This is a genomic window from Clostridium sp., assembly GCF_036642255.1.
Classification (GTDB): domain Bacteria; phylum Bacillota; class Clostridia; order Clostridiales; family Clostridiaceae; genus Clostridium_J.
This window is the reverse complement of record NZ_JAVWDJ010000021.1, coordinates 1-57,671: the sequence shown is the minus strand read 5'-3', so window position 1 is coordinate 57,671 and position 57,671 is coordinate 1. Positions and strand designations below refer to the sequence as shown.

Below are 57,671 nucleotides of genomic sequence, written 5' to 3'. Positions count from 1 at the left end.
CTTCGAACCATTAACAGAAGAAGATGTGTTAAGCATTATCGAAAAAGAAAATCCTTATGGCGTTATACTACAGTTTGGGGGGCAAACAGCAATTAAACTTGCTTCTTTCCTAAAAGAAAAAAACATCAAAATTTTAGGAACAACTGCGGAACAAATAGATTTGGCGGAGGATAGAGAGAAGTTTGATTGCTTGCTGGAAGAATTAAATATTACTAGACCAAAGGGAAAAGCTGTGTTCACCTTAGAAGAAGGAATAAAGGTGGGAGAGCTACTTGGGTACCCACTTTTAGTAAGACCTTCTTATGTTCTTGGTGGGCAAGGAATGGAAATAACTTACGGTGCTAAGGAACTTTCTACCTATTTGCAAAACGCATTTGATAAGGACAATAAAACCCCTGTATTAATTGATAAATACCTAATTGGAAGAGAAATTGAAGTAGATGCCATTTGTGATGGGGAGAACATATTAATTCCTGGAATTATGGAACATTTAGAGAGAGCAGGGGTACACTCTGGAGATAGTATATCCATATATCCTTCTATTAATATAAATAAAAAAACCAAAGATAAAATAATAGAATATGCTAAAGCACTTGCTAGAGCTATTGGTATTAGAGGGATGATAAACATTCAATTTATTGAGCATAAAGGAGAAATTTATGTGATAGAAGTTAATCCTCGTGCTAGTAGAACTGTTCCATATATCAGTAAAGTTAGTGGAGTACCAATTGTTGACATAGCAACTAAAGTCATGCTTGGAGAAAATTTAAAGGATATGTCATATGGAATTGACTTATATAAGGAGCCCTCTCTAATATCTGTAAAAGTTCCAGTATTCTCTACAGAAAAATTACCTAAAGTTGAAGTATCTTTAGGACCTGAAATGAAATCCACGGGAGAAGTATTGGGTGTGGGGTCTACATTAGAAGAAGCATTATATAAGGGGTTCCTAGCCTCTGGGATAAATTTGGAATTTAAACATAAAAATATAATTGCCACCGTAAATGATCAAGATAAGCAGGAGTTCACAGACTTAGCAAAAGAATTAGTAAATCTTGGTTTTAATCTAATAAGTACAAGCGGAACAGCTAGGCATCTTAAAAATTTCAATTTAGAAGTAGCGGAAGTTAGTAAGATAAATGAAGGGGAACCAAATATTCTAAGTCATATAAAATCATCAAACATTGACTTAGTAATAAATACACCAACTAGGGGTAAAATTTTTTCCAGAGATGGATTTATCATAAGAAGAGAAGCCGTTGAAAGAAGAATTGGAGTGATTACATCCTTAGATACTTTAAAAGCTATTATTCACATAAAGAAATGGCAACTCCAAAATAATGCTGTTAGTGTGTATTCAATTTATGATTAACTAAAAAGTATATAAAAAATAAGTTCAAAAAGAGTTGTAACTATCTAGAAGTAAATTGCTAGATAGTTACAACTCTTTTTTATAAAGAAAATACCATGATAAACCTATTATTATGTGTACTTTATTTATGAAAAATAAAAAAAATTTTTATGCAATAAAAAATAATAATTATTCAGAATATTTAGAAATATGTAATCTTATGTGGCATAAGTTCTGTAAATAGCTATAAATAAATACATTAATATACATTTTATAGATAGTTATACATAAAGTGTATTAATTGACATAAAATTGAAAGGAATATATCATTAAATAGAGGGAATTTTGTAACAATTCAGAATTGAGGGGGCGAATTAATATGAAAATAGTATTAGCATTAGGGGGCAATGCATTGCAAGCTGACCCAAAAGATAAAACGGCACAAGCTCAATTGAAGACTTGTAAGGAAACAGCGGTTTCCATAGTTGATTTGATTGAAGATGGACATAGAGTATCTATAGTACATGGAAACGGTCCTCAAGTTGGACAAATTGTATCTACCGTAGAAGATGCGATAAAAGAAAATCCTAATAATGTAATGTTCCCATTCGATGTATGTGGATCATTCTCACAAGGATATATAGGATATCATCTGCAAAATTCTATAGCTGAAGAACTTAATAAAAGAGGAATTAAGAAATCAGTAGGTACTGTAGTTACTCAGGTAGTTGTGGATAAAAATGATAGTGGATTCCAAAATCCAACAAAACCAATAGGATCTTTCTATTCTAAAGAAATGGCAGAAAAGCTAGAAAAAGAACAAGGATTTATAATGAGGGAAGACGCTGGAAGAGGTTACAGAAGAGTTGTTGCGTCACCAAAACCAATTGATGTTATAGAAAAAGACATAATAAAAGAGCTAGTTGAGAATGAAAAGATAGTAATTTCCTGCGGCGGCGGTGGAATACCTGTAATAAGAGAAGAGGAAATGGTAAAAGGTGTTGCAGCAGTTATAGATAAGGATTTTGCAGCAGAAAAACTTGCAGAGATTTTAGATGCAGATTGCCTCTTAATACTAACTGCAGTAGATAAGGTCTGCGTAAATTATAATAAGCCAGAGCAAAAAGAGTTAGCAGAAATTAACCTTGAAGAAATAAATAAATATATTGCTGAAGGGCAGTTTGCACCAGGAAGTATGCTTCCAAAGGTTGAAGCTTGCAAAAAGTTTGTAATGTATGATGACAAGAAGATTGCAATGATTGCCTCACTATCAAAAGCTAAGGAAGCATTGAAAGGTCTATCTGGAACAAAAATAGTTCGTTAAACTTTATGAGAGTATTTTAAAGTCCTAAATACAGCACTGTAGGGTTAAAGCTTTTTTGTAGACCTAAAAATTAGCTTAAATCCTGGAAGTAAATTGCTTTCATTACTGTTTTATATAGATAGGTCTAAAAATGGGGAAGGAGAGTGAAATTATGGAGCCGCGTAAAATACAGGTTTACTCTGAAATTGGTAAGTTAAAAACAGTACTTCTTCATAGACCAGGACAAGAGATTGAAAACCTTACACCAGAGTATTTGGAAAGATTATTGTTTGATGATATACCTTACTTAAAGGTTGCTCGGGAAGAGCATGATATATTTGCCAACATACTGAGAAAAGAGGGAGTAGAGGTTCTTTATTTAGAAAAGTTAGCTGCGGAGGCAATAAGAGATAAAGAAATAAAGGGAATTTTTCTAGATGAAGTAATAGAAGAAAGTGGTATTGTAGATGAAAATGTAAAAAAAGAAGCTAAAAGCTATTTATATTCTATGCCAGAAAAGGGGCTTATAGATACTATAATGGCTGGAGTTAGAAAGAAGGATGTAGGAATAGAGGAAGGGCTTACTGAGTATCCCTTTATTTTAGATCCAATGCCAAACTTATATTTTACTAGAGATCCTTTTGCTTGCATAGGTACAGGGGTATCCCTTAACTCCATGAGAAGAAATACTCGTAGAAGAGAAACTATCTTTGGTAAGTATATTTTTAAGCATCATCCTAGCTTTAAAGATTCTGGTATTAGGCTTTGGTATGATAGATATCATCCAACAACATTAGAGGGTGGAGATGAACTTGTTTTATCAAAGGACTTGATTGCGGTGGGGTGTAGTGAAAGAACTGATAAAGAGTCTATATTTACCCTCGCAAGGACTATATTTGAAAATAATGAAACTTTCAAAACTGTATTAATTTTTGACATACCAAAAAGCAGAGCATTTATGCATCTCGATACAGTGTTTACTATGATTGATTATGATAAATTTACTATTCATCCAGCTATTGAAGTTGCATTGAAGGTCACAGCAATAAGGTATGATGAAAATAAGAAAGAGCTTATTGCAAAAGAAGAGGATGGGGAACTAGAAGCAGTATTATCAAAATACCTAGGAATACATGCTACTTTAATAAGATGTGGTGGTGGAGATAGAATTATATCAGGAAGAGAACAATGGAATGATGGATCTAATACGTTAGCTATTTCTCCAGGGAAGGTTGTGACCTACGAGAGAAACTACATTACAAATGAAATTCTAGACAAACATAATATTGAAGTATTACAAATGCCTTCTAGTGAATTATCACGAGGCAGAGGTGGCCCACGTTGTATGTCTATGCCTTTTGTAAGAGAAGATATTATGTTCAAATAAAAGTTCATAAAGTATATAACAAGTTTAGCATTTAATATATTTTAAGTGTTAAATGAAATCGTTTTAATATCATTTTAAAATTATATCAATAATGCTTATGGTGTTATATAAAATTAATGCCATGAAAATTTACTAAATATATGGGGGTAGTTATAATGTTTAACTTAAGAAACAGACACTTTTTAACACTAATGGATTTTTCACCAAAGGAAATAAACTATCTTTTGGAGCTTTCTCAGGATCTAAAAAAGGCAAAATATACAGGTGTAGAACAACCAAGATTAGTAGGTAAAAATATAGCTTTAATTTTTGAGAAGGACTCTACAAGAACAAGATGTGCCTTTGAAGTAGCTGCACATGACCAAGGAGCTCATGTTACATACCTTGGACCAACAGGAAGTCAAATGGGAAAGAAGGAGTCAGTAGCTGACACCGCAAGAGTTCTTGGAAGAATGTATGATGGGATTGAATACAGAGGTTTTGGACAAGAAATAGTAGAAGAACTTGCACAGTATGCAGGGGTACCAGTTTGGAATGGCTTGACTACTGAAGATCATCCAACACAAATTTTAGCAGATTTTTTAACTATTAATGAGCATTTTTCTAAACCTTTAAGTGAAGTTGTATTTGTATACACTGGAGATGGAAGAAATAATATGGCCAATGCTTTGATGATTGGTGCTGCTAAAATGGGTATGGATTTTAGAATTGTAACACCAACATCATTATTTCCAGAGGAAGCATTAGTAGAAAAATGCAGATTAGTGGCACAGGAAACAGGAGCAAAAATTACATTAACTGATAATGTAGCAGAAGGGGTTAAGGATGCTGATGTTATCTACACAGATGTTTGGGTATCTATGGGAGAACCAGATAGCGTTTGGGTAGAAAGAATTAAACTTTTAAAACCATATCAAGTTAATAAAGAGATGATGGCTTTAACAGGAAAAAGAGATACTAAGTTTATGCATTGCTTACCAGCATTTCATGATACTAAAACTAAAATTGGAAAAGAAATTTTTGAGAAGTATGGCTTAGATGGAATGGAAGTTTCAAATGATGTGTTTGAAAGTGAAGCCTCCATAGTGTTTGATGAAGCGGAAAACAGAATGCATACTATTAAGGCAGTGATGGTAGCAACTTTAGGATGTTAATAATATTTATTGATAATTATTATTACATGATGTAAACTATTTGTAAAACATTATTTTATTTAGTATATTTTTCATGTAAATATCGTAAAATAAGGTTGAAATATTTTTATAGTAGGAGGGATATTATGAAAAAATACGTTTGTGTTGTATGCGGATATGTTTACGATCCAGAAACTGGTGATCCAGACAATGGAGTTGAGCCAGGAACATCTTGGGAAAACGTTCCAGAAGAGTGGGTATGCCCATTATGTGGAGTAGGTAAAGACCAATTTGAAGAAGAATAAGAATAATTAGCTGACAGCTTAGCTGTCAGCTTTTATTTTTGCATAGAGAATTGAAAATTTTACCCAACTTTTATCATAAATATTGGATATGCGTAATATTATATATCATCAATTAACAACGGAGAGACAAGGAGAGATATTATGCTAAAAGAAATTCCAAAGGTTATTTATGATATGGAAGGCTCAGCAATAAGAGTAGTGAAATTTTCAAAGTTATTTTTTAAAAATAGAAATGAAGAGGGATATGTATTGCATATTGAAAAAGCAGAAAGAGTAACTACTGTAAGTGAATTTGAGCTAAAGGAAGTAGATGGGAAGTTTTACATTACTAGAGAAATATTTAAAGAAAGCATGCTTATGTAAGAAATTATAGATTTTATTGTATTCATGGGATTACAAATACCTCATAAATTTTATGTTATAGGAAATAATAACATATATAAAAATTTAGGGGGTAGTTAAATGGAAAGAAAATATAATGCGGTATTATCTATATTTATGGCATTATTTATGGGAAGTGTTATTTTATTTGGCTGTGCAAAGGCAAATAATAATATGAAAAATAATAGTGAAGAGCAAGGACAAAGCAGTGAAAGTTCTACAACAGAAAAGGACTCTAATAGTGACAGTATATTGTTAGGGAAAAAGATTTCTCAAGGTCTTAATGATATAGAAGGCATAGATAAAGCTACAGTATTTATCAAAGAAAGCACTGCCCTGGTAGGTGTGGCTATGAAGGATGGTGCAGAGGAGATAACTGAAGATTTGAGGAATAAGATAGAAGAAAAAGTAAAAGAGATTTCTCCAAAAACAAAAAAAGTTGCAATTACAGCAGATAAGGAACTACTTGAAAACTTAGATGAAATGACAAATGACTTTATGAATGGTAAAACCTTTGAAGAATTAAAGAAAGATCTCTCAGAAATTATGGATAAGTTAGGGGCTTAGATTATAAAAGAGAGAAAAGTAAAATGAAAAAAAGTATACAACTCACAAAAATAGACTCATAAGTTGTATAAAATGTGGTAAAAGCACTATGAACATAATTGAAGTTCATAGTGCTTTTTAGCTACCTGATATTACATAAAGTGTACTACAATGATGAAGATTTACTTTTGGGATGTATTTAAAGCTTTTGTTAAGAGACAAATACTTTGAGAAGATATTCCTTCACCACTGCCTGTAAAGCCTAACCCTTCTTCGGTGGTAGCTTTTACATTTACTCTGGTTTCTTCGATGTTAAGAGCTCTAGCAATATTTTTAACCATATCATTAATATAAGGTGCCATTTTAGGTTTTTGGGCAATAATAGTGGCATCAATATTCTCAATGTTATAGTTATTAAGAGATAACAATTTCCCCACATGCTCCAGTAATTTTACACTAGAAGCACCTTTATATTTAACATCGGTATCAGGGAAGTGCTTACCTATATCCCCTAAAGCTGAGGCCCCTAAAAGACTATCCATTATAGCATGAAGTAGTACATCTGCATCAGAATGACCAAGTAATCCCTTTTCATAAGGAATTGAGACTCCACCCATTATTAAGGCCCTGTTTTCTACAAGTTTATGTACATCATAACCTAATCCAACTCTCATAAAAACTTCCTTTCTTAGGCATCTTAAATAAAATAATAAGTGAAGGATGCCTTAATCACAAGCTAATTTGAACACCCCTAAGGGTTTTATTTGCTTATAATATTAACATCAATATAATTTTTATACAACCATGCCATGGAGCGAGTACAAATGGTTATCAATTAAAGGTAAAAAAGTGCACAGGTAGACCTGTGCAATAATAAAAGCTATTATATTAAGAACCTAAAGCCTAAACATCTTAGAAATAAACTTTTATTCTCATTGTTTACATCTAATGTTTTTATTAAGGTGGATAGTTTGCAGCCCCGCTGTTTGGTTTTTTCTTTCTTTTTCAAGGTTTTCTTTGAAGTAAAGTCAACATGGATTATAGCCCCCAACATTAACACCCCTTTACATAAAATGCAATAAATGTATCTTAATACAATTATAACACATTGTAAGTATTTGTTAAATATGTTAATAAATTAACAGTTTTAGAGGCGGTGAAAGTACAATCTTTACCACATTAGAAGTAAATAACAAAATAGTATATGCAGGTTATCAACAATCTATGCACATTAGTGTGGACAATGTGGAAAACTTTAAAATTATTCCCTGATGATTATGTAAGAATATGTATATCGAAAATTCTTGTTTAACAACAAATTATGTAGTTTTATGTTAAATCTTATATATTAACAGTAGTTCCACAAGTTATCAACAAGGTAAATGTGGACAATGTTGATAACTATATATTTTTGAGCTGTTTTTTCCATTATTAAGAAAATTTTGTATACAATTTTTTGTTATTGTGCACACATTGTGTTAATAACTAATAAAATGTTTAAAATCATCATTATTCAGAGAGGTTTAAGTGCTTTATATAAAATCCTAAGTTTGTGATAAAACTCCCATAAAATGCATAATACAATATGTAGTAGAAGAGCATTAAAAATTCACTATAAGTTGTGCGTGGAAAGCTTATTTCTAGCATAATATATTTGTAAAAATAAATATAACAAAAATTTCATTGATTGTTAATATTGTGTATACATAAAATATTTTAATAATTTTGAATAGGTGTTATAATAATTGAGGTTGGACAAGCTAAAGGAAAAAAGAGTATAAAATACCAAGGTAAAGAATTTGGAGGGGTTAAAATGAAAAAAATTATATCATTAGTATTAGCTGCAGGAATGATGGCTTCATTTGTTGGTTGTGGAAATTCAGCTGAAACAAGTGGAAATTCTGCAGAGCAAACAAAAGTGGAAAGTAAAGAACAACCTAAGGAAGAAGCAAAACAACAAGAAGTAACTTATGACAATTTTGTTGCATTATTAAATGGAACAGCAAACAAAGATTATTTCTATAACGAAATTAACACAATTAAATTAATGAAAAAAGAAGATGAAAAAGCTTATACTGAGAAAGCAAAAGTATTAGTGGAAAAGGCTATGGTAGATAATAAAATAGATGCTACCAAAGCAAAAGTTTATCCATACTATAGAAATGTAAATGGAGATAAACTAGAAAAAGATTATGTGGTGGTTTATGGTGATGATAAAGCTCCAACAACAGTTTTTGAAATAACTTTAACAATACCAAATAATTATGAACCAACTTTAAAAGAAGTTAAGGAAATCAAAGATATAGTAACTCAAAAACAATTTGCTGAGTTATTCAAAGCTGAATTAGAAGCTGCAAAATAATATAGTTATAATTTAAAAAGTATGGACAAAAATGCAACATTACATGATTAGTTGTGTAAAAAAGAGGCATTATTAACAAGTTATGCACAAGATTATTGTTGATAATGTTCATAACTATAAAGTTTTGTCCCAAAAATCCAATGTAATGAAGATATTTATAAAGAAATATTCATTATTTGCATTAAACATAAAAATCACTATGAACATCGGTGTAGTTCATAGTGATTTTTTTTCAAATATAAAAGTGAAATATTGAAAGGATAATTAAGCTTCATCTTCACCTAGGTCAGTTTCAGTGGACGCTTCTTCGGTTTTTACCGAGTCTTTAATCAAATAATTGATGTTCTCCATTTCTTTTTCTGTTAAGTAGCGCCATTTTCCTAGAGGTAAGTTCTTTAAGGTAACATTCATTATCCTAACCCGTTGAAGTCTAGTAACATTATAATTTAGATATTCGCACATCCTTCTTATTTGTCTATTTAATCCCTGAGTAAGGATAATTCTAAAAACGTAAGTGGATTCCTTTTTTACAATGCATTTTTTTGTTATAGTGCCTAATATAGGAATACCATTACTCATTTTCTTTATAAATTCATCTGTAATGGGCTTATCCACTGCAACTAAATATTCTTTTTCATGATTATTACCAGCTCTGAGAATTTTGTTTACAATATCTCCATCACTGGTTAAAAATATTAGGCCTTCAGAAGGTTTATCCAATCTCCCAATAGGAAAGATTCTCTCTTTGAAGTCTAAGAAATTTATAATATTATCTTTAACATGAGTTTCAGTAGTACAAGTTATTCCCACAGGCTTGTTAAAAGCAATGTAGACCTTTTTACTCTTAGGATTAATAGTTTTTCCATTTACAGTAACCTTGTCAAAGTGGCACACCTTTGTTCCAATTTCAGCTCTTTTTCCATTAATAAAAACCTTACCTTCTTGGATAAACTTATCTGCATCTCTTCTTGAGCACATGCCACTTTCACTAATATATTTATTTAATCTTATAAAATGTTCTTCCTTATTATCCATCTGGAATTCCTCCATTAAATAGCATTTTCAAGGGCAAGCCTCTTACTTTAAGTAAGTGAGAACTTCCTTCTTTATAATAAACTTTATTGGATATAAAATCTTCATTTAGAAGTAATATCACAACATGAATTTGGTTTTGGTTAATTTAAGATTTCAGGAATCTTATTATCATTCTTATTTACTAAAATATCATAGTTTTTATCATAAGCATAATCTGAAAACTTATTAAAATTAAGAGGTTCTTTATGTCCAGCATTAGTAATGTATACAGCTATCTTTCCTCTATCATATCCTGTATATGTATCTATTAGCTTTTGGCTTAAAGCTTCATCAAAAAGTATGATAAGTCCGTCATTTAGATCATTACCTTTTACAGAGGATGCACTAACTAAATCAAGAGAGTTTCCTCCAATGCCATCTATCTTAACAATCTTATTATTATTAATACCAATTTTGATATTTGTATTAAATGACACTACAATAGAAGCATCTGGTCTAAAAAACAAGAAGTTTATAAGATAGATACATAAGATGGAACCTATTACTAGTAAAGATAGGGCTCCTACAAGCTTAGAAGGTGAAATTATTTCTTCACCGCTATACGCTTCACCTTTTACAGGTACTGTTTTGTTTCTTTCTACAGTCACAAATGAGTTTTCTTTTGTCATTAAATAGACTTTTTCATTATCAAAATTCAAAACTTTACCAGATTTTTTCATATCAAAGCCCCCACTAAATCATAATAACTAGATTAATTTTAGCACAAATGCCTTTTAGCATCTATAGTCTTTCCATGAGTATTTACTGATATCTATATAAATTTGTAGCCATCAATGGAAAAATATTTCTAACTCACTATGTCACGGTGAGTGAAGCAAATTAAAAGTCAAGGAAGTTACGCTGTAGATTTCCATATTAATGCGTTATTTTAGAGACGTTACTAAGTAATTCATAAAAATATAATTTGTGAATTGAAATTTATGGGAGTATAATTGTTTTTACAACATTTAAAATATTTGGTTAATTTGGGGGATACAAAATGAAAAGTAAAAAAAATATTGTAGGTATAGGAATTATCGTAGTTTTCTTATTAACATTATTCTTTCAATACACATATAGCTATGATTTATACAAAAAACCACCATCAAATCTATGGAGCAAGGAAGTTAAGGTTGGAAATGGTAACACAAAGACCAATCCTATAGTTATAAAGGAAGACAAGCGAATATTAGTAGCATATGATGATATAAAAAGATTAAGCATCTCAAGCACGGATTCAAAAGGACAACCTATATCAAGTAAAAATTTTAGTGTAGATGAAGAATTTATAAAAGATACATTATTTGTTAAGACAAACAATGGATATATACTCGGGTATAACTCTACAATAAATAGTGTGGGTTATTTAGAAAAGTTATTTTTAGATGAAGAGCTAAATTTAGTGAAAAGGGAAAGAATAGAAGGTGTAAACTTCATATATCAATTAGATAGTAATAACTATGTTTTAGCCTACAAGGATAAAATTGAAATCATAGATTCAATAAGAGATAAGAATCAAGACGTTAAGGTCAGTGATGTATCTATGATTACTGGGAGTAAAGTTAATAATGGTTTTTTTATTTGTTTTATTGAAGGTAAGGATACCTTTAAATTTTTCACTACAGAAGGAGATATAGTAAATGAACCTAAAATTGCTGCAAAGTTAAATAAGTCCGATAATGTGGGTTATGGACAAATATCTTGTTCAAGTGATGGGAAAAAGGGATATATAATATTAGAGGAGCAATTTAAAGGTGAATTTAATGGAGCAAAGGGCATAGAATTTTCATTAGATGGTAGTGATTCAGTGGTTAATCCTGTATATATAGGAAACTCAAAAATAATAAGAGAAAATACAGGGGTTTACTCACAAGATGGCGGTAAATTTTATGGTGTGTTTGGAAGAGCTTTCGGGAAAAAATCTTATCAGGAGAATATAATTTCCTTTACATTAAAAGATGGAAAAACAAGTGATATTGAATATGTTAGCAGAACTAGAGAAACCTGTTTTTCACCTTATGTTGTTGACGACTATACAGCTTATTTAAGCTTTAGTGGTATTGATAGTAAGGACATAAATATTGGGTCTACTAATGAGGAATTTAAACAAGTTAATAATGCACCAAGAGCTTCGGAAAGATCAAGAGCCTTGGGTTCTGCAATGGAAGGATTAATGTATGGTCTTGCCTATGTGTTCGTTTACGGGTTTAAATGGATACTACCTGTAATGCTAGTGGCAGGTACTTTTGCTTTCTTTGATTATGCTTATTCAGAAAAAACAAAGCTAAGAGGATTTATAGGGCTAGCTATATTTGCAATAGCTGTTAAAACATATGGAATAATCCCAGTATTTTATGTAGATTATGCAGGGTTATTACCAGAAGTGTTGTCTTCTAAATTAGTGGGTGTGCTAGTGTGTTCATTAATAGGAGCTATAAGTTATGCTTACGGTTATTTATTATATAAGAGAGATACAGAGGATTTAGGGATACTGAAATTTTTCATTTCATTATTTGTAGATACGGTATTAACCTTAGTTATATTTGTTCCATTTATAACTTAAAGTTAATTTTGTCTTAAAGATGGATAAGAAAAACCATATTAAATGGGATTAAAACAAAGAGCAGCAATAAAGAATTTTATTGCTGCTCTTTTATTTTCATAACTCCTATATGAATGTTATGACGATGACTCTAAGAATATATAAAGGCCTTATCTAAATGTAATTCATTAAGATAAGGCCTTTATATATTTTTAAATCTTAACTTTTTATCATAAGTTTGTAATGAAGTTATGTTTAATTACAAGGAATCATATATTAATATAGAATATATCGTTAAAATACAATATAATATATAGAGAGAATATAAGATTAAGTAGCTATAAAAAGTTCAGCGTTATTTTATCTCTAGTTGGGGTGTTAATCAGTTGCTACGTTCACTGGAATAAAAAATAAAAGGGGGATATTATGAAAAATTGGGTTAAGGGAATTATTATAGGAGTTCTTATAATAGTTATTGGAGGAATGTACTATTTTAAGAATGTTTATACTCCAGAATCATTGAAAGCTAATGACTATGTATACACATCAATGGAGGATATAAATGAAGCTTTACCTACACTTATGATGTTGAGTACTGTTACATGACCATCTTGTAAACAGATGGAAGCTGTTTTAAAAGAATTTGCACCAAAATACAAAGATAAAGTTAATGTGGTTAAAATAGATTTAGATGAAAATCCAGACTATGCATATAAATATAGAGTAACTGTAGTTCCAACTACCATATTCTTTAAAAGTGAATTAGAAGTATTTGGAGGATATACAGGAGCCACTGATGAAAATAGGATAAAAGAAGTATTTAAAGAAATGGGGGTTAAATTAGATGAATAATTTAACCGCACTAATATCGGGTAATATATTTATAGCACTGTTTATGTCCTTTGTTGCTGGACTTATTTCATCCTTTAGTCCGTGCTTACTATCTACTGTGCCTTTAGTAATTGGGTATGTTGGAACAAATGCAAAAAAAGATAAAAATCTTGCTTTTAGATACTCTCTTGTGTTTGCCTTAGGATTAATTTTTACTTTTGTATCCTTAGGTGTATTATCTGCAGTACTTGGAAAGTTTTTCTCAGGTGCAGGAAAGTGGTGGTATCTATTACTAGGATTAATAATGCTTTTTGTAGGACTTCAAGCTGTTGGAGTTATTAAAACTAAAGAAAGTAATACCTGTAAAATTCCCAAAAGAAGAAAAGGATTAATAGGAGCATTTTTCTTAGGAATATTGGGGGGGGCCCTTTCATCTCCTTGTGCTACACCGATGCTTGCAGCTATTCTTGCCTTTGTAGCAACAAATGGGAATGTTACTTTAGGTATAGTCATGTTGTTGTTATACTCTATAGGGCACTGTGTTCTTATAGTAATCGCAGGTTCCTCAGTGGGCATTATCGAAGCCCTACAAAAGTCCCCTAAATACTTTAAATTAGGGAATATAGCAAAGGTTTGTTTTGGAGTACTGGTAATACTTATAGGATTATATCTTTTATATATGGGAATGTAAGACTAATATAGTAAAAACCACTACATAGATAATCAAATATCTATGTAGTGTTTTTTTAATTAAGTAGGAAATAGCTTATAATATTGGAGATAAAAGTCTAGAAACAGACTCTTTAAATCTAATAAAAATACTTCGATTCTTGTAATGTTCCTCAGTAAGTCGTGTTGATTCCAATAAATCTCGTTTAAAAGCTTCATCTAATTTTAGCGTAGTGGCTTCGTCATAAATTATTGCATTTACTTCAAAGTTAAGGCTAAAGCTTCTAATATCCATATTTGCAGAACCGATGGAACAAGCCTTACCATCTATGGAAACCATCTTACTATGGATAAATCCATTATCATAAGTATAGCATTTTGCTCCAGAATCCATAAGATCCCATATATAGGATTTAGAAGCCCAATATACAAATGGGTGATCAGGTTTACATGGAATTATAATTTTCACATCGATTCCAGATAGAGAAGCAATTTTAAGGGCAGTTAAAATACTTTCATCTGGCACAAAATAAGGGGTTTCTATATAAATATTTTTTTTAGCCTTGTATATTAATTTTAAATAGGTATTTCTAATGGAACACCACTTAGAGTCAGGTCCACTGGTAATTATTTGAACTCCTTTATGGTTTAACCTATCTCTTTTAGGGAAATAATGTTGATCCATAACAAAGTCTTGGCCTGCCGCAAACCTCCAATCGAGAAGAAAACGTATTTGAAGAGAGTCCAAGGAATCACCTTTCAAGTAAAGGTGTATATCTCTCCAAAACCCAAACTTTTTCGATAGTCCTAAATATTCGTCACCTATATTTAGTCCTCCAACAAAGCCATGTTCACCATCTATGATGCAAATCTTTCTATGGTTCCTGTAATTTATTCTGATATTTATATATGGTATAAAAGGAGGAAAAAAGCATACAGCTTCTCCACCAGCTGCCTTTAAAGAATCAAAAAACTTAATGTTATTATGTATACATCCCATGCCATCATATAATACCTTAACATCCACCCCTTCATTAGCCTTCTCTACAAGAATGTTTAATATTTCATGACCAAGATCATCATCATTAAAGATATAATATTCAAGATGAATGTACTTTTTGGCATTCTTTAGGCAATTAATTAGGGCTGGGAATTTCTCAACACCATTATTTAAGATCTGTATTTCATTGTTAGTAGTGAATATAGCATTGTCACTATATAGATTTAATGAAATGATATCATGGTACTCGTGAAGAAATTCATTTTGATTTATAAGATTTTCGTTGTTTAATATGTTCTTTTGCTCAGAAACAATAGAAAGTAGACGTTCTTCTTCTTCTTTTTTCAGATAGAAGAACTTTTTTCTTCTAAGATCTTGACCAAAAAATAAGTAAAATATGAAGCCAAGCACTGGTATAAATAGCATAATCATAAGCCAGGTCCAAGTGCTATGGGCATTTTTTCGCTCAAATAGAATAACAACTATTGCGAATATAATATTAATGACAAAGGTAAAGTTTACAATACTTATGAAAATGTTATATGCATCCATAAAAAACTCCTTATAAATGGTGCTAATATTATTATAAAAAATACAATAAGGTTTAAAGGTATAAAAAAATTATAGTTGTATTTTAGAAGAATACATTAATTATCGTAATAGTGCTAAATAAGTATAGGTTAGTTCAGCAATATAATATATAGTTTAAAGGTAAAACTGATAACTATCAATATATGTAAAATAAAATGAAAAAAGTATTTTGACAAAATAAGTTTATTCATGCTTTTACAAAAAATGCCTAATACTATAAAGGTATCCAAATAGTGAAAATATAATTCATGTTAATTTTAAATTTAGAGATAATATCAGTGGTAATGATTATAGTAAAATAATTACTTTGTCAGCAAATTAAGAATATAATCAATTGACATTCTTTTGAAAATTGCCCCCTAAAAGCTATAAAATATGTTATAAATTATTGAGGAAAAATATAAAGAGAGGTTTTGAAATTATGAAAAGTGTATTTGAAAATGAAGAAATAAAAAAATATTTGCTAATAATCATAGGAGTAACTATATTAGCTATGGGAATTAATGTGTTTTATTCTCCCTATCAATTAGTTACAGGAGGGGTGTCAGGTTTTGCTATTATAGTAGAATATGTATCAAAAAATAGCATAGGGTTTGAGATTCCATTATGGCTAACAAATTTAGTAGTTAATATACCACTATTTATAATTGGCATAAGAATAAAAGGAAGATCCTTTGCAGGGAAAGCTTTGTTTGCGGCTGGTTTTCTTTCCATAGCACTTTGGTATACAAGTTATATACCAGCAGTAGAATCAGATCTTTTAATTGCTAGTGTATTTGGGGGTGCCTTAGTTGGACTTGGAGTTGGTCTTGTATTAAGAGCTTCAGCAAGTACTGGAGGTACAGATCTTTTAGCTACAATAATTAAGCATTATTTTAAAACCTTACAAATTTCCAATATAATGCTTGGAATAGATTCTGTAATTATTACAATTGGATTATTTGTATTTGGGGTAGAAAAGGCTATGTATGCATTAATTTCTGTGTTTATTATTTCTAAGGTTATAAATAGTGTATTAGAAGGTATAAACTATTCTAAGGCAGTGCATATTATTTCAACAAAGTCAGAAGAAGTATCTAATGCCTTAATGAAGGAATTGAAAAGAGGAGTAACAGGTCTTAATGGCACAGGAATGTACACCGGAGGAGATAAGAAAATATTATTTGTAGTATGCTCTAAAAATCAAATAGTTGCTCTGCAAAAAATTGTAACTATCATTGATGATAAGGCCTTTATAACTATTACAGATGTAAGAGAAGTTGTGGGAAGAGGGTTTACCGAACCTCAATTTGACGAAGGTAAGTAATATTAATTATTAATGAGTATTGATAATTAATAAATATTAAATTTCTATTAACCTGGCTAAAAAAAGAAGGAATAACCAATCTTCTATAGAATTTAATTTACAAATGTGTAAAAAATAGTTAAGGATATTTTAAAAGATAAGTCTCATAGCCATATCAATGTTTAAAGCAGCCAATGTGAAAGTTTCGATAGATTTATCATCTTAAGACGTTCTTAAGCTATTGTAATAATAGAAGGGGTGAAATCATGGTTATAAAAGTAGTGAAATTTAATGAATACAAGGAAGCAGCAGAAGTTAAAGCAATCTTTATGTTTGAATCTAAAGAGGATTTTCATATGAAATTTGAAGATGAGACTATTAACGATGCAATTTCTTTTGTAATTGAAAGTAAAGAGTTCACTGGGAAAAAGGGAGAATTATATACTGCAAATTTACTTAGAAAACAGGCTCCAAGCAAAGTGATTTTAATAGGAGAGGGTAAAGGGGAAGAACTTACACTAGAAACTATTAGAAAAAACACTGGAAAGCTAATAAAAGAGTGTATAAAACTTAAGGCATCATCATTAGAAATCAATATGCCAGCTCTTAGAAGATACTTCGATATGGAAGGAGCAGTAAAAGCTATAAGTGAAGCTATAATCATGGCAACATATGCTTTTGATAGCTATAAGAGTGATAAAAAGCCAGTAGACTTAAATACTGTGACCTTATTATGCTGTAGTCAGTGTGATGTGAATGGATTAGAAGAAGCGATAAAAGAAGGAATAGCACTAGGTGAAGGAAATTTAATAGCAAGAAAATTAGTTAATGAACCAGCTAATGTTTTAACTCCAGCACAGCTTGCTGTTAGAGCAGAAAAGATTGGTGAAGATTACGGATTTGAAGTTAAGGTGTATGGTAAAGAGGAAATAACTAAGTTAGGCATGGAAGCATATGTGGCAGTAGCCAAGGGTTCAGCAAATGAACCAAAGTTAATTGTAATGAAATATACAGGGGATAGTGAAAATCAAGAAGAGGTATTTGGACTTGTAGGAAAAGGACTAACTTTTGATACTGGTGGATATTGTATAAAACCTGCTCTAGGCATGGTAGATATGAAAACAGATATGGGTGGAGCTGGTGCAGTTATCGGAGCTATGAGCATCATAGCTAAAATGAAGCTTAGGAAAAATGTAGTAGCTGTGGTAGCTGCCTGTGAGAATATGATATCAGGAGAAGCATATAGACCAGGAGATATAATAGGATCCATGGCAGGAAAAACTATAGAAGTGCTAAACACTGATGCTGAGGGAAGATTAACCTTAGCTGATGCAGTAACTTATATCATTAGAAATGAAAAGGCAACAAGGGTTGTGGATATTGCAACCTTAACAGGAGCAGTGGTAACAGCTCTTGGAAATGTAACTACTGGAGTTTTAACAAATCATGATAAATTCTATGCAGATTTAGAAGAGGCGTCAAAAGAAGTAGGAGAAAAGGTTTGGAGATTACCAACCTTTGATGAATATAAAGAACAGATCAAAGGAGATATGGCAGATCTTAAAAATATTGGAGGGCCAAGAGCAGGAAGTATTACTGCAGGATTGTTCATTGGTGAATTTGTAGAAGGCAAGCCTTGGCTACATCTTGATATAGCAGGAACTTCAGCTTCTGAAAAACCAGTTACTGAATATCATTCTAGCGGTGCAACTGGAGTCGGAGCAAGGCTATTATATACTTTAGTTAAAAAATCTTAAATTGAAACTTAGGGAGTAAATTTTTGAATAATATATAGGAAAACAGGCTATTTTAAAAGATAAGTACAGAGCTTTTAAAATAGTCTTTTGCTATTTCTATAAAATATGTGGTAAACTAGTCAAGACTGTTTAGAAGATAAGCTTATGGTATAATATATAAAATATAGAGACAGAAATTTAATATAAAAAATTCTCTGGAAATATAATTTGTTCCTTATCTATAGGATTTAAAGTTCAAGATAGAAAATTTATAGATTTGGCATATGAAATAAAATAATAAGTGAAAGTTATGGAGGCATTTTGTAATCACAAACATGCTTCTGAGGGAAAGGAAACAACTTCTATTGATAGCTCAGTTATCAATAGGTAATAGATTTTATTGACCCAGTATTCCTCAAAATATACTAGAACAATCACAAGTTATTTTTGAAGATGCCTTAATTAGAAAGTAGGAGAAACTTAAATGAAAAATATAAAACTAACAATGCAATATGACGGAACGCGATATAAGGGCTGGCAAAAACAAAAGGAAGAAGATAATACTATTCAAGGAAAACTAGAAGCTCTTCTTAGTAAAATGACAGAGGAAACTATTAAAGTAAATGGTTGTGGAAGAACTGATGCGGGAGTGCATGCACTTGAATACATAGCAAACTTTACTACAGAGGCAGATTTAACCCCAGAGTATATATTAGATTATTGTTATAGCTATCTACCAGGAGATATTCAAGTAACTTCGGTAGAGGAAGTTCCAATGAAGTTTCATGCAAGATATAATGCTAAAGGAAAGACATATGTTTATAGAATATATAATAACAAATATAGAGATGTATTTAACCTTAAGCATTGTATACATGTAGAGGCTCCGCTTAATATTAATAAAATGAAGGAAGCTACTAAATATCTTATAGGAACTCATGATTTTCAAAGCTTTACTACATTAAAATCAAAGACAAAGTCCACAGTTAGAACTGTAGATTCTATAGAGTTTAAAAAAGACGGTGACTATATAGATGTAAGTTATACTGGAGATGGATTTTTAATGAATATGGTGAGAATAATCACTGGTACTCTAATAGAAGTAGGACTAGGAATTATAACTCCTGAAGAAGTAGAAGTTATAAGAGATAAGAAGGAAAGAAAATATGCAAAAGCAGTAGCAGAAGCTAAAGGACTTTTCCTTAAGGAAGTGTACTACAAATAATAAATAAACTTAAAATTAGTTTAACATAAAAAGAAGTAGAGTGAACCTCTACTTCTTTTTATGTTACAATATTCCTTCTTCTTTTAATATATCCTCAATTTCTTGCATTTTCCTAGAAAGTTCTAAGAAGTTTTCCTTAATTATGTTGTCTGAAATGGAGTTTTCTTTAAGAGATTTTTCTAATTCCTCAATAGTTAATAAAGCGTCATCAATATCTTTCTGAGCTAATTTTAAGTTCTGTTCTTTCATATGGTTCTCCTTTATATTTACAAATTTAATTTTATAGCATGATTAAGTTTTAATATTAGTAGTGCTTAGAGAGTTTAGATCTCAACCTGACAATTATAAAATAAATTTTAAATGAAACCTTCTGATATTAATTAGAGTTTCATTAAAATTTAGTATTCACTAAAAATGGTAATTCAATTTATTAATTATTTATTATATAAAGTGAAATATTGCTTCTACATCACAACAACATTCTTAAGCAATTTATATAAAAGAGAATGCAAAATAGAATTATAGGTTAATGTAGTTTCCTAATTACATTTCATATATTAAATTTTCAATTAAACATGGACTGTTAAATTGTTTCATATATTATAATGTAACATTGAAGCTTATTTAATTCAATAAAAAACATTGTTATATAATTAAGTAATGTCCTGAAATATAAAAATAAAAACCTCTAGCGATGAAACTAGAGGTTTTTTCTATGGTAAACTTTTTTATTTTTCCTTTTCATAATACCTCACTAACTAAAATTGCTAATGAAAAGAATAGAAGGAATACATGTTGCTATTACTGCCATTATTTTGTTCAGACAGCTTGCGGCAGTGAACCACATAAGTTTCTCCAGTGACTAAATCAAGTACCTGAGCAATATCATTTTGAGTATCCACACTACTGATCCATACCTCATGATTATTATAAAATACAGAGGTGTTACTAGCTGAACTTTTAATTTCCATAGTTCTAGTTGATTCCATAGATTAAGTCTCCTCCTTGTTTACTTTTATGATTTCCATGTTTTATTTCTTTATGTAATAAGTTTTTAATCTAATTTCCTACTTAGCCTATATTTAGCTTAAACTCTGTTGTAAATTCAAATATCCCTACCATAGCAAAAATTAATTCAACTTTTATTTATCTAATTACATTAAAAGTCTTCTCTAAACATAGCAAAAATATATCTGTTAATTAATTAAGGAATTTTTTTAAAATTAAAATAATAAGTATGTCCTACTCATATATATATTATAGCCAGTGCAAAAGTGTGCAAGAATTAATTGAAAAACTTGCAAAAAGTATTAAAATATTCAGTTTGTAAGGAGAGTTTTGAATGATAAATGTAATATGGTTTCTTATCTTAATAATAGGGATAGGTTATGGCGTTTTTAATGGGAATGGGGAAGTTGTATCTAAGGCTATAATAAATTCCACTTCCTCAACTGTAGAGCTAATTATAGGATTAGTGGGAATGATGTGTCTTTGGTGTGGTGTGATGAAAATAGCAGAAAGAAGTGGACTAACTGATAAACTTGCAAAAGTATTAAAACCAATACTAAAACTTATATTTAAAGAAGCTGGTAAGGATGAAAGAGCTTTAGGTGCAATTGTAATGAATTTAACAGCCAACATGTTTGGATTATCCAATGCAGCAACTCCTTTTGGAATTAAAGCTATGGAAGAAATGGATAGATTAAATAGAAATAAAGATGTAGCTAGTAATGACATGGTATTATTTTTAGTTTTAAATGCCGCTTGCATACAATTTGTGCCCACTACTGTTATATCTATAAGAGCCGCTTTAAATTCTCAAAATCCGGGAGCTATAATATTTGCAGCTCTATGTACAACTACTATTGCATCAATAATTGGAGTAACTCTTTGTAAACTTGTGCAAAAGCATTTTTAATATAAATTATATTTTCATGATTTAATAGTATTGTAAAAAACCAATACCTCATGTTTTTAGCAATTAAACAAACTTAAAGTTTTTATCAAGGCTGAGATGAATCAGTAATTATAGTGCAAACCTAATCACTTTCTAAAATATAAGAAAAAGGAGAGAATCATGTTAGGAAATATATTTCAATATATAGTAAAAGCTATAATTCCCATAATAATTGGTGGAGTTGTAATTTATGGGGTAAGAAAAAGAGTTAAGGTATATGAGTGTTTTGTGGAAGGAGCCAAGGAGGGAATAAACATATGTGTAAGGATATTTCCATATCTTTTAGCAATGCTTCTTGCAGTGAATTGCTTCAGGGCTTCTGGTGCTATGGAATATCTTATAAATCTTATAAAGCCTTTAGTTAAAATTGTAGGAATTCCACCGGAAGTAGTGCCCTTAATATTTATAAAACCCCTTTCAGGAAGTGGGGCCCTCGGAGTATATACGGATGTGGTGAAGCAATTTGGGCCAGATTCTTACATTGGAACAGCAGCTTCCATAATCATGGGATCTACTGAAACTATATTTTATACTGTTACTGTATATTTTGGGGCTATAGGAATAAAGAAAATACGCCATAGCATTTGGATAGCATTATTGGTAGACTTTTGCGCAGTATTAATTGCTATTAACCTTGCAAAGTTTATATTATATTAAAATAGGGTTATCTCAAAAAGTATTGTTATACAAAAAGTGTTGAAATAACCTTCAATATTATTACTTATGGAATATTTTTCTTTTTAGAATAGAGATTTTAGATATACATTGAAAAAGGGATGTCTCATATAGCATATTTTGCATTATGAGACATCCCTTATATTCTAAAACTCATTTAATACAATTTTTTTAAATTGCTTTTTAAAGAAGATAAATAGTAGTAATCCATCTAAAGTCCATTGGATTACACAGATAACCCAAAAATAAACCACAGACAATTTAAGTAAATATATAAAGTAGAAGACCAAGGGAAGTCGAATAAACCATGAGGTAATTACTGCCACAAGAAATGGTGTTTTAGTATCACCTGCACCTTTTAAGGCTCCACCCATAACCATAGAAACTGCCATGGTAGGTTGTTCTAAAGCAGCAACCATAAGACAACTAGCACCAAGAGCAATGACCTTAGTTTCTTTACTATCTATAAATAACTTAATTAATTGGGTAGGTATAGTTAAAAATAATACTGCAAAAACAAGCATAATCACCACACTTAAAAATGTACAAGCATAGGCATATTCCTTTGCTTTTTTATAATTTTTTTCTCCAACCTTATTGCCAACTAATGTAGTGGCTGCCACTGCAAAACCCCACCCTGGCATAAATGAAATAGATTCAAGGGTTAGAGTGATTTGATTTGCTGCAAAAGCAGTGGTACCAAGGTACATAATCATAAAAGTAGTAGCAAGTCTACTTATACCGTAGGCTCCTTCTTGAAGGGAGGCTGGAATTGATAGTTTAAATAGAATTCTTATTTTTGAAATACTTAAATTTATTATATATTTTAGCCTAACTTTTATAAGGGATTTTTTATAGGTGTAAGTAGCACTATATAAAAATGCTAATACATGGGATATGGCAGTAGCTATAGCTGCACCCTTAATACCAAGCTCAGGAAACCCGAATAATCCAAAAATCAAAACTGCATCTAAACCAAGATTAATGAAAACCGCAATAAAAGAGGTAATAAGTGGCGTTTTTGTATTTCCATAAGCCCGTTGTATTGCTGAAAGTATACTTGCCATCATATTAAAAGAAAGACCAATGCAAACAATATTAATATAAGTGAGACTAAGAGCGATAACTTCTGGCTGTGCTCCAGCTAGGTTTAAGAAGTTTTCAGCAAATATATAAATTACTAAAGTAGTTATAATACTTATTAATGTTCCAATAGCAAAGCCAAAGCTTGCGTACTCCTCAGCAATGTTAAATTCCTTTGCACCATATCTTCTAGCAACTATTGAAGTGATAGCTACTGCAATACCTTGCGCTATTAGAATGTTGGAGAAAGTATAAAGAATTTCACTAGATATACCTACAGTACTTACAGCAAGTTCACCACCGTATTTTCCCACCATAATTGTATCTATAACCCAGATCATCATATAAAGAATCATTTCACCAACAGCTGGTAATGCTAAAGATAATACATCTTTAATTATTGTTTTATTTAAAAAAGTTTTGTTTTTAAGCAGTTCCATATAGACCTCCAATTTCATACACGTAAACATAAATTCATTATATCAAAATATTGGAAATTAGAAAATATAACTAACGTAAATTTTTTAGTATGCTATTTTTATTTTGATAATGTTGAAATGTTGAAACAATTTAAAAATTACCATATAATAGTATAAATGTTAATAAAAATAAGAATAAGAATCATTGCAATAAAGCTACTTGATTTTTAATGATATTTTGGAAGGTTAATTAGCCCATATTCTTCAGGTGGGAGTCTTGTGCTAAAAATTAAACTTTAGTGTGAGTAAAATCTCCTTCCAAAGTCATTGAACGAAATGAACTTATGTATTATTTAAAAGCTGGGTAAAGTGGGGGAATAGGTATGAGAGAATTTACAACAAAAGATTTTAAGAAAATAGAAGAACGTATACTAGAAGATGAATGGAAAGGGCCAAGCCTTACATATTGGGAAAGCGTGAAAATAGCCTTATTTAAAAATAAGTTTGCCGTCTTTACTATAATAGTATTACTAAGCATTATTGCTATGGCCATAGTCTATCCAATGGTTGCGGATCGTTCTTTTTTAGAGCAGAACCGGGAATTGAAAAATCTAGAACCATCATTAAGTCATTTCTTTGGCACAGATGAATTGGGAAGAGAAATATTTTCGGGAGTATGGCAGGGGGGAAGAGTTTCCTTAATTTTAGGTATCATAATAGCTTTTATAAATTTAACCATAGGAATGATTTATGGAGGAATATGTAGTTACTATGGAGGGCTTATCGATGATATTCTCATGAGAGTAATTGAAATTTTAATGAATATACCACTATTAGTTGTAGTGGTACTTATGAACTTAATTTTAGGTAGATCTATAGTGACCTTTGTAGTTGCTATGAGTATAAGCGGCTGGTGTAACATAGCCGTACTGATAAGGGGGCAATTCATTCAACAAAAAGAACAGGAATATATTTTAGCAGCAAAGGCCCTCGGAGCAAGTACTTCTAGAATAATAAGTAAGCACTTAATGAGAAATATAATAAGTATTGCAATTGTTACTATAACCCTAGAAATACCAAATGTAATATTAATAGAAAGTGTTTTAAGCTTTATAGGCTTTGGAAGCTCAATTTTAAGTTGGGGAAAATTATTTTATGGAGCTGGATTTTCATTACACTTTTATCCATATCAAGTGTTCTTGCCAGCCCTTATAATATCAATAACTATAATATGCTTTAATATCTTAGGAGATGCCTTAAGGGATGCATTTAATCCACATGAGGTTGTACTAAGAAAATGATTGGGGATAAGATTATGAAAATAAACAAGGTTTTTTATGGAGTTATGGCTATCATCCTTCTTATAATTTTGGGTTATCATTACAAATTAAACTATAATTCATCAATACAGCCACCATCAGAAAAGTGGGCAAAAGAGGTTCTAATTGCTGAAGGCAATATTAAAGGGTTCTCCTCTATAACTAAATATAATGATAACTATATAGTAGCTTTTAATGAAGGGGAGAATATTAAAGTAATTTCAGTAGATAGTGTAGGGAAGGTTATAAAACAGGTTTCTCTTTCTACAAATACAGAGTTTCCGCAAAATATTAATGTGTTTGAAAATGACGGGAAAATTCTTTTGTCCTATTTTGTAATAGGGTCAGAAAGTGGTGAGTTACAGATTGTGGCCCTTGATGAGAACCTAAGTACACTTGATAACACAGTAATTCAAGGACCTAAAGACTATATTAAGGTTAATGATAATGTGTTAGGTGCGGTATACAAAGAAAAAATTGATTTGATAAATTTAAGTGAAAATAAAGTTACGACTGTAGAAACTGGAGGGGATACAGCTTTGGTCTCTTCAGTTGAATATGGGAATAAATACTGCATAATTTATTCGAATATCTTTGGAAATTTGAACTATTTTTTCATGGAAGATGGAGTAATCTCAGATATGAAATCTGCAGGTGGCATTAGTGAATATAGCAAAGTAAAGTTTAGAAGTATGATATCCATAATTGACAAAGATATCGTTACAAATTTAATTGAATATGTATTCAACAGTGATTATATAGGGTATAAATACATATCGTTTTCCCTTGAAAGTGGTGAAGCTATAGGTCGTGGAGAGTTTCCTATAAAATTTGAAGGTGTAGAAAAGGGATATATATATAATGGATCAGGAATCAGTATTGCAACTCCAGCGCCTTATAAGGATGAAAGTGGAAAGTTACTAATTAGTACAGCTAGGGATGTGGCTAAGGGAAAAAGTCAGACAGATATCTTAGAAATGAAGATTGAAAATAAACTTGGAGTAATGATGGATACAGTATCTAGAACAAAGTCAGTATCAATAAATCCAGCTGTTTATAAGGATACCTTAGTGTTTCTTGATCCAATAAAAAAAGACTACGGAAAACTGTACATTACATCTACAAGAAATGATTTTAAAGAATATAATAATAAAATTAGAAATGACGAGAAGGTACAGGCACTAATAGAAAATATTGAAGGATTACTGTTTTCTTTTGCCTATGTGGTAACTTACGGAATGATTTGGATAATACCAGCTATTTCATTGTTTAGTATACTGTCTTTGTTAGAATATAGGTATTCCTATACAGTGAGAAAGAGCATATTTATAATAGCGTATATGTTAACAACCATACTAAAAATCTTTGTAGTAAGAAATTTATCCTTTGTAAGATTTCAGTCATTTATTCCAACCCATTTTACTTTTACCATAGGAATGGCAGCCATGAGCATTATTAGTTTGGTTTGCTTATTATATGGATATGTCAATTATAAAGATGATTTAGAAAAGAATGTAATGGCACTTAGTTATTCCAAGCCTATTTTTATTGATAGTTTTCTAACCTTAGCTTTATTTGTTGGATTTCTTAAATAAGGATTTGACGACATTTTGGAAGAATAATACTTCTAACCTATTTAGGTAGGAGTCTTAGGCTAAAAATTAAACTTTGATGTAACAAAATTCTTTTGTTCACAAAGGTACTTTGTTCAGTTAAATATCCTTCCAAATCCCCTTACCAAAATGAACTTGTTCATTATTTAATAATATTTTATATTGACATAATTTTTCCTTTGTCATATCATAATAATAAATATAAGTTGCATATAAGTTTTTTATGTGATTAAAAATCTAGCAACCTAAGCTTTTAAATGAAATAAAAGATGTTAGGTACGAGAATAAGTTTAAACTTATTTTCATATGATATAAGAATAATTAAAATTAATGCTATGAAGAGAAGAGTATTAAGGGAAGTTTTCTACAGAGAGCTGGGGTAGGTGAAAGCCAGTGAAAATAAAGCTTAAGAACATGGCCTCGGAGCAGATTTTCTGAAAAATGAACTTGGTTAAAATAAACTTGTTCAAGATGAATTTATTCATCCGTTTAAGGAAATACGGTGGCAACCGATATATTGCAGGGTGATAAAAGCTAAGGCGGAGTCACTTGCTGAGTTACTTATTGTGAAATAAGTATAAAATAGAGTGGTAACACGTATATTACGTCTCTATGTGGAAATATTTCCACATAGGGGCTTTTTTATTTTGAACAAATAAATTTGTTATAAATAAATTTATTTACAATATAATTTTGCAATTAAAAACCATTAGAATAGAGGAGGAAGAAAATATGAGTAAGAAACCATATTATATCACTACACCAATTTATTACCCATCTGCAAAACTTCATATAGGAAATACCTATACTACAGTAGCTGCAGATGCTATAGCAAGATTTAAAAGATTTACAGGTCATGATGTAATGTTCTTAACAGGAACTGATGAGCATGGTCAGAAACTTCAAAGAATTGCAGAGGAAAAAGGCGTTACTCCAAAAGCATACGTAGATGAAATTGTTGCTGGAATTAAAGATCTTTGGGAGCTTATGGATATAAAATACGATAAATTCATAAGAACTACTGATGATTACCATATTAGTGCTGTACAAAAGATATTTACAAAGCTTTATGAGCAAGGAGATATTTACAAAAGTTCCTATGAGGGTCTTTACTGTACACCATGTGAAGCTTTTTGGACTGAAACTCAGCTTAAAGATGGAAAGTGCCCAGATTGCGGAAGACCTGTAGAGAAAGCAAAAGAAGAAGCTTACTTCTTTAAAATGTCAAAATATGCAGATAGACTTCTGCAGCATATAGAAAGTCATCCTGAATTTATTCAACCAGAATCAAGAAAAAATGAAATGGTTAATAACTTCTTAAAACCAGGACTACAAGATTTGTGTGTATCTAGAACCTCTTTTAATTGGGGAATACCAGTTGAGTTTGATAAAGGTCATGTAATTTATGTTTGGATAGATGCGCTTTCTAACTATATTACAGCTCTTGGCTACAACAGTGATAATACTGAACTTTATAATAAATATTGGCCAGCAGATGTTCATTTAATCGGAAAAGACATTTTAAGATTCCACACAATTTATTGGCCAATTATGTTAATGGCTTTAGAATTAGAACTTCCAAAACAGATTTTTGGTCATGGATGGCTTTTAGTGGATGGAGGCAAAATGTCAAAATCCCTAGGAAATGTAGTTGATCCAGTGGTGTTAGTAGAGCACTTTGGAGTAGATGCGGTAAGATATTTCTTGCTACATGAAATTCCATTTGGTTCCGATGGCCTATTTAATAATGAAATTTTCATTAAGAAAACAAATTCAGATCTTGCTAATGATCTTGGAAACTTGGTTTCAAGAACTGTAACTATGATTGAAAAGTATTTTGACGGAGTTATCCCTGCACCAGATATAAAAGAACCAGTAGATAATGAACTTATAGAACTAGCTCTTAAGATCCCAGGTAAGGTACAAAAAGAAATAGATAATCTTAAGGTATCTGACGCCTTAGATCATATCTGGACGCTAATTAGAAGAACTAATAAGTATATAGACGAAACTACTCCTTGGGTGCTTGGAAAAGATGAAAGTAAAAAGGGAAGACTTGCAACGGTGCTATATAACCTTGCTGAATCCTTAAGAATAACATCAGCTTTAGTAGCGTCTTTCTTACCATCTACTAGCTCAAAGATTAATAGTCAATTAGCTATAGATATAACTTCATGGGATAGCTTGGCTTCTTTTGATGGAACTAAAGCAGGTACTAAAGTTAAAAAAGGTGAAGTAATGTTCCCAAGAATAGATGTAGATGCGAAAATTGAAGAGTTAAATAAGTTATCAGAAGCTCAAAAAGAACCTGAAAGAGCTCCAATGACACCTATTAAAGAAGAAATCACTATAGATGATTTTGATAAAATAGATTTAAGAGTAGTAAAAGTTTTAGAGTGCGAACCAGTAAAAAAAGCTAAAAAACTTTTAAAACTTAAAGTAGACTTAGGGGGAGAAATCCGTCAAGTAGTTTCTGGGGTAGCAGAGCACTATAAGCCAGAAGAGTTAATAGGCAAAAATGTAATATTAGTTGCAAACTTAAAGCCTGTAACTCTAAGAGGAGAATTGTCACAAGGAATGATACTTTATGGATCTACAGATGATGATAGTGTACTTTTAGCTACAAATCCAGGGGATTTACCAACAGGATCAATCGTAAAATAATAATTAATTAGGTAGTCATCAAAATAATAGATGAAAAATGGCAGAAAATTGTGCAAGGAAACAAAATAATAGGTTATGTTCATGTGATAGGATGGGAAAAGACTAGTTGTCCTATTTAACATGTTTTATAGAAAGAAAAGCTTTAAGATAGTTCTTAGGGCTTTTCTTCTTTTTATTAAAAAATCCATTTTAAGAGAGTATAAATTAAAAAATAATGGTAATAATTTAATTAGATGTTCAAATTAAAGGATATCTTAACATCCCCCATACTAAACCAACTCTATATTAGATTATAGAGTGAATTTATCCCCCAAGGCTATAAGAGATGATCCCCCTCTTATAGCTATTTTTTTATGTAATTCATTTTTCTATTCTTAAAATATACAGGTATTAAATTAACACTATCAGCAATGTAGAAGCCTTTATCTAAATTCGAACCTATGGAAACCAAAGTGTGAGCATCAGAACCAAGAGTAACATATTTTCCACCTAAATCCTTATATCTCTTGAAAATTTTCGTAAGGTTATTAAAAGCGGTGATATTGCTAAGTCTACGGGTATTAATTTCCATGGCAATATCATTATTAATACATAGTTTTAAAACTTCATCGATATAATCACAATAATCTTCATAGTAAATTTCTTTATCCTCTAAAGGATAGTATCTAGAGATAAAATCAATATGCCCCAAGGTATCTATATAGCTGTGAGTTTTTAAAGAATGAATAATTTCTAAGAAGTAATCTCTAAATAAATCTTCCTTAATTCTTCCTTCATAAAGAGCACCCTCATATATGTCAAAGCCATGGAGAAAGTGCTGAGAGCCTATTATCTCATCAAAGTTATAATTATCTACTATTAATTTATTTTCATTTTCATATTTTGTGTCCATACCTAGTTCAATGCCTAAAAGCAATGAGGAACTTCTATATGGCTCATAGGTTTCAAAAAAGCGTTTTATATCAAAAACAAATTTATCTTTCTCCGGGTAATTTAAGTCCATATGATCAGTAATGATTAATCCAATATTTAAACTCTTAGCTCTTTGAATTGCATCTTTAATATTCATTTTTGAGTCTGTTGAAAAACTAGTATGGATATGGGTATCAAATATCATAAACTCAGCAACCTTTCAAAATATTTCTTTGTATTTTTAATAATAGGCATTCCATCATAAGCATTTGGCAAATAAATTTAGGGAGAGCAAATTTACATAAAGTAAGTTTTGGGGAAAAGAGGATTAATCCTAAATTTATTAGACAAGTTATGGCCTCAAACAAAGTTATTATACCAATAAAAGAAGAATTTTAGTGAATAAATTTTCCATAAAGGTTGAAATCTTAAATAAGTAGTTCTATAATTTTTCAGTATAGAAATTAATATTTATAAGAATCTTTTAATTACATAGCATTCCTAAAGGATAATTATCCTCGCTCCATTACGGTTGAGATTTCAGAAGAGGTAAGCATTGGCAGGAATAAAATCTCCTTGCAAAATTCTTGAAGAAGTTGAAATTTAACATTATTAAAGACGTATAACTATATTTATTAGGAAAAAGGGAGGAAAAATATGAAGTATTTAATTGGTGCTTTAGTTGGAGCAGTTATTGGCTATATAACTAACTGGCTTGCCATAAAAATGTTATTTAGACCATACGAAGAAAAGAAAATATTTGGAATTAAAATTCCTTTTACACCAGGTCTTATTCCTAAAGAGAGAAAAAGAATAGCTAAAAGTGTAGGGGAAGCTATAGGATCCCACCTATTAACAAAGGAAACCATCCTAAGCTCCTTATGTAGTGAAAAAATTAATAATTCACTTTCATCTTGGGTAGAAAAAGAGATAAAAAAATTAGAACATAGTGAATCTACTGTAGAAGAAAACTTAAAGGTACTTCTAAATGGACATTATGAGGAAATAAGTGAAGATGTTAGAGAAAACATATATGATTTCATAACAGAAGGTGTAAAAAGTAAGGAGTTTAAAGAGGAAGTTGCCTTACTTTTACATAAAGAAATAAAAGGGATGCTAAGTATTTCCCCTGGGAGTATATTGTCCACTGAAAAATATGGGCAAATAAAAAAGTTTTTGGTTGAGGGTATAGGTAAAAATCTTAATAGCAATGCTACTAAAGAAAACGTATCAAAACTATTGCTAAATAAGTTAGAAGAAATGAAGGAAAATCAGGTAACTTTGGAAGAAATAATTCCTCCAAGTGTAGTAGGAAATGTGAAAGTTTATATGTACAATAAACGTTATGAAATAGGGGCATATATTCAAAGTGCCTTGAAGGAAGAAAAGTATGAAAACAAACTAAAAGAGATAATAGGTAATGTAGTGTCAACGCAAATGAACCCGATGATAGCTATGTTTGTTAACTCAGATACTATATATAACAAAATAGTAGATGGGGTTTCTCAGATGCTTGATAATGAGGAGAATCTAGTAGATTTAGTTTTAATATTAAATGAGGTTCTATCTAAAGTTATACAAACTAAGGTTGCTGATATATCGGAAAATATTCCAGTAGAAGGAACTACTTTAATAGGAGAAAAGTTGTGGGAAGTACTAGTAAAAAATGTAGAAGAAAGTAATGTAATAGAAGAATTTATAAAAACTGTGGAAGCTAACATAACGGAAAATAAAACCTTGGAAGACCTATTAGATACGCTAAATCTAAAAGCCGAGGACACTATTGTTACGTATATAACAGATAAAATAAATGGGCTTCTTCAAGGTAATAATGTTAAAGGTGCTATTAAAACCTTTATAAATTCTGCATTAGAGAGAGTTTTAAATACAAGAATGAAAGAGTTGTTTGGAAAAGACGGAAGAGATGTATCAATGAAGCTTTCTTCCATAACTTTATCTTTATACAACTCCTTTATAGAAAATAAAGCCTCCGACTTTATTGAAATTTTTGATATAGCTAAGGTAGTTGAGGAAAAGATAAATGAATTTGAAGTAACCTATGCAGAGGAGATAATTTTAGAAATTGCAAATAAAGAGCTTAATGCAATTACTTGGCTAGGTGCTGTTTTAGGTGGAGCATTAGGGGTACTATCTCCAATACTTTCATCGTTTTATTAAGACAAAACCAGTTATTCTTTCAGAATAACAAGAAGCTACTATGGTTAAATCAAAAAATATATAAATGAATAATTGAAGTGTTAGAAAGAGATAGCTTATATAACCAACCGCATTTACTTATATAAACTATGTGGTGAAAATTAAAAGATATAGATTTATGACTATGAATTTTAACCATGGAAAGGGTTGTAAAAGGGGAATATTGACGATTTGTATATGTAGATTATTGGCAAAATTGAATAAAAACTAAAAAGATGGACATAAATCATAAGGAATTGATGTAAAATTATGGTTTATGTCCATTATAAGTTATAATGAATATATAGAAGAAGTCGTTGGGAATAGAAAACAAAATAATGAAGTTAAAAAAGGAGAAAACCATGATTTTTGATTCACACGCACATTATGATGATAGTCAATTTGATGAAGATAGGGAAGTCGTTTTAAAAACCATAAAGGAAAAGGGTGTAATAGGAGTTTTAAATTGTGGGTCGGATTTAAAGAGTTTGAAGGCCACGGTGGAAATGGTTGAGCAATATGAGTTTATTTATGGGGCTCTAGGTATTCATCCAGAATATGCGAATTTCATAGATGAAGATCTCTTAGAAAGATTAAAAGAACTATGTAAGAATCCTAAAATAGTAGCTATTGGAGAAATAGGATTAGATTATTATTGGGAAGAAAATCCTTCAAGAGATATTCAAAAAGAAGCCTTTAGAAAGCAAATGCAACTAGCAAGAGAGCTTAATTTACCAGTAGTAATTCACGATAGAGAAGCTCATCAAGATACATTGGAAATTATGAAGGAATTTGGTGATGTTAAGGGTGTAGTACACTGCTTTTCAGGTAGTGTAGAGTTTGCTAGAGAATGCTTAAAGTTAGGATATTACATTGGAATCACAGGGGTTGTTACTTTTAAAAATGCTAAGGTAATTAAGGAAGTAGTTAAAGCTGTACCTATAGATAAACTTTTAGTAGAAACAGATTGTCCGTATATGGCACCAACTCCTTTTAGGGGGAAGAGGAACCAATCAGACTTCATAACATACATAATGGAGGAAATAGCAGCTTTGAAAAATATAACTAGACAAGAAGTTGAGAGTGAAATGGTAAAAAATACAAAAAACTTGCTAAATTTAAATTAATCTATTATAATACTATCTAATGGTAATAAATTACAAAAATTAGTATGGTAATGTTATATAAAATTTGTGTTTTGTACTATCATGCGTTAATAAGGGTAAGAAGTTTAATGTTGAAATGAAGCAATGAAAACCTATAGAAATATAGATATTTTATTAATTAGGAATATTAATTATATCTTGGAATATACATTAAAATAAAAATCACTTCAACTCCACCCTGAAATGACTGATATACATCAAAAACGGAATTATTTGTAAATTATAATTCTATGCATAAGATGCATTTAGTACAGTCAATTCATTGATTAGAGTGCTAAATTTGACAGGTACACTGTTGTAATATATAATTTCTTAGTACTCTTGTCTTAGGGAGGTAATCTTTATGATAAATATTGCTAAAGATAAATTGAAGAATTATTTTTCAATTTGGCCAAAAACATTGTTTGTTGTAGCATTAGTTTTAATGTGTGCAACAGTGACAATTTTTAACTTAAGAAAAAATATAACAATAGTTATAGATGGAGAAAAAACAGAAATAACTACCTTATCAAAGAACCTAAATACTGTTCTTGATAATAATGGTATAGTTATTAAGGACAAAGATAAGATTTCTATGACAGTAGACAGTGAAGTTAAAGACGGAGATGTTATATATGTTAGCAAGGCTGTGGAACTTGAAGTGAATGTAGATGGACAAAATTTGGAAATTTCTTCTGCAGAAAAAACTGTTCAGGAATTATTAGAAGCTGAAAAAATAGCTTTAAATGCAGAGGATAAAATTGTGCCAGCATTAGAAGAGCCACTACAAAGTGGTATGAAAATCGAAATAACAAGAGTAAAAAGAGAAGTTATAAATGAAACCCAACAAATTGCTTTCGAAACAGAAGTTAGAAAGAATAGCGACATGGTTCAAGGAACTGAGAAAGTAATCCAAGATGGTGCCGAGGGTGAAAAAGTAATCACAACAGAGATTGTGTATGAAGATGGCAAAGAAATCAACCGAAAAGTGGTTGAAGAGAAGGTTGAGAAAAGTCCAATTAAGAAAATTATTGATATTGGAACCTTAGGAGTATTAAGACCATCTCGTGGAGGAGAAGTCCTTTATACAGAAAAAATGGTATTTTCGTCAACAGCATATACTGCAGATCGTGGAGATGCTAGTGACAGAACTGCCACAGGTACAAAATGTAGACGTGACCCTAATGGTTATAGCACTGTAGCCGTAGATCCAAGAGTGATTCCGCTTGGTAGTAAGATATATATAGAAGGCTATGGATTAGCCATAGCAGAAGATACAGGTGGTGCTATAAAAGGTAAAATAATAGATGTATATTTTAATACCTATTCAGAAATGATGAATTGGGGTAGAAGAAAAATTAATGTTTATATTTTAAAATAGGAGATTATTCTCCTATTTTTCATTTTGTTACGGCTATCTAAATTGTATATCTATATGAAAAAACTCATAACCTACATTTATATGAGCCATCTTCAAAAATAACAAGTCAGTAGGATAACAATTGTAGAAAATATTATATAGGCAGTTTATTAGAAAAATAGAAGCTAATAATTGGGTAGCTATCATTGGAATCTGTTTTCTTGTGACACAAGTAACTTTGTGAGCACAAGCAGCCTTATAAGTACAATGGTGTTTATGGAGGGCAAGTTGTTTGTAAACCAAAAATGTCTAGAGCATTTTCATTTGTTATTTTATTTCAGAAGACTAGGTAAAAAATATAAATGGTATATGTAGAAATTATAAAGGAAAATAATGTACAATAATTTATGACATCTTAAAAAATAACTAGCAAGTCTGATATCAGTTTAGGTTTGTTGTTTTATTTCAGATATCTAATAGAGAAAGAACGTTATTGTTTTGGAGGAAATCTTATGATTAAAGAAGTTATTGTAGTTGAAGGAAGAGACGACATAACAGCAGTAAAACGAGCTGTGGATGCAGAAGTAATTTCTGTTAGTGGCTTTGGTATAAATGGTAAAACTATAGAAAAAATTAAACAAGCACAAAAAAGGCAAGGGGTTATTATATTAACAGATCCAGATTTTGCAGGAGAAAAAATTCGAAGAATTATTGCAAAAAGGGTTCCTGATGTAAAGCATGCCTATATAACTCAAAGTGAAGGAACAAAGGATGGAGATATCGGAGTTGAGAATGCTTCACCTGAAACTATTATAAGAGCCTTAGAAAAAGCAAAGTGTGAAGTGAAGGAAGCTAGAAATGAATTTAATATTCAAGATATGTATTTTTTTAGACTTACAGGAAATAGTAAAGCAAAAGAAAGACGAGATGCTGTAGGAAAATATCTTGGAATAGGATATTGCAACACAGCTCAATTAGTAACAAGATTAAATAACTATGGAATTTCCAAGGAAGAATTTATTGAAGCACTAAAAAAGATAGATAGGGAGATTTAATATGGAAAAGTTAAGCACTAAAGAAGTAGTATTAAAATATAATTTTAAATTTACCAAAAGTTTAGGACAAAACTTCTTAATAGATGATTCTGTTTTGGATGATATAGTTGATGGAGCTGAAATTACTAAAGATGACTATGTTATTGAAATAGGACCAGGAGTTGGAACTCTAACTAAGGAGCTTTTACAAAGGGCTAAGAGAGTTACTAGTATTGAACTTGATGAGAAACTTATACCAATACTACAAGAGGAATTAAAGGGCTTTGAAAATTTCGAATTAGTACATAAGGATGCATTAAAGGTAGATTACAACGAACTTATTGGGGATGAGAAAAGTGTAAAGATCGTTGCAAACTTACCTTACTATGTAACTACACCTATAATTGCAAATTTACTTAATGGAAAATACAACATAGCATCTATAACCATAATGATTCAAAAAGAAGTTGCGGAAAGAATTGATGCGGAACCAAGCACTAAAGATTATGGAGCGTTTTCATTACTAGTGCAATACTACTGCAATACAAAAATAATAAGAAGAGTGCCGCCTTCATCCTTTATTCCAGCACCTAAGGTAGATTCTATAGTAATAAGATTGGATAGATTAGAAAAACCACGAGTGCAGATCAGCGATGAAAAGTTATTCTTTAATGTTATAAGACAATCTTTTAATATGAGAAGAAAAACTTTATGGAATGCTATGAAGAATATTGGACTAGATAAGGAAAAGTTAAAAGTGGCGTTTGAAAATGCAAATATAGATCCAAATAGAAGAGGAGAAACTCTATCTATTGAAGAATTTGCAAACTTATCTAAGACTATTATAGAAGTTAAATAATTAATGAATTTTAGCAAGGATTATCCTTGCTATTTTTATTGTGCAAATAATTTCGTCAAAAATCAACATGATTATTTGCCTAATTAAGCGTTAGTTTAAATATTAAATATCAGCTCTATCATTGCTAAAGCTGTTTATTTTAAATACCATAAAAAAAATCTTTCATCTTTTAGTGCTATACCTCATATATTATAATGTATAAATTATAATGGAGGTACATGGGAGTGACACCTAGAAAAAGCTACAGTAGATATTTTATCATATTACAGGAAGAACAAAAGGGTTACGGATTAGATACTGATAAGGCACCTTCTGGATATGCTAAATTAGAAGTAAGAAATAATAGATCAAAAATATCATATTATGTTCAGAACCTAAAAAAAGATAGAGGCCCATACCATATGATTCTAATAACAGATCAACCAGATCCAAAAAAACTTATAAATTTAGGTAGACTGAACATAGATGATAATGGAAAAGCTGATGTTAACTTTGATTATGATATGAATAACATAGCTGGTACAAACATTGCTATGGACAAAATTGTCGGAGCTGCAGTAGCTACCACTAATGGAAGAATGGTTCCTATTATGATGGGATTCTCAACTACTGACGTGCCTGCAGATTGGGTTACTTATCCAGTAGTCCAAGGTACACCTCAAACACCAACTACAGGAGCAGGGGCAACAGGAGTAGGGACTACGGGAACTGGAGCAGGAACTACAGGAACTACAGGAACTACAGGTACAGGAGTAGGAACTACAGGTACAGGAGTAGGAACTACTGGAACTGGAGCAGGGACTATGGGAACTGGAGCAGGGACTATGGGAACTGGAGCAGGGACTATGGGAGCTGGAGCAGGGACTATGGGAGCTGGAGCAGGGACTACGGGAACTGGAGCAGGAACTACGGGAACTGGAGCAGGAACTATGGGAACTGGAGCAGGAACTATGGGAGCTGGAACAGGAACTACAGGAGCTGGAGCAGGACCAACGGGTATGGGCACAGCAGCTATGGGCTCCATAACCGGAACTACAAACACTGGAACAGGAGCCATGGGACCAGGAATAGGAACAGGTGTAACAGGACCTATGGGTACGGGAACACAACCCGCAACAGGCGCTACAAATTCTGGTATGAAGTATATAGATGATTTCGAAGATTATTATGAAGACTTTGAAATTATAAATATGGCAGCACCAAATGGAAGCAATGCTTCAACTAACACTAGAGATATATTTGATATGTATGAAGAGGAAATAGAAAATTCTAAGCTTGAAAGAAACAAGAAAAAGAAGTGCAAAGATCATAAAGAAGAAGATAAGGATCACTGTGAACACCATAAGCACCATGAGCATGATGACCATAATTTTGATTATTATAAAGAATTCATGCATCATGAAGAGCATGATTTAAAACACAAAGATTATGATAATTGCAAAAAACATTGTGATCATAAGGAGCATAAAGATCACCATGACTGCGATCATCATATGAAACATGATAGTAACAATGAGTATTGTGGGCAATGTAACAATCAGAAACATGAAATGGATTATATGAATAAGTATAATTGGCCACTAGACAATACAGGAGATTTCTTCAAAAAGGTTGTTAAGGGTTTTGAAAAGCTTGGAGAAAATGAAAATATTAAAAATTGCCTATGGTATAAAGTACAAGTAAACAAATTAGAAGATATGTATTGTATGTATGATTATAACAAATATACTGTAGTATTTTATCCAATGATTTGTTACTATCCTTATATATCCAAGAAAAAGAACTTCATGATAGGGTACAAATGTGATGATGAAGGAAGATTGAAATATATAATTTATGCAATATCAGGAACTAAGAAATTAGAAGATCAACCTTATGGTGGAAAAACAGGATTCGTAACATGGATGCCATCCAAGGAAGATAAAGATATGGGACATTGGTTAATGTATTACGATTTCAAAACTAATAATGTGGTAATACCAATTAAACGTTCATAAGGAATTTAAATTACTAGAAAAGGATTATGATATTTCATAGTCCTTTTATTTATATCATAAAAACTTAAAACTATTTTAATATTTACTAAAGTATTTATTAGTCTATTTATAATACAAGCTTCATATTATATTATAGAGAATTTAGTAAAATTTAACATGAAATTAAGTTCAATATAATTACTTAATTTCGTATTGGGCAAGGAGAGGTGCTTATAGATGAAATCTATGATATCAAATAGTAGACAAACTGGGTTAGCCATAATATTAGTAGGGCTTATGATTACTATTATTGGATTTGGACAATACTTTGAGGGTAGGTTAAAGGTTGCAACATTAATACAAAACAACATAGGTTCCTTTAAAAAGTATGAAGCATTAGAAGGAAAGGTAACTTACAGCCTTCCACAGAGTTGGATTGCTAGTGAAAAATCAACTGCTAGGCAAAATATAATTTATTTTAATGAGTTTGTATCAGATGATGCTAATACTCATGGATTTATTCAAATTATTACAAAGGAAAATGAAAAAAAATTAATAGACATTGATATAGAAGAAATAAAGTCTATGGGTATCACTGAATATACAGTAGAACGTTCAAAGGTAAAAGACTATAATAGTCAAATTATAAAATATAATTTAACAATGAATAATCATAATATTAGTAAGGTTTACAATTATTATATTGAAAATCATAATAATATTATAAAGGTTAACTTTGTAGTCAATAGTGAAAAGCATAAAGAAAATACACCAGTATTCTTAGAAAATATCGTGAATACTTTTTCGTTTTAACTAAATAAAAATTTCATGTATTTCACTTTGGAACTATAAAGGAAAGGTGGCAATTCACAAGAACAAGTATTATAATAAAATTAATAGTGATTTTTTTGTAATTTTAGGCATCTGAAATAAAATACACTAGCATATGACTAGTTGCGTTTGTGAAGATGCCTTAATTTAAGCTTGGGAATATTTTGATTTTCTAGGTTTTTACTAAGGAGGATAATGGTGAAGGTCATAAATAAAAAGATAATAACATTATTAATATTAATTTCAACTATTCTATTATCAGGATGTGGAATAATTTCACCGAAAAATAGTGATTTTGAATACATAAAGCAAAGAGGTGCCATGAAAATTACGATTCAAAGCACTAGGGATAAAAGCTATAAGTTTACTGTAACTGATAAGGAAGCAATTAAGGACATATATGAAATTTTATCAAGTGCAAAAGAAGTAGAAAACAAAACTAATTTAGAGCCAGATTATATATTTGAAATATATGAATCAATAGATAAAGTAAGTAGGTTTAATTATGTAGCAGGGTTAGATAAGGAAGATGGAGCTAACTTTTATAGTGATAGTAAGAGTTATATAGTATCTAAGAGATTAGATAATGATATAATAAAAAACTTTTCTAACATTAGAAGGCCCATAGACTTTGAAAATATATATTATGAATCATTGTATAGAACTTTAGAAGCATATAACATTGGAGAAAATAAAAATAAGAAACTAGCTCTGGATATATCAAGTGATATAGAGATGGCTAAGTTTCAGCTGTCTACTAATCTAATGTATTTTGATGAAAGACTAAATAAAATGGAGAATGTTGAAATTTTTAATAAAACCAAGGAAGACAATTATGATATAGTAATGAAAATAAAAACAGAAGGATATACATCCACAAAATATAAAGCTATTATAACCTTTGAAGGGAAAGCAAATGAAAAGCCAGATGTGTATTATATAAATAATCTATATGAGCAAGGTAATTGGAAAATATCCATAGGAACAGAAAAACCAGAAAACTTTTAAGGCGTTTTTCAAAGGGAAATCTTAAAACTTAGAAGCTTAAATAAATTTTTCGCTTAATGGAAAATATATTACCCTAAATAGATTTTCAGTCGAGTTTAGATTTTATTGAAAGCATTTCAATAAAATAATGATAAAATTATAAGAAAAGTATCTCGAGAAGTCGAGATACTTTTTAGCTTATTTCATTAATTTTAGCAGTGTTTCTACGCTAGTATTAGATGGGTGGTTAAAAAACAAATCCCTTCTCATCCATAGGAAGCCCTAGTGAATATTTATTTTTCTTTAAATCTAGTGAAAACATAAAATTTAATTTTTATAGTAATGGGTAAATTATTTAAAGTTTATTATAATAGATTAACCATATTTTAGAACATATCTATCATCATATTATTAACCATATTCAGCGATTTAGTAGGGTCTATTGATATATTATCTCCTAGCTTTGCATTAGCAGGAAGTCGATTAAAAGGAATCTCTTTAGTTGTACCATCCGTTAATTCAACAAAAGCACCTGAATTATTAATATCAATTATTCTTCCGTTCATTTTGCCCTCCATAAAAATATATTTTTATTAGTTTTTTCATCACATGATTAAAATATTCCAATTTAAGGGCAAATTTCATTGAAAGTATATTTTAGAATAGATATAATTACACTTGAGGTGTTAATTGTGGTTCAATTGTTTACAGATAACTTACTATTATTAGTAGTATGCATATTAATTATAGTGGAGTTTTTAATTATAAATATACATAGAAGAAAAATTAGATATCTTAAAGGTACTAAGGAAGCATTGTACATATTAAGAGAAAACGTTCTTGAAGCCAAAAGTAAGAATGAAGTTTACGAGCTTATTTTAAAAGGAGCAATTCAAATGGTTCCAAAGGCGGCAAAAGGGAGTATTCTCATGGAACTAGAAGATAAATTGTTTCATTATGTAGCCTTAGAAGGATACTCAGATGAGCTGCGAAATATTAAATTAAAAAAAGAAGAAGTTTTTTTATATGCTAAAAATAAGTTTACAGATATCGCCATTATAAGGAATCCTGCAAAATTTAATAGGAACATTTTAAACTTTGATAAACATAAACTTTTTAAAGAGACAGAAGCATTGGATATTTATTGCACCTTAAGTTGTCCTATTGAACTAAATAATAAGGTTATTGGTGTTATCAACTTAGATAGTATAAAAATTAATCATATTTTTTCTGAGGATGATATAAAAAACCTAAAACATATAATCAATGAATTAAAGTTAGTTTTAAGAACTTTTTTCATTCAACGTGATTTAGAATATACTTCTAACTTCGATGTACTAACGGGAATATATAATAGAAGATACTTAGAATATCTTATAAACTACCATTTAGAAACATTTGAAGATAAAAGTAAAAAAGCTACATTAATATTTATGGATCTGGATGATTTCAAAACCATAAACGATACCTATGGTCATATTGTAGGAGATGAGGTATTAATACTATTAGCGAATATATTTAAAAATGAGTTGGAACCATCCTGTATATATGGGCGAATGGCAGGGGATGAATTTATAATATTTATTCCTGAGAGTGATGAGAAGAGTAGTAAGAAGATTGTTGAGAAATTAAGGAATATCTACAAAAATTCAAAGGGCTGTGATATGTCTTTAGACTTTAGTTATGGAATTGTAGAGGTGGATAGCTCAACAAAGGATTTAAATGCCTTAATTGAAAAGGCTGATGAGAGAATGTATTCATCAAAAAAATGCAAAAAATGTTGATAAAAATACAAAACACCTTTCACTTAGAAAGGTGTTTTATTATTAATGTTATATTTTACTAACATTAGATGCTTGAGGTCCTCTAGCACCATCAACTACTTCGAATTGAACTCTTTGACCTTCTTCTAAAGACTTATATCCATCACCTGTTATAGCAGAAAAGTGTACGAATACATCCTCTTCTCCCTCAACTGATAAGAATCCAAATCCTTTTTCTGAATTAAACCATTTAACTGTACCTGTTTTCATTTAACTTCCTCCTGAATGTAAAAATAAAGCGAAAAATCAATTTTTCATATTTGGTTAACCTTAATTATAATTATATTGTTATCACTTTATTTAGTTTTTATACTAAAATATTTTTAATAAATATTTAGTTGTAATATTGAGCTTTTAAAATATAATAAATAAGCTTAAAGAATAAACCGATAGGCTTATATTCCCAAAGGAAAGTCTTATTTTATTATACGTTTTGCTATATAATATCTGTTGCTGTAATAAGCAGAATTTAAATTTGAAATTCTTACTACATCACCAGGTTTTGAAGCTTGAATAAACAAATCATTTCCCTTATAGATACCTACATGAGAAACAGATTCGGGTCTGCTATCATCAGTAGTGAAAAATAGTAGGTCTCCAGGCTTTAGCTCATCTTTACTTACTGTAACTCCTTCATGAACTTGATAATAGCTTGTCCTTTCAAGTTCAATGCCCATTTGTCTGTAAACATATTGAACTAATCCAGAGCAATCAAAGCCTAAAGGGGTAAAACCACCTGCAATATAAGGAACACCCAAATATTCTTCAGCTTTTTTAACTATATCTAAACCAGAGTATTTGCTTTCTGCAAGAGGTGTTTCTCTCACAAGTGGAGTAATAGAGGAATTTGCATCAACTATTTTAAGATAGTCACCACTAATCCAACCGATTAAGCTTCCTTGAGATACTTTATACCAACCATTAGAATGAGCTAATACAGAAAGCTTATCTCCATATCGAACAACACCAACCTTAGTATAGTTTGAACCTGCACCTTCTCTAACATTCAAAATATCAGCAGTGATGATAGCGGCTTTGTTTTGTGGTGATGTACCAGGATCAAGAGGTGGAGTAGTTGGTTTTACATCTTCTCCTCGACTTGGTCTAGTGGGATCATTATCCTTAGAGGTTAATACTATATAATCACCATTTACATAAGCAACTGTATCATTATACTTTATTTTATACCAATTATTGTTAAAGTCTAAAATTTCAATTATAGCTTCTGACTTTAGAGTGCCTAATATTTTAGAACTAGTGTCAGCAGTTTCTCTTATATTCAAGGAACTAGCATTAACTTTTCCAACTTTAGTGTTGCTTGGTTCAGCGCCTGAAGTTTCTTGTTTCACAAATTCACCACTAATCCAGCCTGTCCTATTGTTGAAGTTAATCTTATACCAGCCACTTTTAGTTTCTAGAATAGTTATTTTAGTATTTTTGTATAGTTGTCCCATTACTTCAGAAGAAGTGTTAGAGTTTGATCTAACATTAAGTGCATCTGCAGATATAATACCAATACCAGCTTTAAGAGATGTTACTGAACTGTTCTCATTTGGGGTTGCAAGTGCTACGCTGTTATTTAATTTAAAGGAAAATCCCACAGCAAAAGCAATTGCTAATAAATATTTAAGATGTTTATTTCTCAACTTTTAACCTCCTCTTAAAACAAATAAATTAAAATATACTGACTAAAAAACTAAGATAATTCCATTATAAAGCAAAATTTTCCTTATAACAATAAAATACCTTAAATTCCTATTAAAATTTACAATTTATTACCTGGAAAACTTATTCTATACGTGAATTATGTAAAATAATGGAATAAGGCAAAGGGTTTATAGATTTTTTAAAGATATCTTGTTTTCGGTGAGGTTTTCTTATTTATCAAGCTTCTTCAAACTTTCCTTTAGTGCTTATCTGAAAATTTCAATTAGGCCAAAGCATACAAAAGTAAAATTTGAGAAATAGAACACATTTAAAGTTACAAGAAAAAAGCTTGAAGGAAACCCTTTCAAGCTTTTAGAAATTAATTTATAGTGAAGATTTTAACGTTATTATTACCAACTATGTCCTCTGTAATCTCTAAAGAGTTACCATTAATTTTGTCACCATTCTTCATAAAAGTTAGAAAAGTTTCAACACCCTCAAGTTCGAAACTTAGGTGAGGAGTTTTATAATGCATCGGTATTATTACTTTACTTTCAATTTTTTTAGCAATCTTTGCTGCTTCCTCTCCATTGATTGTATAATTTCCACCCACAGGAATGAAGAGTACATCTATTGATCCAATTAAGTCAGTATCCTTTTCATCAAGTATGTGGCCAAGATCTCCAAGATGGCAAAATCTATAGCCATCCATTTCTATTATAAATATTATGTTTTCTCCACGTTTGGAACCTTTAAGCTTATCATGGAAAGAAGGTAATCCTTGAATAGTAATATCACATTCGTTAAAAAAACCTACTTTATCAATTATTTTTGCACCAGGGTTTACCATCTGAATATGATTATGATCAAAATGTTGGTGACTTACAGTAACCACATCTACAGTTCCTTTATACATGGGGTATCCCACAGTGGCATCAAAGGGGTCCGTTAAAAGTCTCCTTCCTTTAGAATCTTCAAGTAAAAAACACGCATGTCCAAGCCATGTTACCTTCATATTAATCGCTCCTATTATCATATTAAAGTTTAAGTAATACTGTTAGAAATGTGAAAGTTATTATTTTAAAAGTATATTTAATCATAAGATAAGTTATTTATTTAAATTATGTATCTATAATGGGAAATTATTCAATTGACTTCAAAGCAGAGGAGGTATACAAGTTTATTTAAAATTTCTTTGACAAAAAAATGGCCTTGTAATATAATAGTAGAAACAATATTTTAATTAAAAGCTAAGAATAGGAAAAGTACTTTAAAGGTAGTTTACAGAGAGTGGAGGTTCGGTGCGACTCCATAGCGAAGTTTAAGGGAAAATCACCTAGGAGCTGAAGACTGAAAATAGTAAGTCTATCCGTAATTCTGCGTTAAAGAATAGAGTATGTTAGTACTTGAAATTATACATTAACACTATAGGTGGTATAGCGAATTCAACTTCGTCCTATTTAGGGCGGAGTTTTTTTATTTTGTGTAAATGCTGAGGCAGTTATCCAAATGATAGTGCAATTGTATAAATAATAAAGTACTAGTTAAAGATTAGGGTATGTGTATAAATGGGAAATTATAGCTATAAAAATAGTAAATAACCGACAACACTACCTAAGTTCAAATATAAGTAATTATCTAGTGACTACAAGGATGTAATTAGGTATTAATTAGCAGGAATAAGAAAGGAGAAATAGTATGTATAAGAAAATTGATTCAAATAAGAGCTTTATGGATATGGAAAATGATATATTAAAGCTTTGGGCAGAAAAAGATATTATCCAAAAGAATTTTGATTTAAATGAAGATGGTGAATATTTTACTTTTTATGATGGTCCTCCAACAGCAAATGGTAAGCCTCATATAGGACACGTTATAACAAGGGTTATGAAGGATATTATCCCAAGATATAAGGTGATGAAGGGTTACAAGGTTTTAAGAAAAGCTGGATGGGACACTCACGGATTACCAGTTGAACTTGAAATAGAGAAAAAACTTGGAATTTCAGGTAAACCAGAAATTGAAAAATATGGGGTAGAAAAATTCGTTAGAGAGTGTAAAGATAGCGTTTTCTCTTACGTGGAAATGTGGAGAGAAATGTCTGAGAGAGTTGGTTACTGGATAGACATGGATAATCCATATGTAACTTACCACAATGACTACATTGAGTCAGTATGGTGGGCATTAAAACAAATGTGGGATAAGGAATTAATCTATAAAGGACACAAAGTAATGCCATATTGCCCAAGATGCGGAACTACCTTATCTTCTCACGAAGTTGGTCAAGGTTATAAGGATGTAAAAGATAGCTCAGTTTATGTTAAATTTAAACTTAAAAATGAAGATAAATATATACTAGTTTGGACAACAACTCCTTGGACACTACCAAGTAACGTTGCCCTAGCAGTAAATAAAAAATACGACTATGTAGAAGTTCTACATGGAGAAGAAACACTAATACTTTCAAGACAACTTTTAAATAAGTTAAATGGAGAGTATGAAGTAGTAGCTGAGTTTAAAGGTGAAGAACTTCTTGGAAAAGAATATGAGCAAATGTTCAAGTTCGAAACTCCAGAAGAGAAGGCTTTCTATGTAGTACACGGTGACTATGTAACTCTATCAGATGGTACTGGTATAGTTCACATTGCTCCTGCATATGGAGATGAGGATAACCAAATCGGTAAAATCTACAACCTCCCAATGTTAAACCTAGTTGATGCAGAAGGTAAGTTTATTGAAGTTGTAGAGCCATGGGCTGGAATGTTTGTTAAAAAGGCTGATGAGAAAATCATAGCTTATTTAAAAGAAAGCAATATACTTTATAAGAGTGAGAAGTTCACGCACTCCTACCCACACTGCTGGAGATGTGACACACCACTTCTTTATTATCCAAGAGAGAGCTGGTTTGTGAGAATGAGCTCAGTAAGAGACCAGTTAGTAGAAAACAACAACAAAATTAACTGGATGCCAGATAACGTTAGAACAGGAAGAATGGGTAAATTCCTAGAAGGAGTTATCGACTGGGGTATTTCAAGAAACAGATACTGGGGAACGCCACTTCCAATTTGGGAATGTGAGTGTGGCCACAGAGAAATGATAGGAAGCATCGCAGAACTTAAGGATAAGGGAATAAGTGTACCAGAAGGTATAGAGCTTCATAAACCATATATTGATAAAGTACACTTAAACTGCCCACACTGCTCAAAAGAAATGACAAGAGTGGATGAGGTTATAGACTGCTGGTTTGACTCAGGTTCAATGCCATTTGCTCAATACCACTATCCATTTGAAAATAAAGAATTATTTGAAGCAAACTTCCCAGCTCAATTTATATCAGAAGCTGTGGACCAAACAAGGGGATGGTTCTATACTCTTCTTGCAATTTCAACTACAGTATTTGAAAAGAATCCATTTGAAAATTGTATAGTACTTGGACACGTTCTTGATAAAGACGGCTTAAAAATGTCTAAGCACAAAGGAAATGTATTATCTCCATTTACAGTGCTTGAAAATGAAGGAGCAGATGCTCTAAGATGGTATTTCTACACAGCATCAGCACCATGGTTACCATCAAGATTCTATGAGGATGCAGTTATAGAAGCGCAAAGAAAGTTCATTGGAACTCTATGGAATGTTTATTCCTTCTATGTTCTTTATGCTGATTTAGATAACTTTGATCCAATGAAATATGCTGATTTCAAATCAGAAAATGCAATGGATAAATGGATGATGTCTAAGCTTAATACTTTAGTTAAGAATATAGATGAGCATCTAGAAAACTACAGAATAACTCAAGGAGCTAAAGAACTAGAGGACTTTGTAGATGAGCTTTCAAATTGGTATGTAAGAAGAAACAGATCAAGATACTGGGTAGAAGAGCTAACTGAAGATAAGATAGGAGCATATATGACTCTATACAGAGTATTAACTACTTTTGCAAGAGTTGCATCTCCATTCATACCATTTATAACAGAAGAGCTATATCAAAACCTAGTGGTTGCTTTTGATAAAAATGCACCAGAAAGTATCCACCTATGCATGTGGCCAGAATACAATGCAGCAGAAGTTGATAAGACTTTAGAAGAAGAAATGGATAAGGCTTATAGAATAGTTAAACTTGGTAGAGGAGCAAGAAATGCTGCCAACATCAAGAATAGACAGCCATTATCAAAAATGCTTGTATCAGTAAGTAGTCTTCCAGAGTACTATGGAGACATCGTTAAGGATGAGCTTAATATTAAAGCTGTAGAGCTTGGCGCAGATCTTTCTAAGTATGTTAACTTTGAAATCAAACCAAATCTACCTGTACTAGGAAAAGCTTATGGTAAAATGATACCAGGTATAAGAAAAGTAATTGGTACCATGAATCAAATGGAACTAGCACAAAACATCAATAATGGAAGTGTTGTTACTATAAATGTAGATGGTGCTGAAATAGATTTAAATAAAGAAAACCTACTTGTAACAATGCAAGGACTTGAAGGCTTTGCCTTTTCTGGAGAAGGTGAAATGGGAGTAGTATTAGATACTCATATCACTGAAGAATTAAGAGAAGAAGGCCATGTAAGAGAAATCTTAAGCAAAATCCAAAACATGAGAAAAGAAAGTGGCTTCGAAGTTGCGGATAAGATAAAAATCTACGTAACAGGCAATGAAATGCTTGAAGCTGTAATCAAGAAGTTTGAAGAAAGCATCATGAAGGATACTTTAGCAGTTGAAGTGGTATACGGAGCTGAGGCTTCTTATGCAGAAGTAAAAATCAATGGTGAAAGCTTAAGTCTTGCAGTAGAAAAACAATAAGGTAAGTCTAAGTAAAGCTTAAGGAGAAACACTATCTCCAAATTCCCCCGAGGGGTTCCTCGGGGGAATTTTATTTGAGCAGCATAAATTCTTAAAAGGTTCATTTTTGAAGTTAAAATATGTATAAGGGAAGAATACAAGAATATAACAATATAACAATATGCAAATGCATCTAGTGCAATAAAAAATCTATATAAAGATTATATTTCTGTTTTGCACTTTCTTTAATATAAGCTCTTTAAGGTAATTTTATGATGTAGAAATAATGGGATAAGTTATATAGTAAGAATGAGGAATATTTGGAAAGCTGATGTCATTCTAGGAGTTCCTTAGTTATATAAAAATATAATTTTGGAAATATTATTTAATGGCATTAATAAACATTGCAAAATATCCTAAAATCTGATATTGTTTTTAAGGAATTAATATTAAAGTTTTATAAACAAAAAATTAACGACAAAATTTTAGGGGGAAAAAACATGAAAGAAACACAAGAAGTTAAAATTGTTACAGCTGATCCTTCAGCCCTTGGACTTTTTGGATTAGCAGTAATTACACTGGTTGCATCTTCTCAAAAACTTGGAATAACTGAAGGAGTATCTCTTGTATTACCGTGGGCAATATTTTTAGGTGCTTTAGCACAGTTAGTTGCATCAGCTAATGACTTTAAACATAACAATACCTTTGGCGCAACAGCTTTTGGTGCTTATGGATTCTTCTGGCTTGGAGTAGCCTTTACATGGTTAATTCAAAATGGAGTATTTGGAGAAAAACTTGCAAGTACTGCAGATGTTAAACAATTAGGTTTTGCCTTCGTTGCGTACTTAATCTTTACTATTTTTATGACTATTGGAGCTATGGAAACTCATAAGGTATTGTTTTTCATTTTCTTTTTCATAGACTTCTTATTCTTAGGCTTAAGTTTAAGTACTCTTGGAATTGCACCAGAGTTCGGACATGAGCTTGCAGCATATTCTGAATTAATAATATCAATTCTTTCTTTCTATGGCTGTGGAGCTGCAGTTTTAAACAATCATTTTGGAAGAGTGTTCTTACCAGTAGGTAAGCCTTTCGGAATATTTAAGAAATAAAGATTACAATTTAAATAATTCAGCACCCCAGAGGAGGGGTCACCTTCCTCTGGGGTGCTTATCTTTTGGAGTTATTTACGGAGTGTTATGGTGAATAGATGATATATAGGAAGACTTGCAAGATCTTTCAGTGATGTATTTATAGTGTGTTTTTAATAAAATTTTACAAAAATATTACCATCTTATGCTGGATTTATAGTATAATTAAATGATATTAATGGATAGATATAATAAATGTCACAAAAGTGACACATGTAATAAATATAATAAAAATAATATTTGGAAGTTAATTCTTTGGTTAATTTTAAAGCCAATAGACATGTTTTAGTAACTTAATCATAATATAAGTAAACTTGGAAATAATATTAGATATATAAGTTATTATAGAGTTTCATAACAGAAATTTAATGTATATAAAAAGCTGTAAGGTAATCAAGGAAATTTATTAATAAATAAAATTTTCAACTAAGTTCTTTGTATTAGAATAATAAATATTTTTATAGAAGTTTTTATAAATTAGGAGTGATATAAATGGCAGCTTCAATAAAAGATGTTGCTCGTGATGCAGGAGTATCAATTGCAACTGTTTCTAGAGTGTTAAATGGAATAGATGTAGTAAATGAAGATACCAAAAAAAAGGTATTAGAAACTATTGAAAAGCTTGATTATAGACCAAATATACTAGCAAGAAGTCTAAAAACCCAAAAATCTAGTACCATAGGAATTATTATTCCTGATATTTCAAACCCAATTTATCCTGAAGTAGTAAGGGGTGCAGAGGATGTTGCAAGCATTTATAATTATAATATAATGCTTTGTAATACAGATTTAGATTTAGATAGAGAAAAAGAAAGCTTTAATGTATTAAGAGAAAAAATGGTAGATGGAGTTATTTATATGAGTAACTCTCTAGAGAGTGACATTAAAGATATAATAAAATCTATGGAAATTCCAACTGTGCTTGTAGGTACCGTTGATAGTGAGAAAAACTTTCCAAGCGTAGCTATAGATATGTATGGTGCAAGCTATGATGCAGTAAAATATCTAATAGAAAAAGGAAATAAATCTATTGCTTATATTGGATATCATGAAGAGAAATCTAGTGACTATTCAAGAATGTATAAAGGTTATAAAAAGGCTATAGAGGAGTCCTTAACCTTTGATTCCTCTCTTGTTTATTTTGGATCCTTAAAAGCTGAAGATGGATATAAAGGTATAAAGGATATTTTAATCCGTAAAAAGGTTGATGCAGTTTTTTGCGCTAATGATGAAGTTGCCATGGGAGCAATAAATTCATTAAGAGAAGATGGTGTGCAGGTTCCAGGGGACGTAGATGTAATGGGGTTTAATGACATAGCACTTGCTTCTGTTTATTATCCAAAGCTAACAACTATATCTACACCTCTTTATGACATGGGCTCAGTAGCTATGAGACTTTTAATAAAAATTATAGATAAGATTCCTACAGATGAAAGGAACTTTCTTCTACCTTATACTATTGTGGAAAGAGATTCTTGTAAAAAATAAATTTCTTTACTTCGAAAAAAGTTGTTAATATGCTCAGCTATATGTGTTTTTTAAATAATTGTAGAGGTCCTACTGATGTTTATTTATCAGTAGGACCTATGTTTTTTGCTCATAAAAAAATTACTTCAATATAGAGCATTTTTGAAACTCTTACATATCAAAAACTAACATATTTCATATAATGTATTACAGTAATACTTTTTTGTTTTGTATAGGAAATTGATTTTTTTAAAACATAGCTATATCACTAAAATGGAGAAGAGCAGAATATGTGTATAATGAGTTATTATATGGAAGAGCATGATAAAATTAATGAAAGTAAGAATGTGCAAAAAGATTTTTTGTTGAAGTCTATGGCTGATATAGAAAAGAAATACAAGAAAATAAAAGCGTCAAAAGAGAAAAGTGGATATTACTTTATTGAATTTATGGGTATAGGTAGTGATGAAGTTTGTAAAATAGTTGATCTATTAAACAATGAAGCTAATATAAGAGGAATTTATTTAGGGAAAGAAAACAGCGCAATGAAGCTAAGATTATCTATGGCCACTGACTTAAGAAGTATAAAGGGATTTATAGAAAAATTAGAAGAGATTTTATCAACGTTTAACGATATTTTGGAAGGATAATTCCTCCATTCTCTTCAGTGCTTAAACAAGTTTAAGGTGGAAGTCTTGTGTTAAGAATTAAACTTTGGTGTAGCAAAATTTTTTTGTTTGCAAAGGAACTTTGTTCAGTTAAATCCCCTTCCAGAAGTGGTTGAACAAAATGAACTTATTCATTACTTAATAATTCTTTGGAGGTAGAAGCATTCAATTTTCCTTGAAAGGAATAGAAGATCTTTCTTGGGAGTAACAAATTTACTTGTATAGGATTTAAAAGTAGTACTGAAGGTAGGTTATATAAAATTATAACCTACCTTCAGTACTTTTATTTTCAACCAAATCTATAAATCTTTTAACATATCTATGATTATGGTAAAATAAGTGGTAAAATAAGTGATGAAATTTGTCATAGAGTTATTATTGACATAGTATACGACAGTTTTAGGTATAAAAAATTTCGAATTAAACTAAAAGGGAATATACTTTACGCATGAAAGGTAATAATAAAGAAAAGTTGGAAAGTATAACCTGAAATCTTATAGTATTTAGAAAGTTATTCAAAGAAATATACTTTTATGAGGCAATAGTAAGAGTAATATAATAGAGGCCATAGAAGTAGCAACATAGAAGTATTAAAATAAACTATTAAGAATAGTTCTAAAGAATTTAATGATATGGAGTGAAAAGAAAATGAGTGAGAAAATATATTTAGCATCACCACATATGGGTGGAGATGAGCAACAGTACATAAATGAGGCCTTTGCAACGAATTGGGTAGCACCCCTAGGACCAAATGTAGATGGTTTCGAAAGAGAATTAGCAGAGTATGTAGGAGTAAAATCAGCTGCAGCTCTATCTGCAGGGACTGGAGCATTGCATCTTGCATTAAAATATGTAGGGGTTGAGGCAGGAGACACAGTATTTTGCTCCTCTCTTACATTTTCAGCAAGTTGCAATCCAATAATGTATCAAGGAGCAGAACCAGTATTTATTGATTCTGACTATGAAAGTTGGAACATGTCACCAGTGGCTTTAAAGAAGGCTTTTGAATGCCAAGAAAAACTTAATAAGTTACCAAAGGCAGTAATAGTTGTTAATCTCTATGGACAAAGTGCAGATATGGATGCAATAAAAGAGATTTGTGATAGCTATAACGTTCCAATCATAGAAGATGCAGCGGAATCTCTAGGTGCAACCTATAAGGATAAATTCAGTGGAACTCTAGGAGAGTTCGGAGTGTATTCTTTCAATGGAAATAAAATAATAACAACTTCTGGTGGGGGAATGCTTGTTTCTAACAATGAGGAATCTATAAAGAAGACAAGATTTTGGGCAACTCAATCAAGAGATGCAGCAAGACACTATCAGCATACAGAGTTAGGATATAACTACAGAATGAGTAATATAGTAGCAGGAATTGGCAGAGGCCAATTAAAAGTGTTAAACCTAAGAGTACAGCAAAAGAAACATATCTATGAAAGCTATAAAGAAGCTTTTAAACATATAAAAGACATTGAGATGATGCCAGTATGTTCTTATGGACAGCCAAACTATTGGTTATCTGTAATTACCTTAAAAGAAGATTCAAAGGTTAAACCTCTAGACATAATGCTTGCCTTAGAAAAGGAAAACATAGAATCAAGACCAGTATGGAAACCAATGCACTTACAACCTTATTTTGAAAAGTATAACTTCTACTCTCAAAAAGAAAGTGGTATAAGTGTAAGTGAAGATTTATTTAATAGAGGAGTATGCCTACCTTCAGACACAAAAATGTCAGATGATGATATAAAAAGAGTTTCAAAAATAATAGTAGATTTATTTGCATAGCAGTAACTTGAATACTAAACAGTAGCTTGAACACTATGAAGTGATTAAGTTACTATTTGGTAAAATTAGTTGTTTAGCAGCAAAACGGAGGAACCATGATAATAAAGAGATTATTTGACTTTTGCTTTTCACTTGTTATGCTATTGTTATTAAGCCCTGTGTTTTTAATAGTTTCAATATTAGTATACACAAATCTTGGATCACCAATATTTTTTACTCAAAATAGAGGGGGAAAAGATAACAAGGTGTTCAAGATGATTAAATTTAGATCAATGAAAAATTCCACAGATAAATATGGAAACCTTCTTTCAGATAAAGAAAGGTTGACTAAATTTGGGAGATTCTTAAGAAGTTCTAGTCTTGATGAATTACCTGAGTTAATCAATATTATTAAGGGAGATATGAGTTTGGTAGGTCCTAGACCATTATTAGAAGATTACATACCCCTTTATAATGAAAGACAAAGAAAAAGACATGCAATATTACCTGGACTTACAGGGTGGGCACAAATTAATGGAAGAAATAATTTGTCTTGGTCGGAAAAGTTCGAGCTTGATGTATGGTATGTAGAAAATTGGTCATTACTACTTGATATAAAGATCTTTTTCCTAACAATATATAAAGTGTTTAAAAGGGAAGGAATAGACCAAGCAGAAGGAGTTACCATGGAAAGATTCAATGGTAACAACTAGAGAGGTGAAATAAATATGAAGGATATAGTAATAGTTGGAGCTGGTGGTTTTGGGCGAGAAGTAGCCTGGTTAATTGAAGATATCAATAAGAAAGAAGATTTCTGGAATATCTTAGGTTACATTGATGATAATGCCTCAAACCATGGAAAAGTTCTAAATAACGTGGAAATACTAGGCGGGTTTCAGTGGTTAGAAGAAAACCCCAAAAGAGAAGAAATACATTTTGTATGCGCTGTAGGAAATCCAATAACTAAAGAACTACTTGTTCGTAAATGCGATAACTTAGGATTAAAACCTGCAACTTTAATTCATCCTTCTGTAATCATGTCAAACTATAATACTATAGGAGAAGGCTCTATTATTTGTGCAGGAAACATAATAACTGTAAATGTAGAAATAGGAAACCATGTAATTATAAATTTAGACTGCACAATTGGTCATGATGCAGTAATAAAAGATTATTGCACTATTCTTCCGAGTGTTAATGTTTCAGGAAACACACTAATTGAAAGATTAAGTGAAATTGGAACGGGAACTCAAATAATTCAAGGAATAAAAATTGGAGAAGAAACTATAGTGGGGGCTGGAGCAGCGGTGGTAAAGGATTTACCAGGAAAATGCACAGCAGTAGGAATACCTGCTAAAGTTATTAAAGCTTCAAACTAAATATGTACATAAGAGAATCAGCTTCTCATTAATTAAATTTATGAGAAGAGGGTTCTCTTTAACCGCATTTTAAAGAAGTGAATTATGGGCTAAAATTAGTGGCGTTCACTAATTAGCCTTTGGATGTGCAAACTTCTAAAGTGGCATTGAAAATATCATAGAGCAAAATCTTGTTATATGAAAATTGAAAGGTGATAAATTTGAATATACTATTTTTAACTATAGGTTTCCCAGAAAACATTAATAATAGAAACATATACACTGACTTAATGCAAGAATTTAAAAGTAAGGGAAACAATGTTTACGTAGTTACTGCTAGGGAAAGAAGATATAATAAAGATACTGAGCTTTCCATAGAAAATGATCTAAATGTGTTAAGAGTTAGAACAGGAAACATGCAAAAGACTAATTTTATAGAAAAAGGTATAACTACTATACTTATTGAAGGGCAGTTCATTAAGGCCATAAAGGAACATTTCAATAATGTAAAATTTGACTTAGTGATGTATTCAACTCCTCCAATAACTTTTGAAAGAGTTATAAAATATATAAAGGGGAGAGACAATGCAAAGTCCTATCTGCTTTTAAAAGATATATTTCCGCAAAATGCAGTGGATTTAGGACTATTATCGCAAAGCAGTCCTATATACAAGTATTTTAGGAAAAAAGAAATAACACTGTATAAAGTATCAGATTACATTGGATGTATGTCTCAAGCTAATGTAAAGTATGTTTTAAATCATAATAGTTTTGTAGATAAGAGTAAAGTTGAAATTTGCCCTAATAGTATAAAGCCTTTAAAGTTTCAACTTAGTGTAGAAGAAAAGAAAAACATAAGAGAAAAGTATAATATTCCACTAGACTCTACAGTTTTCATTTATGGAGGAAATCTTGGGAAACCTCAAGGGATAGATTTCCTAATGGATGTATTAAAAGAAAACAGTGGTAGAAAAGATGTGTACTTCTTAATTGTAGGAGGGGGAACGGAGTATGGTAAGCTTGAAACCTTTATAAAGGGATCTGATTTTAACAATGTAGGCTTATACCCATCCCTACCAAAGGAAGATTATGATAAAGTTGTTCAAGCTTCTGATATTGGAATGATTTTTTTACACAAAGATTTTACCATACCTAACTTTCCTTCGAGATTACTCACATATATGGAGTTTTCCATGCCAGTAATTGCAGCTACTGATGCCAATACGGACATAGGTGATGTTTTGAAACAAGGAAAGCTTGGTTATTGGTGTGAAAGTGGAAACTTACAAGAGTTTAATAAAATGTTAGATGAACTATGTAAGGATAAGAATCTATTAAGAGAAATGGGTGAAAACTCTAGACGCTATCTTGAAGAGAATTATACTGTGACAAAATCCTATGGTATAATTAAGGCCCACTTTTAGAAATTTAACTGGTAATTAATCTTATAGTAATACAAAATTTCAATTCATGAAATTTATGATTGTGGAGGGACAAATGAAAAATATACTTATAACAGGTGCCAATGGGTTTGTTGGAAAAAATCTAGTGGCCACCCTAAAGGAATTAAAGGAATATAACATTTTAACTTATGATATTAATAACACAGAGGAAGAACTAAAAGATTATATAGAAAACAGTGATTTTATTTTCCATCTAGCTGGAGTAAATAGACCTACAGAGGTTAAGGATTTCTATGAAGGAAACACAGGACTCACTGAAAAGGTTATAAAATTACTAGAAAGTATGGGAAAGAACACTCCAATTCTTATAACTTCTTCTATTCAAGCAGAACTAGATAATGACTATGGAAAAAGTAAAAGAGGGGCAGAAGAGGTTATAGAAAAATACGGCAAAGATAACAATGCATCGGTGTATATCTTTAGATTACCTAATGTGTTTGGTAAATGGTGTAGACCAAACTATAACTCTGCAGTGGCTACCTTTTGCCATAATATAGCTCATGGTTTAGATGTGTGGATTTCAGATGAAAGCATTGAAGTAAATTTAGTATATATAGATGACGTAGTAAATAGCTTCATTAAAGAATTAAAAAATGAAGATAGAGATACTAATAAGCAGCATTATCATGTGAACATAACGCATAAGAAAACCTTAGGTGAAATTGTTAATTTGCTGCATTCTTTCAAAAAGAGTAGAGAAGATTTAAGAGTACCTGATATGAAAGATGAATTTGCTAAAAAATTATATAGTACTTACTTAAGCTATTTAGGTGAGGATGATTTTAAATATCCATTAA

At 30.9% G+C, this 57,671-nt stretch carries 49 protein-coding genes, 1 pseudogene and 2 other annotated features (1 of these 52 running past the window's edge); of the genes and pseudogenes, 38 read left to right on the top strand and 12 right to left on the bottom strand.

The window, feature by feature from the left end; genetic code table 11:
• The 7 genes from carB to RR409_RS12520 form a co-directional block, all read left to right on the top strand.
• A protein-coding gene (carB, locus tag RR409_RS12550) for a carbamoyl-phosphate synthase large subunit (RefSeq protein WP_332558105.1) crosses the window boundary here: on the top strand, nt 1-1,372 show its 3' end. 1,835 nt of this gene lie to the left of the window's left edge; only the last 1,372 of its 3,207 coding nucleotides appear in the window; the start codon falls outside the window, past its left edge; it ends in the stop codon at nt 1,370-1,372.
• A 358-nt stretch (nt 1,373-1,730) separates the two neighbouring features.
• Nucleotides 1,731-2,675 carry a carbamate kinase gene (gene arcC / locus RR409_RS12545; protein WP_332558104.1) on the top strand — a complete coding sequence of 315 codons (945 nt, stop codon included), beginning with the start codon at nt 1,731-1,733 and terminating at the stop codon, nt 2,673-2,675.
• Between the two features lie 148 nt (nt 2,676-2,823).
• Entirely contained in the window at nt 2,824-4,041 is a 1,218-nt protein-coding gene (gene arcA / locus RR409_RS12540) for an arginine deiminase (RefSeq protein WP_332558115.1), read from the top strand.
• Nucleotides 4,042-4,193: 152 nt separating this feature from the next.
• A complete protein-coding gene (argF, locus tag RR409_RS12535; protein WP_332558114.1) occupies nt 4,194-5,195 on the top strand; it encodes an ornithine carbamoyltransferase in 1,002 nt (333 codons plus the stop codon).
• Nucleotides 5,196-5,320: 125 nt separating this feature from the next.
• Nucleotides 5,321-5,479, top strand: coding sequence for a rubredoxin (locus tag RR409_RS12530; protein ID WP_332558103.1), 159 nt, complete (start codon nt 5,321-5,323; stop codon nt 5,477-5,479).
• Nucleotides 5,480-5,620: 141 nt separating this feature from the next.
• A complete protein-coding gene (locus RR409_RS12525) occupies nt 5,621-5,842 on the top strand; it encodes a hypothetical protein (RefSeq protein WP_332558102.1) in 222 nt (73 codons plus the stop codon).
• A gap of 99 nt (nt 5,843-5,941) precedes the next feature.
• Entirely contained in the window at nt 5,942-6,427 is a 486-nt protein-coding gene (locus RR409_RS12520; RefSeq protein ID WP_332558101.1) for a YhcN/YlaJ family sporulation lipoprotein, read from the top strand.
• A 161-nt stretch (nt 6,428-6,588) separates the two neighbouring features.
• Here the strand turns inward: RR409_RS12520 and ispF are convergent, their stop codons facing one another.
• Nucleotides 6,589-7,080 (bottom strand): 2-C-methyl-D-erythritol 2,4-cyclodiphosphate synthase, encoded by a 492-nt coding sequence (gene ispF, locus RR409_RS12515; protein WP_332558100.1) that lies wholly within the window; start codon nt 7,078-7,080, stop codon nt 6,589-6,591.
• A 1,139-nt stretch (nt 7,081-8,219) separates the two neighbouring features.
• Between ispF and RR409_RS12510 the strand changes: the two genes are divergently transcribed.
• Nucleotides 8,220-8,768: a hypothetical protein gene (locus RR409_RS12510; RefSeq protein ID WP_332558099.1), complete on the top strand. Its 549-nt coding sequence runs from the start codon at nt 8,220-8,222 to the stop codon at nt 8,766-8,768.
• A gap of 264 nt (nt 8,769-9,032) precedes the next feature.
• On the opposite strand, the gene rluF is transcribed toward RR409_RS12510, so the two are convergent.
• On the bottom strand, nt 9,033-9,803 hold the full coding sequence (gene rluF, locus RR409_RS12505; protein WP_332558098.1) for a 23S rRNA pseudouridine(2604) synthase RluF: 771 nt from the start codon (nt 9,801-9,803) through the stop codon (nt 9,033-9,035).
• Nucleotides 9,804-9,943: 140 nt separating this feature from the next.
• Nucleotides 9,944-10,522, bottom strand: a complete 579-nt coding sequence (locus RR409_RS12500; RefSeq protein WP_332558097.1) for a hypothetical protein — start codon at nt 10,520-10,522, stop codon at nt 9,944-9,946.
• Nucleotides 10,523-10,842: 320 nt separating this feature from the next.
• Here RR409_RS12500 and RR409_RS12495 point away from each other — a divergent pair, with 320 nt between their 5' ends.
• From RR409_RS12495 to RR409_RS12480, 4 genes and pseudogenes are all read left to right on the top strand, one after another.
• Complete coding sequence (locus RR409_RS12495; RefSeq protein WP_332558096.1) at nt 10,843-12,405, top strand: hypothetical protein; 1,563 nt, start codon at nt 10,843-10,845, stop codon at nt 12,403-12,405.
• Nucleotides 12,406-12,810: 405 nt separating this feature from the next.
• Complete coding sequence (locus tag RR409_RS12490) at nt 12,811-12,990, top strand: hypothetical protein (RefSeq protein WP_332558095.1); 180 nt, start codon at nt 12,811-12,813, stop codon at nt 12,988-12,990.
• Nucleotides 12,991-13,002: 12 nt separating this feature from the next.
• Nucleotides 13,003-13,236, top strand: a pseudogene (locus RR409_RS12485) (thioredoxin family protein); the annotation flags it as partial.
• Nucleotides 13,229-13,906 carry a cytochrome c biogenesis protein CcdA gene (locus RR409_RS12480; protein ID WP_332558094.1) on the top strand — a complete coding sequence of 226 codons (678 nt, stop codon included), beginning with the start codon at nt 13,229-13,231 and terminating at the stop codon, nt 13,904-13,906. The pseudogene RR409_RS12485 and the gene RR409_RS12480, both read left to right, overlap by 8 nt.
• 75 nt (nt 13,907-13,981) lie before the next feature.
• Here RR409_RS12480 and cls read toward each other — a convergent pair whose 3' ends face one another.
• Entirely contained in the window at nt 13,982-15,436 is a 1,455-nt protein-coding gene (gene cls, locus RR409_RS12475) for a cardiolipin synthase (protein WP_332558093.1), read from the bottom strand.
• Nucleotides 15,437-15,896: 460 nt separating this feature from the next.
• Between cls and RR409_RS12470 the strand changes: the two genes are divergently transcribed.
• From RR409_RS12470 to truA, 3 genes are all read left to right on the top strand, one after another.
• Complete coding sequence (locus RR409_RS12470; RefSeq protein ID WP_332558092.1) at nt 15,897-16,781, top strand: YitT family protein; 885 nt, start codon at nt 15,897-15,899, stop codon at nt 16,779-16,781.
• A 245-nt stretch (nt 16,782-17,026) separates the two neighbouring features.
• Nucleotides 17,027-18,517, top strand: a complete 1,491-nt coding sequence (locus tag RR409_RS12465) for a leucyl aminopeptidase (RefSeq protein WP_332558091.1) — start codon at nt 17,027-17,029, stop codon at nt 18,515-18,517.
• Between the two features lie 463 nt (nt 18,518-18,980).
• Nucleotides 18,981-19,721, top strand: coding sequence for a tRNA pseudouridine(38-40) synthase TruA (truA, locus tag RR409_RS12460; RefSeq protein ID WP_332558090.1), 741 nt, complete (start codon nt 18,981-18,983; stop codon nt 19,719-19,721).
• A 63-nt stretch (nt 19,722-19,784) separates the two neighbouring features.
• Here truA and RR409_RS12455 read toward each other — a convergent pair whose 3' ends face one another.
• Together RR409_RS12455 and RR409_RS12450 are read right to left on the bottom strand one after the other, a co-directional pair.
• Complete coding sequence (locus tag RR409_RS12455) at nt 19,785-19,970, bottom strand: hypothetical protein (RefSeq protein ID WP_332558089.1); 186 nt, start codon at nt 19,968-19,970, stop codon at nt 19,785-19,787.
• Between the two features lie 518 nt (nt 19,971-20,488).
• Nucleotides 20,489-20,710: a small, acid-soluble spore protein, H family gene (locus RR409_RS12450; protein WP_332558088.1), complete on the bottom strand. Its 222-nt coding sequence runs from the start codon at nt 20,708-20,710 to the stop codon at nt 20,489-20,491.
• Nucleotides 20,711-21,063: 353 nt separating this feature from the next.
• On the opposite strand from RR409_RS12450, the gene RR409_RS12445 reads away from it, so the two are divergent.
• Both RR409_RS12445 and RR409_RS12440 read left to right on the top strand, forming a co-directional pair.
• A complete protein-coding gene (locus tag RR409_RS12445; RefSeq protein ID WP_332558087.1) occupies nt 21,064-21,639 on the top strand; it encodes a nucleoside recognition domain-containing protein in 576 nt (191 codons plus the stop codon).
• Nucleotides 21,640-21,798: 159 nt separating this feature from the next.
• Nucleotides 21,799-22,335 (top strand): spore maturation protein, encoded by a 537-nt coding sequence (locus RR409_RS12440; RefSeq protein ID WP_332558086.1) that lies wholly within the window; start codon nt 21,799-21,801, stop codon nt 22,333-22,335.
• 164 nt (nt 22,336-22,499) lie between these two features.
• Here the strand turns inward: RR409_RS12440 and RR409_RS12435 are convergent, their stop codons facing one another.
• The gene (locus RR409_RS12435; protein WP_332558085.1) at nt 22,500-23,876 is read right to left on the bottom strand and encodes an MATE family efflux transporter; all 1,377 of its coding nucleotides are present in this window, start codon (nt 23,874-23,876) and stop codon (nt 22,500-22,502) included.
• A 362-nt stretch (nt 23,877-24,238) separates the two neighbouring features.
• Here RR409_RS12435 and RR409_RS12430 point away from each other — a divergent pair, with 362 nt between their 5' ends.
• From RR409_RS12430 to metG, 3 genes are all read left to right on the top strand, one after another.
• Nucleotides 24,239-25,156: an ABC transporter permease gene (locus RR409_RS12430; RefSeq protein WP_332558084.1), complete on the top strand. Its 918-nt coding sequence runs from the start codon at nt 24,239-24,241 to the stop codon at nt 25,154-25,156.
• A 14-nt stretch (nt 25,157-25,170) separates the two neighbouring features.
• Nucleotides 25,171-26,769, top strand: coding sequence for a hypothetical protein (locus RR409_RS12425; RefSeq protein WP_332558083.1), 1,599 nt, complete (start codon nt 25,171-25,173; stop codon nt 26,767-26,769).
• A gap of 344 nt (nt 26,770-27,113) precedes the next feature.
• Nucleotides 27,114-27,402: a binding site (T-box leader), on the top strand.
• Between the two features lie 117 nt (nt 27,403-27,519).
• Entirely contained in the window at nt 27,520-29,451 is a 1,932-nt protein-coding gene (gene metG, locus RR409_RS12420; RefSeq protein ID WP_332558082.1) for a methionine--tRNA ligase, read from the top strand.
• 343 nt (nt 29,452-29,794) lie between these two features.
• Here metG and RR409_RS12415 read toward each other — a convergent pair whose 3' ends face one another.
• Nucleotides 29,795-30,568 carry a histidinol phosphate phosphatase gene (locus tag RR409_RS12415; RefSeq protein WP_332558081.1) on the bottom strand — a complete coding sequence of 258 codons (774 nt, stop codon included), beginning with the start codon at nt 30,566-30,568 and terminating at the stop codon, nt 29,795-29,797.
• Nucleotides 30,569-31,020: 452 nt separating this feature from the next.
• Here RR409_RS12415 and RR409_RS12410 point away from each other — a divergent pair, with 452 nt between their 5' ends.
• The 8 genes from RR409_RS12410 (at nt 31,021) to RR409_RS12375 (ending at nt 40,772) form a co-directional block, all read left to right on the top strand.
• Complete coding sequence (locus tag RR409_RS12410; RefSeq protein WP_332558080.1) at nt 31,021-32,541, top strand: DUF445 family protein; 1,521 nt, start codon at nt 31,021-31,023, stop codon at nt 32,539-32,541.
• A gap of 380 nt (nt 32,542-32,921) precedes the next feature.
• On the top strand, nt 32,922-33,686 hold the full coding sequence (locus RR409_RS12405; protein WP_332558079.1) for a TatD family hydrolase: 765 nt from the start codon (nt 32,922-32,924) through the stop codon (nt 33,684-33,686).
• Between the two features lie 382 nt (nt 33,687-34,068).
• Nucleotides 34,069-35,085 (top strand): 3D domain-containing protein, encoded by a 1,017-nt coding sequence (locus tag RR409_RS12400; RefSeq protein ID WP_332558078.1) that lies wholly within the window; start codon nt 34,069-34,071, stop codon nt 35,083-35,085.
• Between the two features lie 491 nt (nt 35,086-35,576).
• Nucleotides 35,577-36,119, top strand: coding sequence for a ribonuclease M5 (gene rnmV / locus RR409_RS12395; protein WP_332558077.1), 543 nt, complete (start codon nt 35,577-35,579; stop codon nt 36,117-36,119).
• Nucleotide 36,120: 1 nt separating this feature from the next.
• The gene (gene rsmA / locus RR409_RS12390; protein WP_332558076.1) at nt 36,121-36,957 is read left to right on the top strand and encodes a 16S rRNA (adenine(1518)-N(6)/adenine(1519)-N(6))-dimethyltransferase RsmA; all 837 of its coding nucleotides are present in this window, start codon (nt 36,121-36,123) and stop codon (nt 36,955-36,957) included.
• Between the two features lie 224 nt (nt 36,958-37,181).
• A complete protein-coding gene (locus RR409_RS12385; protein ID WP_332558075.1) occupies nt 37,182-38,954 on the top strand; it encodes a hypothetical protein in 1,773 nt (590 codons plus the stop codon).
• Nucleotides 38,955-39,170: 216 nt separating this feature from the next.
• Nucleotides 39,171-39,746, top strand: coding sequence for a hypothetical protein (locus RR409_RS12380; protein WP_332558074.1), 576 nt, complete (start codon nt 39,171-39,173; stop codon nt 39,744-39,746).
• 216 nt (nt 39,747-39,962) lie between these two features.
• The gene (locus RR409_RS12375) at nt 39,963-40,772 is read left to right on the top strand and encodes a hypothetical protein (protein ID WP_332558073.1); all 810 of its coding nucleotides are present in this window, start codon (nt 39,963-39,965) and stop codon (nt 40,770-40,772) included.
• A gap of 365 nt (nt 40,773-41,137) precedes the next feature.
• On the opposite strand, the gene RR409_RS12370 is transcribed toward RR409_RS12375, so the two are convergent.
• Entirely contained in the window at nt 41,138-41,317 is a 180-nt protein-coding gene (locus RR409_RS12370; protein WP_332558072.1) for a hypothetical protein, read from the bottom strand.
• 78 nt (nt 41,318-41,395) lie between these two features.
• Between RR409_RS12370 and RR409_RS12365 the strand changes: the two genes are divergently transcribed.
• Nucleotides 41,396-42,535 carry a GGDEF domain-containing protein gene (locus RR409_RS12365; RefSeq protein ID WP_332558071.1) on the top strand — a complete coding sequence of 380 codons (1,140 nt, stop codon included), beginning with the start codon at nt 41,396-41,398 and terminating at the stop codon, nt 42,533-42,535.
• 48 nt (nt 42,536-42,583) lie between these two features.
• Here RR409_RS12365 and RR409_RS12360 read toward each other — a convergent pair whose 3' ends face one another.
• From RR409_RS12360 to RR409_RS12350, 3 genes are all read right to left on the bottom strand, one after another.
• Nucleotides 42,584-42,784, bottom strand: coding sequence for a cold-shock protein (locus RR409_RS12360; RefSeq protein ID WP_332558070.1), 201 nt, complete (start codon nt 42,782-42,784; stop codon nt 42,584-42,586).
• Nucleotides 42,785-42,990: 206 nt separating this feature from the next.
• Nucleotides 42,991-44,220, bottom strand: coding sequence for an SH3 domain-containing protein (locus RR409_RS12355; RefSeq protein ID WP_332558069.1), 1,230 nt, complete (start codon nt 44,218-44,220; stop codon nt 42,991-42,993).
• A gap of 380 nt (nt 44,221-44,600) precedes the next feature.
• Complete coding sequence (locus RR409_RS12350; protein WP_332558068.1) at nt 44,601-45,236, bottom strand: MBL fold metallo-hydrolase; 636 nt, start codon at nt 45,234-45,236, stop codon at nt 44,601-44,603.
• Nucleotides 45,237-45,464: 228 nt separating this feature from the next.
• Nucleotides 45,465-45,683: a binding site (T-box leader), on the top strand.
• Between the two features lie 236 nt (nt 45,684-45,919).
• Between RR409_RS12350 and ileS the strand changes: the two genes are divergently transcribed.
• The 9 genes from ileS to RR409_RS12305 all read left to right on the top strand — a co-directional run.
• A complete protein-coding gene (gene ileS, locus RR409_RS12345; RefSeq protein WP_332558067.1) occupies nt 45,920-49,021 on the top strand; it encodes an isoleucine--tRNA ligase in 3,102 nt (1,033 codons plus the stop codon).
• A gap of 479 nt (nt 49,022-49,500) precedes the next feature.
• The gene (locus RR409_RS12340) at nt 49,501-50,112 is read left to right on the top strand and encodes an acetate uptake transporter (RefSeq protein WP_332558066.1); all 612 of its coding nucleotides are present in this window, start codon (nt 49,501-49,503) and stop codon (nt 50,110-50,112) included.
• Between the two features lie 531 nt (nt 50,113-50,643).
• On the top strand, nt 50,644-51,639 hold the full coding sequence (locus tag RR409_RS12335) for a LacI family DNA-binding transcriptional regulator (protein ID WP_332558065.1): 996 nt from the start codon (nt 50,644-50,646) through the stop codon (nt 51,637-51,639).
• A gap of 269 nt (nt 51,640-51,908) precedes the next feature.
• Nucleotides 51,909-52,268, top strand: coding sequence for a hypothetical protein (locus RR409_RS12330; protein WP_332558064.1), 360 nt, complete (start codon nt 51,909-51,911; stop codon nt 52,266-52,268).
• A gap of 666 nt (nt 52,269-52,934) precedes the next feature.
• Entirely contained in the window at nt 52,935-54,074 is a 1,140-nt protein-coding gene (locus RR409_RS12325) for a DegT/DnrJ/EryC1/StrS family aminotransferase (RefSeq protein ID WP_332558063.1), read from the top strand.
• Nucleotides 54,075-54,169: 95 nt separating this feature from the next.
• Nucleotides 54,170-54,766 carry a sugar transferase gene (locus RR409_RS12320; RefSeq protein ID WP_332558062.1) on the top strand — a complete coding sequence of 199 codons (597 nt, stop codon included), beginning with the start codon at nt 54,170-54,172 and terminating at the stop codon, nt 54,764-54,766.
• A gap of 15 nt (nt 54,767-54,781) precedes the next feature.
• A complete protein-coding gene (locus RR409_RS12315; protein WP_332558061.1) occupies nt 54,782-55,432 on the top strand; it encodes an acetyltransferase in 651 nt (216 codons plus the stop codon).
• Between the two features lie 191 nt (nt 55,433-55,623).
• Entirely contained in the window at nt 55,624-56,835 is a 1,212-nt protein-coding gene (locus RR409_RS12310) for a glycosyltransferase family 4 protein (RefSeq protein WP_332558060.1), read from the top strand.
• Nucleotides 56,836-56,908: 73 nt separating this feature from the next.
• Nucleotides 56,909-57,671, top strand: a 763-nt coding sequence (locus tag RR409_RS12305; RefSeq protein WP_332558059.1) for an NAD-dependent epimerase/dehydratase family protein, incomplete at its 3' end; no start/stop codon positions are given.

Coding starts and splice junctions, on each gene's coding strand:
- arcC (WP_332558104.1), top strand. CDS start 1,731: ATGAAAATAGTATTAGCATTAGGGGGCAATGCATTGCAAGCTGACCCA.
- RR409_RS12530 (WP_332558103.1), top strand. CDS start 5,321: ATGAAAAAATACGTTTGTGTTGTATGCGGATATGTTTACGATCCAGAA.
- RR409_RS12525 (WP_332558102.1), top strand. CDS start 5,621: ATGCTAAAAGAAATTCCAAAGGTTATTTATGATATGGAAGGCTCAGCA.
- RR409_RS12520 (WP_332558101.1), top strand. CDS start 5,942: ATGGAAAGAAAATATAATGCGGTATTATCTATATTTATGGCATTATTT.
- ispF (WP_332558100.1), bottom strand. CDS start 7,080: ATGAGAGTTGGATTAGGTTATGATGTACATAAACTTGTAGAAAACAGG.
- RR409_RS12510 (WP_332558099.1), top strand. CDS start 8,220: ATGAAAAAAATTATATCATTAGTATTAGCTGCAGGAATGATGGCTTCA.
- rluF (WP_332558098.1), bottom strand. CDS start 9,803: ATGGATAATAAGGAAGAACATTTTATAAGATTAAATAAATATATTAGT.
- RR409_RS12500 (WP_332558097.1), bottom strand. CDS start 10,522: ATGAAAAAATCTGGTAAAGTTTTGAATTTTGATAATGAAAAAGTCTAT.
- RR409_RS12495 (WP_332558096.1), top strand. CDS start 10,843: ATGAAAAGTAAAAAAAATATTGTAGGTATAGGAATTATCGTAGTTTTC.
- RR409_RS12490 (WP_332558095.1), top strand. CDS start 12,811: ATGAAAAATTGGGTTAAGGGAATTATTATAGGAGTTCTTATAATAGTT.
- RR409_RS12480 (WP_332558094.1), top strand. CDS start 13,229: ATGAATAATTTAACCGCACTAATATCGGGTAATATATTTATAGCACTG.
- cls (WP_332558093.1), bottom strand. CDS start 15,436: ATGGATGCATATAACATTTTCATAAGTATTGTAAACTTTACCTTTGTC.
- RR409_RS12470 (WP_332558092.1), top strand. CDS start 15,897: ATGAAAAGTGTATTTGAAAATGAAGAAATAAAAAAATATTTGCTAATA.
- RR409_RS12465 (WP_332558091.1), top strand. CDS start 17,027: ATGGTTATAAAAGTAGTGAAATTTAATGAATACAAGGAAGCAGCAGAA.
- truA (WP_332558090.1), top strand. CDS start 18,981: ATGAAAAATATAAAACTAACAATGCAATATGACGGAACGCGATATAAG.
- RR409_RS12455 (WP_332558089.1), bottom strand. CDS start 19,970: ATGAAAGAACAGAACTTAAAATTAGCTCAGAAAGATATTGATGACGCT.
- RR409_RS12450 (WP_332558088.1), bottom strand. CDS start 20,710: ATGGAATCAACTAGAACTATGGAAATTAAAAGTTCAGCTAGTAACACC.
- RR409_RS12445 (WP_332558087.1), top strand. CDS start 21,064: ATGATAAATGTAATATGGTTTCTTATCTTAATAATAGGGATAGGTTAT.
- RR409_RS12440 (WP_332558086.1), top strand. CDS start 21,799: ATGTTAGGAAATATATTTCAATATATAGTAAAAGCTATAATTCCCATA.
- RR409_RS12435 (WP_332558085.1), bottom strand. CDS start 23,876: ATGGAACTGCTTAAAAACAAAACTTTTTTAAATAAAACAATAATTAAA.
- RR409_RS12430 (WP_332558084.1), top strand. CDS start 24,239: ATGAGAGAATTTACAACAAAAGATTTTAAGAAAATAGAAGAACGTATA.
- RR409_RS12425 (WP_332558083.1), top strand. CDS start 25,171: ATGAAAATAAACAAGGTTTTTTATGGAGTTATGGCTATCATCCTTCTT.
- metG (WP_332558082.1), top strand. CDS start 27,520: ATGAGTAAGAAACCATATTATATCACTACACCAATTTATTACCCATCT.
- RR409_RS12415 (WP_332558081.1), bottom strand. CDS start 30,568: ATGATATTTGATACCCATATCCATACTAGTTTTTCAACAGACTCAAAA.
- RR409_RS12410 (WP_332558080.1), top strand. CDS start 31,021: ATGAAGTATTTAATTGGTGCTTTAGTTGGAGCAGTTATTGGCTATATA.
- RR409_RS12405 (WP_332558079.1), top strand. CDS start 32,922: ATGATTTTTGATTCACACGCACATTATGATGATAGTCAATTTGATGAA.
- RR409_RS12400 (WP_332558078.1), top strand. CDS start 34,069: ATGATAAATATTGCTAAAGATAAATTGAAGAATTATTTTTCAATTTGG.
- rnmV (WP_332558077.1), top strand. CDS start 35,577: ATGATTAAAGAAGTTATTGTAGTTGAAGGAAGAGACGACATAACAGCA.
- rsmA (WP_332558076.1), top strand. CDS start 36,121: ATGGAAAAGTTAAGCACTAAAGAAGTAGTATTAAAATATAATTTTAAA.
- RR409_RS12380 (WP_332558074.1), top strand. CDS start 39,171: ATGAAATCTATGATATCAAATAGTAGACAAACTGGGTTAGCCATAATA.
- RR409_RS12370 (WP_332558072.1), bottom strand. CDS start 41,317: ATGAACGGAAGAATAATTGATATTAATAATTCAGGTGCTTTTGTTGAA.
- RR409_RS12360 (WP_332558070.1), bottom strand. CDS start 42,784: ATGAAAACAGGTACAGTTAAATGGTTTAATTCAGAAAAAGGATTTGGA.
- RR409_RS12350 (WP_332558068.1), bottom strand. CDS start 45,236: ATGAAGGTAACATGGCTTGGACATGCGTGTTTTTTACTTGAAGATTCT.
- ileS (WP_332558067.1), top strand. CDS start 45,920: ATGTATAAGAAAATTGATTCAAATAAGAGCTTTATGGATATGGAAAAT.
- RR409_RS12340 (WP_332558066.1), top strand. CDS start 49,501: ATGAAAGAAACACAAGAAGTTAAAATTGTTACAGCTGATCCTTCAGCC.
- RR409_RS12335 (WP_332558065.1), top strand. CDS start 50,644: ATGGCAGCTTCAATAAAAGATGTTGCTCGTGATGCAGGAGTATCAATT.
- RR409_RS12330 (WP_332558064.1), top strand. CDS start 51,909: ATGTGTATAATGAGTTATTATATGGAAGAGCATGATAAAATTAATGAA.
- RR409_RS12325 (WP_332558063.1), top strand. CDS start 52,935: ATGAGTGAGAAAATATATTTAGCATCACCACATATGGGTGGAGATGAG.
- RR409_RS12320 (WP_332558062.1), top strand. CDS start 54,170: ATGATAATAAAGAGATTATTTGACTTTTGCTTTTCACTTGTTATGCTA.
- RR409_RS12315 (WP_332558061.1), top strand. CDS start 54,782: ATGAAGGATATAGTAATAGTTGGAGCTGGTGGTTTTGGGCGAGAAGTA.